46 protein-coding genes (2 of these 46 only partly in view) are annotated in these 57671 nt (G+C 51.9%); 26 read left to right on the top strand and 20 right to left on the bottom strand.

Annotation, left to right across the window (positions count from 1 at the left end; translation table 11 throughout):
* The 12 genes from murF to mutT form a co-directional block, all read left to right on the top strand.
* On the top strand, nucleotides 1–56 hold the final stretch of the coding sequence (murF, locus tag ACXAGQ_RS05515) for a UDP-N-acetylmuramoyl-tripeptide--D-alanyl-D-alanine ligase (protein WP_475252394.1). It extends 1333 nt beyond the left edge of the window; 56 of the gene's 1389 nt are visible here — the last part of the coding sequence; its start codon lies off the left edge, out of view; it ends in the stop codon at nucleotides 54–56.
* Nucleotides 56–1138 (top strand): phospho-N-acetylmuramoyl-pentapeptide-transferase, encoded by a 1083-nt coding sequence (mraY, locus tag ACXAGQ_RS05510; RefSeq protein WP_317523706.1) that lies wholly within the window; start codon nucleotides 56–58, stop codon nucleotides 1136–1138. Before murF ends, mraY begins: the two co-directional genes overlap by 1 nt.
* Before the next feature lies 1 nt (nucleotide 1139).
* Nucleotides 1140–2528 (top strand): UDP-N-acetylmuramoyl-L-alanine--D-glutamate ligase, encoded by a 1389-nt coding sequence (gene murD, locus ACXAGQ_RS05505; RefSeq protein ID WP_475252393.1) that lies wholly within the window; start codon nucleotides 1140–1142, stop codon nucleotides 2526–2528.
* Nucleotides 2528–3736 (top strand): cell division protein FtsW, encoded by a 1209-nt coding sequence (gene ftsW / locus ACXAGQ_RS05500; RefSeq protein ID WP_475252392.1) that lies wholly within the window; start codon nucleotides 2528–2530, stop codon nucleotides 3734–3736. The genes murD and ftsW overlap by 1 nt, the downstream gene beginning before the upstream one ends.
* The gene (gene murG, locus ACXAGQ_RS05495) at nucleotides 3723–4796 is read left to right on the top strand and encodes an undecaprenyldiphospho-muramoylpentapeptide beta-N-acetylglucosaminyltransferase (protein WP_475252391.1); all 1074 of its coding nucleotides are present in this window, start codon (nucleotides 3723–3725) and stop codon (nucleotides 4794–4796) included. Before ftsW ends, murG begins: the two co-directional genes overlap by 14 nt.
* 14 nt (nucleotides 4797–4810) lie before the next feature.
* Nucleotides 4811–6268: a UDP-N-acetylmuramate--L-alanine ligase gene (gene murC, locus ACXAGQ_RS05490; RefSeq protein ID WP_475252390.1), complete on the top strand. Its 1458-nt coding sequence runs from the start codon at nucleotides 4811–4813 to the stop codon at nucleotides 6266–6268.
* A 219-nt stretch (nucleotides 6269–6487) separates the two neighbouring features.
* Nucleotides 6488–7255, top strand: coding sequence for a cell division protein FtsQ/DivIB (locus ACXAGQ_RS05485; protein WP_475252388.1), 768 nt, complete (start codon nucleotides 6488–6490; stop codon nucleotides 7253–7255).
* Between the two features lie 52 nt (nucleotides 7256–7307).
* Nucleotides 7308–8564 (top strand): cell division protein FtsA, encoded by a 1257-nt coding sequence (gene ftsA / locus ACXAGQ_RS05480; RefSeq protein WP_475252386.1) that lies wholly within the window; start codon nucleotides 7308–7310, stop codon nucleotides 8562–8564.
* Between the two features lie 33 nt (nucleotides 8565–8597).
* Nucleotides 8598–9791 carry a cell division protein FtsZ gene (ftsZ, locus tag ACXAGQ_RS05475; RefSeq protein WP_475252384.1) on the top strand — a complete coding sequence of 398 codons (1194 nt, stop codon included), beginning with the start codon at nucleotides 8598–8600 and terminating at the stop codon, nucleotides 9789–9791.
* Nucleotides 9792–9906: 115 nt separating this feature from the next.
* Entirely contained in the window at nucleotides 9907–10824 is a 918-nt protein-coding gene (lpxC, locus tag ACXAGQ_RS05470; RefSeq protein ID WP_475252382.1) for a UDP-3-O-acyl-N-acetylglucosamine deacetylase, read from the top strand.
* 504 nt (nucleotides 10825–11328) lie between these two features.
* A complete protein-coding gene (secA, locus tag ACXAGQ_RS05465) occupies nucleotides 11329–14055 on the top strand; it encodes a preprotein translocase subunit SecA (protein WP_475252380.1) in 2727 nt (908 codons plus the stop codon).
* Between the two features lie 159 nt (nucleotides 14056–14214).
* Entirely contained in the window at nucleotides 14215–14613 is a 399-nt protein-coding gene (gene mutT, locus ACXAGQ_RS05460; RefSeq protein WP_475252378.1) for an 8-oxo-dGTP diphosphatase MutT, read from the top strand.
* Between the two features lie 285 nt (nucleotides 14614–14898).
* Here mutT and ACXAGQ_RS05455 read toward each other — a convergent pair whose 3' ends face one another.
* The 10 genes from ACXAGQ_RS05455 to nadC all read right to left on the bottom strand — a co-directional run bounded on the left by ACXAGQ_RS05455 (nucleotide 14899) and on the right by nadC (nucleotide 24865).
* Nucleotides 14899–15933, bottom strand: a complete 1035-nt coding sequence (locus tag ACXAGQ_RS05455) for an IS110 family RNA-guided transposase (RefSeq protein ID WP_475251581.1) — start codon at nucleotides 15931–15933, stop codon at nucleotides 14899–14901.
* Nucleotides 15934–16024: 91 nt separating this feature from the next.
* Nucleotides 16025–16243 (bottom strand): DNA gyrase inhibitor YacG, encoded by a 219-nt coding sequence (gene yacG, locus ACXAGQ_RS05450; protein ID WP_281026339.1) that lies wholly within the window; start codon nucleotides 16241–16243, stop codon nucleotides 16025–16027.
* Between the two features lie 8 nt (nucleotides 16244–16251).
* Nucleotides 16252–16989: a cell division protein ZapD gene (gene zapD, locus ACXAGQ_RS05445; RefSeq protein ID WP_475252376.1), complete on the bottom strand. Its 738-nt coding sequence runs from the start codon at nucleotides 16987–16989 to the stop codon at nucleotides 16252–16254.
* 19 nt (nucleotides 16990–17008) lie between these two features.
* On the bottom strand, nucleotides 17009–17629 hold the full coding sequence (gene coaE / locus ACXAGQ_RS05440) for a dephospho-CoA kinase (RefSeq protein ID WP_475252374.1): 621 nt from the start codon (nucleotides 17627–17629) through the stop codon (nucleotides 17009–17011).
* A 3-nt stretch (nucleotides 17630–17632) separates the two neighbouring features.
* A complete protein-coding gene (locus ACXAGQ_RS05435) occupies nucleotides 17633–18502 on the bottom strand; it encodes a prepilin peptidase (RefSeq protein WP_475252372.1) in 870 nt (289 codons plus the stop codon).
* 337 nt (nucleotides 18503–18839) lie between these two features.
* The gene (locus ACXAGQ_RS05430) at nucleotides 18840–19874 is read right to left on the bottom strand and encodes an IS110 family RNA-guided transposase (protein WP_475251581.1); all 1035 of its coding nucleotides are present in this window, start codon (nucleotides 19872–19874) and stop codon (nucleotides 18840–18842) included.
* A gap of 209 nt (nucleotides 19875–20083) precedes the next feature.
* Nucleotides 20084–21304: a type II secretion system F family protein gene (locus ACXAGQ_RS05425; RefSeq protein ID WP_475252370.1), complete on the bottom strand. Its 1221-nt coding sequence runs from the start codon at nucleotides 21302–21304 to the stop codon at nucleotides 20084–20086.
* 119 nt (nucleotides 21305–21423) lie between these two features.
* Nucleotides 21424–23124, bottom strand: a complete 1701-nt coding sequence (gene pilB, locus ACXAGQ_RS05420) for a type IV-A pilus assembly ATPase PilB (RefSeq protein WP_475252368.1) — start codon at nucleotides 23122–23124, stop codon at nucleotides 21424–21426.
* Nucleotides 23124–23582, bottom strand: coding sequence for a pilin (locus tag ACXAGQ_RS05415; protein WP_475252366.1), 459 nt, complete (start codon nucleotides 23580–23582; stop codon nucleotides 23124–23126). The genes pilB and ACXAGQ_RS05415 overlap by 1 nt, the downstream gene beginning before the upstream one ends.
* A 395-nt stretch (nucleotides 23583–23977) precedes the next feature.
* Nucleotides 23978–24865 carry a carboxylating nicotinate-nucleotide diphosphorylase gene (nadC, locus tag ACXAGQ_RS05410; protein ID WP_475254673.1) on the bottom strand — a complete coding sequence of 296 codons (888 nt, stop codon included), beginning with the start codon at nucleotides 24863–24865 and terminating at the stop codon, nucleotides 23978–23980.
* A gap of 364 nt (nucleotides 24866–25229) precedes the next feature.
* On the opposite strand from nadC, the gene ampD reads away from it, so the two are divergent.
* From ampD to lpdA, 5 genes are all read left to right on the top strand, one after another.
* Complete coding sequence (gene ampD, locus ACXAGQ_RS05405; RefSeq protein ID WP_475252364.1) at nucleotides 25230–25784, top strand: 1,6-anhydro-N-acetylmuramyl-L-alanine amidase AmpD; 555 nt, start codon at nucleotides 25230–25232, stop codon at nucleotides 25782–25784.
* Between the two features lie 315 nt (nucleotides 25785–26099).
* On the top strand, nucleotides 26100–26873 hold the full coding sequence (gene pdhR, locus ACXAGQ_RS05400; RefSeq protein WP_107300054.1) for a pyruvate dehydrogenase complex transcriptional repressor PdhR: 774 nt from the start codon (nucleotides 26100–26102) through the stop codon (nucleotides 26871–26873).
* A gap of 82 nt (nucleotides 26874–26955) precedes the next feature.
* Nucleotides 26956–29619 (top strand): pyruvate dehydrogenase (acetyl-transferring), homodimeric type, encoded by a 2664-nt coding sequence (aceE, locus tag ACXAGQ_RS05395; protein ID WP_475252362.1) that lies wholly within the window; start codon nucleotides 26956–26958, stop codon nucleotides 29617–29619.
* Nucleotides 29620–29633: 14 nt separating this feature from the next.
* On the top strand, nucleotides 29634–31535 hold the full coding sequence (gene aceF, locus ACXAGQ_RS05390) for a pyruvate dehydrogenase complex dihydrolipoyllysine-residue acetyltransferase (RefSeq protein WP_475252360.1): 1902 nt from the start codon (nucleotides 29634–29636) through the stop codon (nucleotides 31533–31535).
* A 184-nt stretch (nucleotides 31536–31719) separates the two neighbouring features.
* The gene (gene lpdA / locus ACXAGQ_RS05385) at nucleotides 31720–33150 is read left to right on the top strand and encodes a dihydrolipoyl dehydrogenase (RefSeq protein ID WP_475252358.1); all 1431 of its coding nucleotides are present in this window, start codon (nucleotides 31720–31722) and stop codon (nucleotides 33148–33150) included.
* A 219-nt stretch (nucleotides 33151–33369) separates the two neighbouring features.
* Here the strand turns inward: lpdA and ACXAGQ_RS05380 are convergent, their stop codons facing one another.
* The 3 genes from ACXAGQ_RS05380 to ACXAGQ_RS05370 form a co-directional block, all read right to left on the bottom strand.
* Entirely contained in the window at nucleotides 33370–33849 is a 480-nt protein-coding gene (locus ACXAGQ_RS05380) for a hypothetical protein (RefSeq protein ID WP_475252357.1), read from the bottom strand.
* A gap of 52 nt (nucleotides 33850–33901) precedes the next feature.
* Nucleotides 33902–35968, bottom strand: a complete 2067-nt coding sequence (locus ACXAGQ_RS05375; protein WP_475252355.1) for an LruC domain-containing protein — start codon at nucleotides 35966–35968, stop codon at nucleotides 33902–33904.
* A gap of 296 nt (nucleotides 35969–36264) precedes the next feature.
* The gene (locus tag ACXAGQ_RS05370; RefSeq protein ID WP_475252353.1) at nucleotides 36265–38181 is read right to left on the bottom strand and encodes a methyl-accepting chemotaxis protein; all 1917 of its coding nucleotides are present in this window, start codon (nucleotides 38179–38181) and stop codon (nucleotides 36265–36267) included.
* A gap of 132 nt (nucleotides 38182–38313) precedes the next feature.
* On the opposite strand from ACXAGQ_RS05370, the gene ACXAGQ_RS05365 reads away from it, so the two are divergent.
* The gene (locus tag ACXAGQ_RS05365; protein WP_475252351.1) at nucleotides 38314–40560 is read left to right on the top strand and encodes a patatin-like phospholipase family protein; all 2247 of its coding nucleotides are present in this window, start codon (nucleotides 38314–38316) and stop codon (nucleotides 40558–40560) included.
* 274 nt (nucleotides 40561–40834) lie between these two features.
* The gene (gene acnB, locus ACXAGQ_RS05360) at nucleotides 40835–43432 is read left to right on the top strand and encodes a bifunctional aconitate hydratase 2/2-methylisocitrate dehydratase (RefSeq protein WP_475252349.1); all 2598 of its coding nucleotides are present in this window, start codon (nucleotides 40835–40837) and stop codon (nucleotides 43430–43432) included.
* Nucleotides 43433–43553: 121 nt separating this feature from the next.
* Here acnB and ACXAGQ_RS05355 read toward each other — a convergent pair whose 3' ends face one another.
* From ACXAGQ_RS05355 to ACXAGQ_RS05335, 5 genes are all read right to left on the bottom strand, one after another.
* Entirely contained in the window at nucleotides 43554–44990 is a 1437-nt protein-coding gene (locus ACXAGQ_RS05355; RefSeq protein WP_475251115.1) for an IS1182 family transposase, read from the bottom strand.
* 129 nt (nucleotides 44991–45119) lie between these two features.
* Nucleotides 45120–45581, bottom strand: a complete 462-nt coding sequence (locus ACXAGQ_RS05350) for a DoxX family protein (RefSeq protein ID WP_475252347.1) — start codon at nucleotides 45579–45581, stop codon at nucleotides 45120–45122.
* A gap of 286 nt (nucleotides 45582–45867) precedes the next feature.
* Complete coding sequence (locus tag ACXAGQ_RS05345) at nucleotides 45868–47004, bottom strand: glycerate kinase (RefSeq protein WP_475252345.1); 1137 nt, start codon at nucleotides 47002–47004, stop codon at nucleotides 45868–45870.
* Nucleotides 47005–47016: 12 nt separating this feature from the next.
* Nucleotides 47017–48282: a GntP family permease gene (locus tag ACXAGQ_RS05340; RefSeq protein WP_475252343.1), complete on the bottom strand. Its 1266-nt coding sequence runs from the start codon at nucleotides 48280–48282 to the stop codon at nucleotides 47017–47019.
* A 158-nt stretch (nucleotides 48283–48440) separates the two neighbouring features.
* On the bottom strand, nucleotides 48441–49577 hold the full coding sequence (locus ACXAGQ_RS05335; protein ID WP_475252341.1) for a sugar diacid recognition domain-containing protein: 1137 nt from the start codon (nucleotides 49575–49577) through the stop codon (nucleotides 48441–48443).
* Nucleotides 49578–49691: 114 nt separating this feature from the next.
* Here ACXAGQ_RS05335 and ACXAGQ_RS05330 point away from each other — a divergent pair, with 114 nt between their 5' ends.
* The 6 genes from ACXAGQ_RS05330 to ACXAGQ_RS05305 all read left to right on the top strand — a co-directional run bounded on the left by ACXAGQ_RS05330 (nucleotide 49692) and on the right by ACXAGQ_RS05305 (nucleotide 55873).
* A complete protein-coding gene (locus ACXAGQ_RS05330) occupies nucleotides 49692–50060 on the top strand; it encodes a YacL family protein (protein ID WP_475252339.1) in 369 nt (122 codons plus the stop codon).
* A 193-nt stretch (nucleotides 50061–50253) separates the two neighbouring features.
* The gene (locus ACXAGQ_RS05325) at nucleotides 50254–50592 is read left to right on the top strand and encodes a P-II family nitrogen regulator (protein ID WP_107301151.1); all 339 of its coding nucleotides are present in this window, start codon (nucleotides 50254–50256) and stop codon (nucleotides 50590–50592) included.
* Between the two features lie 25 nt (nucleotides 50593–50617).
* A complete protein-coding gene (locus ACXAGQ_RS05320) occupies nucleotides 50618–51847 on the top strand; it encodes an ammonium transporter (RefSeq protein ID WP_475252337.1) in 1230 nt (409 codons plus the stop codon).
* 168 nt (nucleotides 51848–52015) lie between these two features.
* On the top strand, nucleotides 52016–53029 hold the full coding sequence (locus ACXAGQ_RS05315) for a Fe(3+) ABC transporter substrate-binding protein (protein WP_475252335.1): 1014 nt from the start codon (nucleotides 52016–52018) through the stop codon (nucleotides 53027–53029).
* 181 nt (nucleotides 53030–53210) lie between these two features.
* On the top strand, nucleotides 53211–54839 hold the full coding sequence (locus tag ACXAGQ_RS05310) for an ABC transporter permease (RefSeq protein ID WP_475252333.1): 1629 nt from the start codon (nucleotides 53211–53213) through the stop codon (nucleotides 54837–54839).
* Nucleotides 54839–55873 (top strand): ABC transporter ATP-binding protein, encoded by a 1035-nt coding sequence (locus ACXAGQ_RS05305; RefSeq protein WP_475252331.1) that lies wholly within the window; start codon nucleotides 54839–54841, stop codon nucleotides 55871–55873. The genes ACXAGQ_RS05310 and ACXAGQ_RS05305 overlap by 1 nt, the downstream gene beginning before the upstream one ends.
* Nucleotides 55874–55959: 86 nt before the next feature.
* On the opposite strand, the gene ACXAGQ_RS05300 is transcribed toward ACXAGQ_RS05305, so the two are convergent.
* Nucleotides 55960–56550, bottom strand: coding sequence for a TetR/AcrR family transcriptional regulator (locus tag ACXAGQ_RS05300; RefSeq protein ID WP_475252329.1), 591 nt, complete (start codon nucleotides 56548–56550; stop codon nucleotides 55960–55962).
* Between the two features lie 220 nt (nucleotides 56551–56770).
* Here ACXAGQ_RS05300 and hpt point away from each other — a divergent pair, with 220 nt between their 5' ends.
* Nucleotides 56771–57304 (top strand): hypoxanthine phosphoribosyltransferase, encoded by a 534-nt coding sequence (gene hpt / locus ACXAGQ_RS05295; RefSeq protein WP_475252327.1) that lies wholly within the window; start codon nucleotides 56771–56773, stop codon nucleotides 57302–57304.
* A gap of 70 nt (nucleotides 57305–57374) precedes the next feature.
* Here the strand turns inward: hpt and can are convergent, their stop codons facing one another.
* Nucleotides 57375–57671 carry the 3' portion of a carbonate dehydratase gene (gene can / locus ACXAGQ_RS05290; RefSeq protein ID WP_475252325.1) on the bottom strand. It continues 357 nt past the right edge of the window, so only the last 297 of its 654 coding nucleotides appear in the window; its start codon lies off the right edge, out of view; it ends in the stop codon at nucleotides 57375–57377.

Here is a 57671-nt window from a genome sequence, read left to right as displayed (position 1 = left end):
GGGCGCGTAGCTCCCGCATGGAAGATGTGATTGTTGCACTGCAGGAACATAAATAATGATTTACTGGTTAGCTGATTTACTGGAATCGACATTTCCATTTTTTCGACTTTTTGAATATCTGACTTTCCGCGCCATCATCAGCATATTGACGGCGCTGATGCTGTCGCTGTGGATGGGCCCGCGTTTGATCGCCCGCTTGCAGATGCTGCAGATCGGTCAGGTGGTTCGCCACGATGGCCCTGAGTCTCACTTTAGCAAGCGCGGTACCCCGACAATGGGCGGGATCATGATCCTTGCTTCCATTGCCATCACCGTGCTGCTCTGGGCAGACCTGACCAACCCGTATGTCTGGGCGGTGCTGACGGTCATGCTGGGCTACGGCGCTGTGGGTTTTGTTGATGATTATCGCAAGGTGGTACGCAAGAACACCGATGGCCTGATCGCCCGTTGGAAATACTTCTGGCAGTCAGTGATTGCATTGGGTGTGGCCTTTGCGCTTTATGTTCACGGCCAGGATACCGTTGCCACCCAGCTGGTGGTACCGTTCTTCAAAGATGTGATGCCGCAGCTTGGCTTGTTCTACATTGTCTTTACCTATTTTGTGATTGTCGGTACCAGTAATGCCGTTAACCTGACCGATGGCCTTGATGGCTTGGCAATTATGCCAACCGTGATGGTCGCAGGTGGCATGGCGTTCATCGCATGGGCGACGGGTAACGTTAACTTTGCCAACTACCTGCATATTCCTTACCTAAAAGATGCCAGTGAGCTGGTGGTTGTCTGTACCGCGATTGTCGGTGCAGGCCTAGGCTTTTTGTGGTTCAACACCTACCCGGCACAGGTCTTTATGGGCGATGTAGGCTCATTGGCACTGGGTGGTGCACTGGGCACTATCGCCGTATTGGTACGCCAGGAGCTATTGCTGGTAGTCATGGGCGGTGTGTTCGTGATGGAAACGGTATCGGTGATCCTGCAGGTTGGCTCGTACAAGCTGCGTGGCCAGCGTATCTTCCGCATGGCGCCAATCCACCACCACTATGAATTGAAAGGGTGGCCGGAGCCACGCGTTATCGTGCGCTTCTGGATCATTACCCTGATGCTGGTGCTGATTGCGCTAGCTACCCTGAAGGTACGATAAGATGAAAGGCTTGGAAGGCGTAAAACAGGTAGTAGTGATCGGGCTGGGTATGACCGGCCTGTCGGTGGTGAACCACCTGTTGAGGCTCCCTCAGCCGTTGGACATCAAGGTCATTGATACCCGTGAGCACCCTCCGGGCCGCGAGCAGCTCCCTAGCTCGGTAAAGCTTTGCAGTGGCCAGTGGCAGATGGATTGGCTGATGGCCGCCGACTTGATTGTTTCAAGCCCGGGTATTGCCTTGGCCACCCCGCAGTTGCAGCAGGCTGCTGAGGCAGGGATCGAGATTGTCGGTGATATTGAGCTGTTTGCCCGTGCGGTGGAAAAGCCTGTGGTTGCTATCACGGGCTCCAATGGCAAGAGTACGGTCACTAGTCTGGTCGGCGAAATGGCCAAAGAGGCCGGCATCAACGTCGGTGTTGGTGGCAACATCGGCTTTGCTGCGCTGGATATGCTGGCAGAGGATCACGACCTGTATGTCCTCGAGCTGTCCAGCTTCCAGCTGGAAACCACTTCGAGCTTGTCGCTTAAAGCGGCGGCTTACCTTAACCTGTCCGAAGACCATATGGACAGGTACCCTGGCGGCCTGGCGCAGTACAGTGCCGCCAAAATGCGTATTTTCAACCATGCCGAGCTGGCGGTTTTCAACCGCGAAGATATGGCAACCAAGCCAGATGCCGATGGCAATGAACTTGAGCTAGTCAGTTTTGGTCTTAATACCGGCATTGGGGCTGGCATTGAGGCCGGTAACAGTGAGAGCACCGAGCGCTATGGCTTGGTGGAGCACCAAGGCGAAGAATGGCTAGCCATCGCTGGCGAGCCAGTGATGCCAAGCAAGGATATAGCCTTGGTTGGCCGCCACAATGTCGCCAATAGCTTGGCTGCGCTAGCGCTGGCAGATGCGGCAGGTATTGGCCGTGAGGCGTCATGCCGAGCGCTTCGTCGCTACAACGGCTTGGCTCATCGCTGCCAGTTGGTGGCTGAGCAACATGGCGTGAAATGGGTCAATGACTCCAAGGCGACCAACCTCGCCAGCACCTTGGCTGCACTGAAAGGTTTGCAGCTCAATGGCAAGCTTCACTTGCTGGTGGGCGGTGATGGTAAAGGGGCCGACTTCTCAGAATTGGCGCCTGTTCTGGCGCAATTAAACGCTCAGTTATACTGCTTTGGCCGCGACGGCTCTCACTTTGCCCCACTGGTCGAAAAACCTGTGATGGTCGAGACCATGGAGCAAGCCATGTCACAGGCCGCGCAAGCAGCCTGTGCGGGAGATATGATCTTGTTGTCTCCGGCCTGTGCGAGCTTCGATCAATTTGCTAACTTTATGGTGCGCGGTGATACGTTTGTCGAACTGGCACAGACGCTGCAGCACCGGGTAGGCAAGGAAAGCTGATGGCAGGAGCGGTAAAGGAAGGGATGGGACAGTTTTTTGATTGGATGACAAAACCGGCGGCGCAAAGCCCGTATGACAGGCAATTGGTCTGGATTGCATTAGCCTTGATGGTAACAGGGCTGGTGATGGTGACCTCTGCCTCGGTGCCGATCGCGACCCGCCTAACAGACATGCCGTTCTATTTCGCCCTGCGCCATGGCTTTTTCCTGTTCTGCTCGCTGGTGCTGGGCAGTTTTGTCTTGATGATCCCGTTGGAAAAGTGGCGCCAGTACAGCGTGCCGATGCTGATCCTCTCCATTGTGCTGTTGATTGTGGTACTCGGTGTTGGCCGCTCGGTCAACGGTGCCTCGCGCTGGATCCCGCTCGGGATCTTTAACTTGCAGCCTGCCGAAGTCGCCAAGTTATCCCTGTTCCTGTTTATGTCTGGCTATTTGGTACGCCAGTACGAGCAGGTCAGGCAGAGCTTTGTCGGCTTTGCCAAGCCTCTGGTGGTGCTGGCCTTGCTCGGTGTGTTGTTGCTCGAGCAGCCTGATCTCGGCTCGTTCGTGGTGATGTTTGTGACCACGGTTGGCATGTTGTTTATTGCCGGTGCCAAACTGTGGCAGTTTATTGTGATGATTGGCTCGGCCTGCTTTGGTATCGGCCTGCTGATCGTCTTCGAGCCTTACCGCCTGCGGCGGGTGACCTCTTTCCTCGACCCCTGGGATGATCCGTTCGGCAGCGGCTACCAGCTCACCCAGTCGCTGATGGCCTTTGGCCGTGGTGATTGGCTGGGGCAAGGCTTGGGCAATTCCATCCAGAAGCTGGAGTATTTGCCCGAGGCCCATACCGACTTTGTATTTGCGGTACTGGCTGAGGAAGTTGGCCTTATCGGGGTGACTGTGGTGCTGCTGCTTATCTTTGCTTTGGTATTCAAAGCCTTGATGATTGGCCGCCGTTGCTTGCAGACAGAGCAGCTATACGGTGGCTTCCTCGCTTTTGGCTTTGCCTTCTGGTTTGCTTTCCAGACCTTGGTTAATGTCGGCGCGGCCGCCGGCATGGTACCGACCAAGGGCTTGACCTTGCCACTGATCAGTTACGGTGGCTCCAGTTTATTTATTATGGCTACTGCGGTCGCCATTTTGATCCGGATAGACTACGAGCAGCGCATCGCTGCCAAAGCGATGCCGGATCCGGAAGTAGAAGAAAATGACAATGAACAAGAATAAGCGCCTGCTGGTAATGGCGGGCGGCACCGGAGGCCATGTCTTCCCGGGCTTGGCCGTTGCCAAGCGGTTGCAGCAAGAAGGCTGGGACATCCGCTGGCTCGGCACCGCCGACCGTATGGAAGCCGAATTGGTGCCAAAACACGGTATCGAGATCGACTTTATCAAGGTCAAGGGCTTGCGCGGCCAGGGCATGACCCGTTTGTTGGCAGCACCGTTTAAAATTGTTGGTGCCATCTTGCAGGCAAGGAAATACATTAAGGCGTGGCAGCCAGATGCCGTACTGGGCATGGGCGGTTATGTCAGTGGGCCAGGTGGTGTCGCTGCCTGGTTGTCGGGTGTTCCGGTGATTTTGCATGAGCAAAACGCTGTAGCGGGTTTAACCAACCAATGGCTATCGCGTATTGCATCGCGTGTGCTGCAGGCATTCCCGGGCGCTTTTCCGAACCGCGAAGTGGTGGGTAACCCTGTGCGCCAGGACGTTGTCGAACTGGCTGCGCCCGAGCAACGTTTTGCTGAGCGTGACGGCCCAATCCGGGTATTGGTGATGGGTGGCAGCCAGGGGGCTCGTATCCTCAACCAAACCTTGCCTCAAGTTGCGGGCTTGCTGGGCGATAAAGTGACGGTATGGCATCAGGCCGGTAAAGGCGCACAGGTGCAAACCGAACAGGACTACACCCAATATGCCACAGGGCAGGGTGATAACTACCAAGTTACAGAATTTATCGACGATGTCGCCGCAGCCTATGCCTGGGCCGACATCGTTGTCTGCCGCTCAGGTGCACTGACGGTGTCCGAGCTGTCAGCTGCCGGCCTTGGTGCAGTATTTGTGCCTTTCATGCACAAGGATCGCCAGCAGGCGCTGAATGCTGATCACCTGGTGCAGTGCGGCGCGGCCAAAATGATTGAACAGCCCGATCTGACAGTACAAGGGCTGGCCGACACCCTACAACAATTAGACCGTGCACAGCTGGCCAAGATGGCGCAGGCGGCACGGGACGCAGCGATTGTGGATGCCGACAGCCGGGTGGCTGAGGTGATCAAATCGCTGGCAAAGCAATAAGACGAGACAAAGTGATGAGTAAACTGGATAACCAGCAATTAGCAAAAATCAGAACCATGGTGCCAGAGATGCGCCGCGTAGAGCGTATCCACTTTGTTGGGATCGGTGGTGCCGGCATGAGCGGTATCGCAGAAGTGTTGGTTAATGAAGGCTACCACGTTAGTGGATCTGACTTAGCGCCGAATGCCGTTACCAACCGCTTGGCGGACAAGGGGGCTGAGATCTTCTTTGGCCACCAGGCCAGTAACATTGAAGGCTCCAGCGTAGTGGTTGCCTCGACGGCAATTGACCAGAGTAATCCTGAACTGGCGGCAGCCCGTGAGCTGCGTATTCCGGTGGTGCGCCGAGCAGAAATGCTGGCTGAACTGATGCGCTACCGACACGGTATTGCCATTGCAGGTACCCACGGTAAAACGACGACAACAGCGTTGGTTACCCAGATATACTCTGAAGCCGGCTTGGATCCAACATTCGTCAACGGCGGCCTGGTGAAAAGCGCGGGGACCAATGCCCGCCTTGGCTCGAGCCGTTACTTGATTGCAGAAGCCGACGAAAGCGATGCCTCGTTCCTGCACCTGCAGCCGATGGTGTGCGTGGTGACCAATATCGAAGCGGATCATATGGATACCTATGGCGGTGACTTCGAGGTGCTAAAGCAGACATTTGTCGATTTCTTGCACAACCTGCCGTTCTACGGTCTGGCGGTTATGTGTATTGATGATCCTGTGGTGCGTGAGCTTCTTCCAAGAATTGGCCGGCAGGTGATCACATATGGTTTTTCCGAGGATGCAGATGTGCGTTTGGTTGATTATGATCAGCGCGGCCAGCAGGGACATTTCTCGATACTACGCAAAGGAAAGCCAGCCCTTGAGGTGAAACTGAATATCCCGGGCAAACACAATGCCCTCAACGCGACAGCTGCTGTTGCGGTAGCAACGGAAGAAGGCGTGGCTGACGAGGCGATCACCCGTGCATTGGCAGAATTTGAAGGCACAGGCCGTCGCTTCGACCACCTTGGTGAGTTCGAGACCGGTAACGGCAAGGTAATGCTAGTTGATGATTACGGCCACCACCCGAGCGAAGTCGATGTGACTATTCAGGCTGCCCGCGCAGGTTGGGAAGATAAGCGCCTGGTGATGGTGTTCCAGCCGCATCGCTATAGTCGCACCCGTGATCTGTATGATGATTTTGCCAATGTCCTCGAGCAGGTGGATGTGTTGGTGATGCTGGATGTGTATGCTGCTGGGGAGGTACCGATTGCTGGTGCCGATGGCCGCGCCCTGTGCCGTACTATTCGCGGCCGCGGCAAACTGGATCCGATTTTTGTGCCATCTATCGATGCACTGCCGTCAGCATTGGCCAATATTCTGCAAAATGATGATTTGGTTTTGACACAAGGCGCCGGCGATGTTGGCAAAATTGCCCGACAGCTTGCAGATATGCAACTGAGCATTGAGCAGATGAGCCAGTAATCGTTTTGGCTGTATAAAAAATATATATTTGGCTTGTTTTTTGCTTTGATTTAAGCTTATAGCCAGAGATCTGCGAGGAATCGGCGTTCAGATATTGGAGAGCCGCTGCTTGCTCGCTATAATCTGTCAACTTTACGTGAGGAAGTGGGAAGGCTGAAGGAAAAACCTTGCCGCTTTTTCTGGGTAAATATCGGCTATGACATCAGGATTAAACTATTTATGGCTGATAGTGTCCTAAAAAGAATATCGTTTTCTCCTGCGGCGTCACGACATAACCGCAGGGGATTGGCTTTTTTTCTCTTTGTGATCGGGTTTACTGTCTGGCTGTTCAGCGCGGCAATAAACTGGATGACAGATGCAAACCGGCTGCCGTTGTCACAGCTGGTGATTCAAGGTGAGTTACATTACCTCACACCCGGTGATGTCCGGGAGGGGATTATGCACCTTGAACAGCTTGGCAGCTTCATGACTCAGGATGTTGATGACATCCAGCTTGTGCTTGAAGCTATGCCATGGGTGGCGAGAGCCGCGGTGCGTAAACAGTGGCCAGATACCTTGAAGGTATTTTTGGTCGAGCAAGACCCTGCCGCGTCTTGGAATGGCCGCTCGTTGGTCAACCAAGAAGGTGAGGTCTTCGACGCCCCGCCCGAGCAGGCAGGCCAGTTGCTGGTTGGCCTGGCTGGACCGGAAGGCACCAGCCACGAAGTGCTTAGCGCATTGCGCGAAATGCAACCGAGGTTACAGCATGCGGGCTTCGAAATTGCTACGCTGGCATTAAACGAACGTCGGGCTTGGCGAGTTTGGCTAACCAACGGCGTCAGGCTTGAGTTGGGGCGTAAGGAGCGGATGGAGCGAATTGAACGTTTCATTGCCTTATCCCCGCAATTAGAGCAGCAAGGAAAGGCTATTGAGTACATAGACTTGCGCTATGATACCGGAGCTGCTGTGGGTTGGGTGACTGACCCAGAACAAAGCGAGACCAAATAGACCGGCTCGGCCGCAGCCTGTTTGGCTTAAGAGAATTATAAGAGTAGGCGCTATGACGAAGGCGGCAGATAAAAAACTGATAGTAGGCTTGGATATTGGCACATCCAAAGTCAGTGCTTTAGTCGGTGAAGTGCTACCGGATGGCGAAGTGAACGTTATCGGGGAAGGTAGCAGTCCGTCCGGAGGGATGGACAAAGGCGGCGTAAATGATCTCGAGTCTGTAGTCAAATCGGTACAGGGCGCGATCTACAAAGCCGAGCTGATGGCTGATTGCCAGATTTCATCGGTATTCCTGTCACTGTCGGGCAAGCATATCCGCTGCCAGACGGAAGACGGCATGGTTCCGATTTCTGACAAAGAAGTGACGCAGGATGATGTTGATAATGTCATCCACACCGCCAAATCGGTAAAAATTAGTGACGAACATAAAGTTTTGCATGTAATTCCTCAGGAGTTTGCTATTGATTATCAGGAGGGAATTAAAAACCCTGTTGGTTTATCTGGGGTACGCATGGAAGCCAGTGTTCATTTGATCACCTGCCATAACGACATGGCGCGTAATATCGTCAAGGCGGTAGAGCGCTGTGACCTTAAAGTCGATCAACTTATTTTCTCCGGCTTGGCTGCGAGCCACGCAGTGTTGACGCCCGATGAGCGTGAACTGGGTGTGTGCGTTGTTGATATTGGCGGCGGTACCATGGATATTGCCGTCTGGACCGGTGGTGCATTGCGCCATGCGGCCGTGATTCCTTATGCGGGCAATGTGGTAACCAGTGACATTGCCTATGCGTTCGGCACACCGTTGGGTGATGCCGAGGAAATTAAAGTGAAATATGGTTGTGCGCTAAGCGAACTTGTTAGCAAGGATGCCAAGGTTGATGTGCCGAGTGTCGGCGGTCGGCCTTCGCGTAGCCTGCAGAGCCAGACATTGGCGGAAGTGATAGAGCCCCGTTACAGCGAGCTGTTGGGACTGGTTAATCAGAAGCTGATAGAAGTACAAGAACAACTGCGTAATGCGGGAGTGAAGCACCAGCTGGCCGCTGGTATCGTCTTGACTGGCGGTGCGGCACAGATGGAAGGGCTTGTGGAGTGCGCCGAGCGCGTATTTAGCAACCAGGTGCGTGTTGGCCTGCCGCTCAATGTGGTAGGGCTGACCGAACATGTGCAATTCCCACATTATGCAACTGCAGTAGGTCTACTGCATTACGGAAAGGATAGTCAGACATTTGATGACAGCGAAATTGAGCAGAAGCGTTCTGTTTCTGGCTTTTTCTCTAAGCTGAGTGGCTGGTTAAGAAAAGAATTTTAACCCTGATGCGAACAGGATGGACGGAGAGAACACATGTTTGAACCGATGATGGAAATGTCTGACGAAGCAGTAATTAAAGTCATAGGCGTTGGCGGCGGCGGTGGTAATGCTGTCGATCACATGGTACGTGAATCAATCGAGGGCGTTGAGTTTATCAGTGTGAACACTGATGCTCAGGCACTACGTAAAACCAATGTAAGTACAGTGATCCAGATCGGTGGCGCAATCACCAAAGGTCTGGGCGCGGGTGCCAACCCTCAGGTTGGTCGTGACTCGGCATTGGAAGATCGCGAAGCGATCAAAGCTGAGCTTGATGGCTCGGACATGATTTTCATTGCTGCCGGTATGGGTGGCGGTACCGGTACCGGTGCAGCCCCAATCATTGCCGAGGTAGCGAAAGAGTTGGGGATCCTGACCGTTGCGGTGGTTACCAAGCCATTTAGCTTCGAAGGCAAAAAGCGTATGGCGTTTGCCGAACAGGGTATCGAGGAGCTGTCGAAGCATGTCGACTCGCTGATCACTATCCCTAACGAAAAACTGCTGAAAGTACTTGGCCGTGGTATCACGCTGCTTGACGCGTTTGCCAAGGCTAACGACGTACTGAAAAACGCCGTGCAGGGTATCGCCGAGCTGATCACCCGCCCGGGCATGATCAACGTCGACTTTGCTGACGTTCGTACAGTGATGTCTGAAATGGGCCATGCCATGATGGGCAGCGGTGTTGCCACTGGTGACGACCGTGCAGAAGAAGCGGCGGAAATGGCTATTTCGAGCCCGCTACTTGAAGATATCGACCTAGCCGGTGCGCGTGGTGTGCTTGTAAACATCACCGCTGGCCTGGACATGCGCCTGGATGAGTTCGAAACTGTAGGTAACACGGTGAAAGCCTTTGCCTCTGACAACGCGACTGTTGTTATCGGTACGTCGCTTGACCCTGAAATGTCTGATGAGCTGCGTGTAACGGTTGTTGCAACGGGTATTGGCAAAGAATGCAAGCCTGATATCACCTTGGTAACAGGTACGGCTAAGCCAGTGCAGGCAGTGGCGGCTGAGAAGCCAGCACCTGCAGCAGCACCTGCTGAAGAAGCCAAAGCTGCGCCGCTAAGTCAGCCAGCCCCGGCGGCTGAACCAGCGAACCAGCAGGCGGCAACGGCAGCAAATCCGAAGCCTCAGGCGGATCACGACTACTTGGATATCCCAGCATTTTTGCGCAAGCAAGCTGACTAAGCGCGCAATTAATTTTGGGAAACTGGTTAAAAAGTGATATGATGTGCGTCCCTGTCCTTATTTTGACGAAGGATAGGAGCCGATATCATGGCAATTTTATAGTTGAGAAAAGCAGATGATAAGACAACGTACACTGAAAAGCATTGTGCAAACGACTGGGGTGGGACTTCACTCTGGCCGTAAAGTGACGCTTATTCTTCGTCCTGCTGCTGCAAACACTGGTGTGATTTATCGCCGTACCGATTTGAATCCGCCTGTTGATTTTCCAGCAGATGCAGACTCGGTTCGCGACACCATGTTGTGTACTGCCTTGGTTAATGAGCAAGGCGTACGTATCTCAACGGTTGAGCACCTTAACGCTGCGTTGGCAGGAATGGGCATCGATAATGTGATTATCGAAGTTGATGCACCTGAAATCCCTATTATGGATGGCAGTGCGAGCCCGTTCATCTACCTGCTGCAGTCTGCCGGCATCGATACCCTGAATACGCCTAAGCGTTTCCTGCGTATCAAGAAAACTGTTCGCGTCGAAGATGGTGACAAGTGGGCAGAACTCCGTCCTTACAACGGGTTCCGTCTGGATTTCGCTATCGAGTTTAACCACCCGGCGATTGAATCAGAGCAGCAGCGTTTGGTACTGGATTTTTCCAGCCAGTCATTTGTCAAAGATATCAGCCGTGCCCGTACCTTCGGCTTCATGCGTGATATCGAATACCTCCAGTCACAAAACCTGTGTCTGGGTGGTAGCTTTGACAATGCTATCGTGCTTGACGATTACCGTATCCTTAATGATGAAGGTCTACGTTTCGACAACGAGCTTGTTACCCACAAGGTACTGGACGCCATTGGTGACCTTTACATGTGTGGCCACAATATCATTGGTGAAATGGTGGCTTACAAGTCAGGCCATGCGCTAAACAACAAGCTACTGCGTGCAGTGCTTGCCGATCAGGAAGCGTACGAGTGGTCGACCTTCACCGACGAGCAGCAGGTGCCAGTCACCTTCGCTCAGCCAGGTATGGTATTGGCCTAATTGGTCATTGCGCATCCAACGATTTCAGAAACGCCGGACTTTGTCCGGCGTTTTTTTATGCTTTGAATTCCGCGCTGGGCTGCTTTGGTGGGGCAAAGGCCGGGCATAACTCAGCTTTTAGGGCAAAAAGTGGTGGCTAAGTTCTAATTTTTCGAATATGAAAAACCTTGCCGGGGCATTTGCCATAGGCGGCACTGTCAATATGGCTTATTATATCAATCTTGGGAGGGCACATTTACCCCCTCCACGGATAGCCGATGATGTTCAATTTCTGGTATTGTTTTCATTTATCCCTTGAAATGGTCGACTCGTACCACAATATCATCAATAACCATTGTTTTTCGTATCGGCTTCCGTTGCCACACCAGTGGCGAATTTAGACGGGACAGGGATGATTAATCGCAAGTCTGGCCTCGCGCCAATCAGATATAATCCCGGTTGAAAAATTCAGATTAAGAATTCAGCCTTGATAGGCTGAAATAACTAAGAGAAAACGGCAACGCCATGTTATCAAAACTACTGACCAAAGTTATCGGTAGCCGTAACGACCGCACACTGCGTCGTATGCGCAAAATTGTTGACCAAATCAACAAGCTTGAACCTCAATTCGAAAGTTTGCAGGACGAAGAACTAAAGGCCAAAACGGTTGAGTTCCGTGAGCGTCTGGAGCAGGGTGAAAACCTAGATCAGCTACTGCCAGAAGCCTTTGCAACGGTACGTGAAGCGTCCAAGCGTGTATTCGGTATGCGCCACTTCGACGTTCAGCTTATCGGTGGTATGGTACTGAACGCTTGCCAAATCGCAGAGATGCGTACCGGTGAGGGTAAAACCCTAACGGCAACCCTGCCAGCTTACCTTAACGCCCTAACCGGCAAAGGCGTTCACATCGTAACGGTGAATGACTACCTGGCTGCGCGTGATGCCGAAACCAACCGTGCACTATTTGAATTCCTGGGCATGAGCGTTGGCGTTAACGTGCCGAACATGCCGCCTCAGGCGAAGAAAGAAGCCTACGCTGCCGACATCCTTTACGGTACAAACAACGAATTTGGTTTTGACTACCTGCGTGACAACATGGCATTCCGCCCGGAAGACCGCGTACAGCGCGAGCGCTTCTTTGCGGTAGTCGATGAAGTTGACTCCATCCTTATCGATGAAGCCCGTACCCCGCTAATTATCTCGGGCCCTGCGGAAGATAGCTCTGAGCTTTACACCAAGATCAACACCCTGATCCCACAACTGGTCAAGCAGGATCAGGAAGACAGCGAAGAATACCGTGGCGAAGGCCACTACACGGTTGATGAAAAGTCGAAGCAAGCCCACCTAACCGAGAACGGTCAGGAGTTTGTTGAAGAGCTGCTTAAGCAAAATGGCATGATGGAAGAGGACGATACCCTTTATTCACCAGCCAACATCAGCTTGCTGCACCACGTTAACGCTGCGCTGCGTGCCCATGTTCTGTTCGAGCGTGACGTTGACTACATTGTTAAAGACGACGAAGTGATCATCGTCGATGAGCACACCGGCCGTACCATGCCGGGCCGCCGCTGGTCTGAAGGTCTGCACCAGGCTGTAGAAGCCAAAGAAGGGGTGAAGATCCAGAATGAGAACCAGACGCTGGCGTCAATCACGTTCCAGAACTACTTCCGCCTGTACTCAAAACTGTCAGGCATGACAGGTACAGCCGATACTGAAGCATTCGAATTCCAGTCTATCTACGGCCTTGAAACCGTAGTACTACCAACCAATAAGCCAATGATCCGTGATGACATGGGTGACTTGGTTTACATGACCGAGCTGGAAAAATTTGCCGCTATCAGCGAAGACATCAAGAACCGTGTCGAGAACGGCCAGCCTGTTCTAGTGGGTACGGTATCGATTGAGAAATCTGAGCTGCTGTCTAAATCGCTGAAGAAACAGGGTATCAAGCACGAAGTCTTGAACGCCAAGTTCCACGAGCGTGAAGCTGATATCGTTGCCCAGGCGGGTGCACCAAAAGCGGTGACTATCGCAACTAACATGGCCGGCCGTGGTACGGATATCGTACTGGGTGGTTCGTGGCAGAGCGAAGTTGCCAAGCTGGACAACCCAACAGATGCTCAAATTGCCAAAATCAAAGCGGATTGGCAGGTTAAACACGATGCGGTTCTAGCATCAGGTGGTCTGCACATCATCGGTACCGAGCGTCACGAATCTCGCCGTATCGATAACCAGCTACGTGGTCGTTCTGGCCGTCAGGGTGATGCTGGTTCTTCTCGTTTCTACCTATCAATGGAAGATGGCTTGATGCGTATCTTCGCGTCGGATCGTGTGTCTAACATGATGAAGAAGCTGGGTATGGAAGAAGGCGAAGCGATTGAGCACCCATGGGTGACCAAGGCTATCGAGAACGCCCAGCGCAAAGTTGAAGGCCGTAACTTCGATATCCGTAAGCAGCTGCTTGAATTCGATGACGTGGCAAACGACCAGCGTAAGGTGGTTTACGAGCTACGCGATGAGCTGATGAATGCTGAAGATATCAGCGAAATGATCGAGCAGAACCGCGAAGACGTGATCCAAGCCGTTATCGATGGCTACATCCCGCCGCAGTCGCTGGAAGAGATGTGGGACATCCAGGGCCTAGAAGAGCGCCTGAAGGCTGACTACGACATGGAGCTACCTATCCAGGAGTGGCTGGACAGCGAAGAGAAGCTGTACGAAGAAGCGTTGCGTGAGCGTATCGTCGAGAAAGCGGTTGAGATCTACCGCCACAAAGAAGAAGTGGTTGGTGCGCCAGTACTGCGTAACTTCGAGAAGACGGTGATGCTGCAGAACCTGGATACGCTATGGAAAGAACACCTAGCGGCGATGGATCACCTGCGCCAGGGTATCCACCTACGTGGTTATGCCCAGAAGAACCCGAAACAGGAATACAAGCGCGAGTCGTTTGAGCTGTTCGAAGGTATGCTGGAGAGCCTGAAGTCTGATGTGATTGCGATCCTTAGCAAGGTACGTGTTCAGCAGCAGGAAGAAGTTGAGCGTGTTGAAGAAGAGCGCCGCCGTCAGGCAGAAGAGCTCGCTCGCCGCCAGCAGTTCCAGCACCAGAACGCGGAAAACCAAATTGCCGACGAAAGCCAGGAAAGCGACGAAGCGGCACCTTACCAGCGTGAAGAGCGCAAGGTAGGCCGTAACGAGCCTTGCCCATGTGGCTCTGGCAAGAAGTACAAGCAATGCCACGGTAAAATCAACTAGCCGGGCTGCTTAACCGATATAAAAGGCCGCATTCGCGGCCTTTTTTCTATACCGGGGTACCGAGATAACGCCATAGAGTGCTTAATAAAGTATCTTGCACCGGGTATAAGCTTAAAGAAGAGATCTGCTCAGCAGGCAACGAAAGAGAAAGGAACAGGTTTGGAAAAGAAACAAGTGTGGATTTCGGCAGGGATCATCCTCAATGCCGAGCAGGACAAAGTTTTTATTACCCAGCGCGCCGCCAAAGCGCACAAGGGCGGCTTTTGGGAGTTTGCCGGAGGCAAGGTGGAAGCCGGTGAAACAGCCGAACAGGCGGTGATCAGGGAGCTTCACGAGGAGGTCGGTATCCAGGCAACAAAGCTAGAGCACTTCATGGCACTGGAGCACGACTACCCAGAGAAGTCGCTGAAGTTTGATTTCTTCTTGGTACGCGCCTTTGAGGGCAAGGCTTACGGCAAAGAAGGGCAGCCAAGCGAGTGGGTATGCCTGAAAGAGCTAACTAACTACGCTTTCCCGGAGGCGAATGAGGTGGTGCTGGAGAAGTTGATGGCGTTGTAAAATAGATCCTAGATCCTAGATCCTAGAGGAAGGGAGCCTTTGCTCCTTCTAGGCTCTAGGTTCTTATATGGACTCCCTTGGGAAATCAACAAAGAAAAAAACCAAAACAAGGTATAGATGCGCACTTATATACGGGCTTCTTTGGGGAGCTACCCCGCCCTAAAATGTAGTCGCACCAGTAAGCTAACTCTAGGAAGCGGTATTTAGGTACCTCAGAACCCATCTAGCTTTTACTGGTCGGTCTTACCTGTTTTACATCGCTCTTTGCAGATTATGAGCAGTGTACTAAGTCAACTCAACTGGCTGGTACACTGAGTCATTCTTTAATATCGCATACGCTGTACGCACTGTCTTATTGGCAAGGGCTACCGCGGCTATCTTCTGTCCCCTTCTCATGACTAATGCTTGGAGCCATTGTTCTTTATGCGTTCTCGCTGGACGTTTCATTACCTGAGTAATGACTGAAAGCGCTCCTTGAAAAAGTGTTGAACGAAGTCGCTTGTCTGCACTGTACTTTGAGATATTGATTATCCGTTCTTGGCCACCAGAACTATGCTGCCTTGGGGTGAGACCTATATTGGCTGAAGCCTGCCTGCCATTGGCAAAGCTCTCTCCTCGTCCTAGTTTGACGGCTAAACCTATTGCACATATCGGCCCAACGCCTTCAAGCTTCATCAACTTTTGGCAAACATTGTTCGACTTTACCGTGGCTTCAAGCTGCTTTTCTAAGGCTTCGGTATGTTCAATCTGGGCAAGGAGGTGTTCCCATAATCGGTGTAACATTTCCCTAAAACTACCAGGTAACCGGTTATCCCCATCTTCGAGAATATAGGGTATTTTCTCTCTCAAGCTTTTGAGGCCTTTTGGAGCGACGATACCAAACTCGGCTAATAGCCCTCTAATTTGATTACTTTGTGCAATTTGATGGGACGTTGCTAATTGGCGGGCTCGCTCTAAGGATTGCAGTGCCTGTTCATCGGCCGATTGGACACGGACACTAGGGATATGGGCTTGAGCAGCAGCAACAGCTATTGCCAATGCATCATTCCTATCCGTTTTCTGCTTGATTTGGAAAGCCTTAACAGCTCGGGCATTGATGACTTTTACTTCATGCCCGAGCTCAGCAGCATACCTTGCCCAATAATGGGAACTACTGCAGGCTTCCATTGCGACTAAAGCCACTTTCTCGTTAGCAAGCAGCTCCTTGAGCTTTGCCCGGGTCATTTCCCGATTGAAGAATACTTTGCCTTGCGGGCTTCGCTTGCAAACTTGGAAAACATTCTTTGCTAAGTCGATGGCCAATGTATTAAGGTCGTTCATGTATGGACTCCTTTTGGCTAATCTTTCGTCGGATTAAGACCGTAACTCCTCAGGGAGAGGGAGTCCATACATCTAGGATCACAAAACCTCGTTAGTACCCCATATCTTCCGACCAGCCATCGGAATCCGACATATCCGGCGCGCCTGGGATCGCCTTCTCTTCTTCGGCCCACTCACCCAAATCGATCAGCTGGCAGCGTTTGCAGCAGAACGGACGGAATGGGCTCTGCTCGCCCCAAACAACCTCGGTTTGGCAGGTAGGGCATTTCACCACTGTAATCGGCGTGGTTGGCGTGTTGGATTGCGTCACTTGTTACCTCAGCAAATCGCTAGTTTAAATTCTATCTTCTCGGCAATACCGGCGCCTTCTTCAAATTGCATGAAACGGATGGCAAACCGGCTGCGGTGCCCCGATATCATAGGGTAGACACCATGGCTAGGGCAAATTTCAAGCCGGATCAAACTGGCTTCGTCCGCTTCATGCTGGAAGAAACCACCGCGTGCTACCTGGTCTTGGAACTGGCCGGTTTCCCGTACTAGCTTGAGCCACAGGTTGAGGGCAACGCTCAGCTCTTTGATTTGCGACAGCCAATTGGCCAGATCACTTTGCTTGTGGGCCAGTGGCAGGTGCAGCCAGTGGTGCAAGGCGGGCAGGTCAAAACAACAGCTGCCGCCGGGGATAGACAAGCGTTGCTTGATCCCGCCAAGGAAGCGGTCTTCGCGCAAGGCTTGGCCGAGGCGGTTGGACGTAAGCAACTGGTGCTGGGCAAGCTCTAGCTGATCGAGCAATGCCAGCAGGGCGCTTTGATCAACACCTTCGATATTAAGCCACTGCTTGAGGCGGCCGCGCTGCTTTTCCAGATCCTTGGCGAGCTCTGATTTGAGCTGGATCTGGTCGAGGATTTCCAGCAAATCAAACAGGGCACGGAAGAATAGCTGATGCTGCCACGGATCAGCGAGCTCGCTGGCATGCTGCATTTGGCGGATCAGGTACTCGAGGCGAAGGTAAATCCGTACCTTCTCGTTTAGCGGGTGTTCAAAGCGATTTACTTGCATATCAACCTACCCAAATTAGTTAGCACTGCGGCGTATTGTTCTGCTGGCGGCTCAGCGCCAGGTATTGTTGGTGCAGTTTGGCAACTTGCTGTTCAAGGTTGCTACCATTGCCATTATTGCAGATCACATCATCGGCCGCTGCAAGGCGTTGCTCGCGGCTGGCCTGGGAAGCCAGAATGCTGCGGACCTGCTCGGCTGGAACATTATCCCGCTGCTGGGTCCGGGCGATCTGGATCTCTTCATCGACATCGACCACCAACAGGCGATCTGTCATTGCCTGTAGGTTGTTCTCCACCATTAGCGGCACAACCAGCAAGCAATAAGGCGACTGGGCGGCAGCAATATCTTGCTGCATCTTTTCCCTGATCATCGGATGCAATAGTTGGTTAAGCCATTCTTTTAATTGATTGTCACTGAAGATGGCTTCACGCAGCTTACTGCGGTTAAGCGTGCCATCTGTCAGCAAGATGTCAGAACCCAGCTTATCAACAATGGCTTGCAAACCAGCACTGCCGGGCTCGACCACTTCGCGGGCCACGATATCGGCATCGATGATCTCGACCTGCTGGTCTGCAAACAAGTTGGCTACAGTGGTTTTGCCGCTACCGATCCCGCCGGTTAAGCCTACAACGAAAGACATCGATCAAAGCCCCAAATAGTTGGTTAGGTACCAGTTGAGCAACGGCTCACCCCATAGCATGGCCACCCAGCCAGCAATAGCCAGGTAAGGGCCAAAAGAAAATGGCTGTTGGCCATCAGCTTGCTGGCGGCGCATCATGATAATGCCGCAGATAGCCCCCACCAGTGAAGAAAACAACACCACAAAAGGCAATAGCTGCCAGCCAAGCCAGGCGCCAAGTGCTGCCAATAGCTTGAAGTCACCGTAACCCATGCCTTCCTTGCCGGTCAGCAGTTTGAAGGTCCAATACAGGCTCCATAGCGACAGGTAACCGGCCATGGCACCGATAACAGCATCTTGCAGGCTGACAGGGGAAATACCCAGTAGCGACAGCATCAAGCCCGCCCACATCAAAGGCAGGGTGATTTGATCCGGCAGCAGCATCTTGTCGATATCGATAAAGGTCAGGGCGATCAGGGAAAAGCTGAACAGGATCACCGCCAGTGACCATACCGAAGCAGGCAGGGTAAGGGCGATAGTGGTGCTGATTGCTGCGGTCAGTACTTCGATCGCCGGGTAGCGGGCACTGATGCTGGCCTTGCAGTTGCGGCATTTGCCTCCGAGCAGCAGCCAGCTGATCACCGGGATATTATCCCACATGCTGATTTGATGCTGGCAGTGCGGGCAGCGCGAGCGCGGGATACTGAGGTTGAAGGTGCCGGTATCTGGCTGGGGGGCAAGCTCCGGGAAATACTCGGTGCAGTCGGCTCTCCACTGGCGTTCCATCATAATAGGCAGGCGGTGGATCACCACATTGAGGAAGCTACCTACCAGCAAACCAAAAATGGCCGCAAAGGCAGGGAATAACCAGGGGTATACAACCAGCAACATCATGAAAAAACTCTCATATTACTCAATGGGAATATTGTAGGGGAAATGGGGTAGGGATCATAGGAAAAGCAGAGTCTAGATCCTAGCGCCTAGATCCTAGATTTTAAGAGCTGGGTTCTTATATGGACTCCCTTGGGAAATCAACAAAGAAAAAAACCAAAACAAGGTATAGATGCGCACTTATATACGGGCTTCTTTGGGGAGCTACCCCGCCCTAAAATGTAGTCGCACCAGTAAGCTAACTCTAGGAAGCGGTATTTAGGTACCTCAGAACCCATCTAGCTTTTACTGGTCGGTCTTACCTGTTTTACATCGCTCTTTGCAGATTATGAGCAGTGTACTAAGTCAACTCAACTGGCTGGTACACTGAGTCATTCTTTAATATCGCATACGCTGTACGCACTGTCTTATTGGCAAGGGCTACCGCGGCTATCTTCTGTCCCCTTCTCATGACTAATGCTTGGAGCCATTGTTCTTTATGCGTTCTCGCTGGACGTTTCATTACCTGAGTAATGACTGAAAGCGCTCCTTGAAAAAGTGTTGAACGAAGTCGCTTGTCTGCACTGTACTTTGAGATATTGATTATCCGTTCTTGGCCACCAGAACTATGCTGCCTTGGGGTGAGACCTATATTGGCTGAAGCCTGCCTGCCATTGGCAAAGCTCTCTCCTCGTCCTAGTTTGACGGCTAAACCTATTGCACATATCGGCCCAACGCCTTCAAGCTTCATCAACTTTTGGCAAACATTGTTCGACTTTACCGTGGCTTCAAGCTGCTTTTCTAAGGCTTCGGTATGTTCAATCTGGGCAAGGAGGTGTTCCCATAATCGGTGTAACATTTCCCTAAAACTACCAGGTAACCGGTTATCCCCATCTTCGAGAATATAGGGTATTTTCTCTCTCAAGCTTTTGAGGCCTTTTGGAGCGACGATACCAAACTCGGCTAATAGCCCTCTAATTTGATTACTTTGTGCAATTTGATGGGACGTTGCTAATTGGCGGGCTCGCTCTAAGGATTGCAGTGCCTGTTCATCGGCCGATTGGACACGGACACTAGGGATATGGGCTTGAGCAGCAGCAACAGCTATTGCCAATGCATCATTCCTATCCGTTTTCTGCTTGATTTGGAAAGCCTTAACAGCTCGGGCATTGATGACTTTTACTTCATGCCCGAGCTCAGCAGCATACCTTGCCCAATAATGGGAACTACTGCAGGCTTCCATTGCGACTAAAGCCACTTTCTCGTTAGCAAGCAGCTCCTTGAGCTTTGCCCGGGTCATTTCCCGATTGAAGAATACTTTGCCTTGCGGGCTTCGCTTGCAAACTTGGAAAACATTCTTTGCTAAGTCGATGGCCAATGTATTAAGGTCGTTCATGTATGGACTCCTTTTGGCTAATCTTTCGTCGGATTAAGACCGTAACTCCTCAGGGAGAGGGAGTCCATACATCTGGGAAGTGCTGATCCCTGGAAGAGTGAGCAGAACGAAGAGAATAGTGTGATATAGCTACCTAGTTAACGCTTCATTAACTCCCCAATCTAGACCCTGGCTCTAGGAACTAGGATCCAGGATCTCGCACCTTACTCCTACCCCACTACACTCATCAGTTTGAACACCGGCATATACATGGCAACCAGCAGCCCGCCGATAACGGTACCGAGGAAGATGATGATTAGCGGCTCGAGGATTTTGCCCAGGTTATCGACGGTGTTGTCGACGTCGCTCTCATACGTGAAGGCTATTTTATTGAGCATGTCGTCAATGGAGCCGGACTCTTCACCGATCATCACCATCTGCAGCATCAACTCAGGGAAGACCTCGCTGTGACGCAGGGCGAGGTGGAGCGGCATACCGGCCGCGGTATTGCTGTGTGCACCTACAATGGCTTGTTCTATATGGCGGTTGCCAGCGGTCTTGCCTGCCGCCTCGATACCAGTCAGCAAGGGGATCCCCGATGAAAAAGTGGTGGCAAGGGTACGGGCAAAACGGGCAATAGCCGCTTTTAGCATGATAGGGCCGATGATAGGGACGGCGAGCAGGGCACGGTGAACCCGGAGCTTGTTCCGGTCTGATTTGCGATAAGCGGAGACAGCCAGCAGGATAGTTATGGTTAAGCCTAGTGCGAGCAGCAGGCCATCCCTTTGCAAGAACTCGGAAACATCAATGATTTTCTGGGTAAACCATGGCAGCTCGGCACCAAATCCTTTGAAAATATTGGCAAATTGCGGGATGACAAAAATCAGCATCATCAAAGTGACCCCGACGGCAGTCAGGGACACCATGGTCGGGTAAATCATTGCCTTGATGACTTTCTTGCGCATAGCTTCGCTTTTTTCGCGGTAGGTGGCAAGGCGCTCGAATGCCTGGGCGAGGTGGCCGGTCTGCTCGCCGGTGGCGACCAGGTCGCAATAGAAGTTATCGAACAGCGGTGAGCTGGTATTCAATGCTCTGGCCAGGCTGGAACCGGCTTCAACTTGGTTGCTGACCATGGTCAGCGTGGCCCTGGCCTCAGCCTTGTTGTGGCTGTGGGCAATCAGCTTGAGCGCCTGGACGACCGGAACCCCCGAGTTGACGATGGTGGCCAGTTGGCGGGTAATGGCGGTGACGTCCTTGGCAGTGAGCTGGTTGCGGCGCTTGCTTAGTGACGATGGTTTGAAGCGCTTGATTTTTTTGACTTGGATTTTTTGCTCGCTGAGCCGGGCACGGATCTCAGGTTCTTGGTAGCCAACCATAATGCCGGCCAGGCGCTTGCCTGTCGGGTTCACTCCGCGCCAGCGGTAATAGCGTAATTTGCTTTCCTTGGCCATGCTTCACTCTCTAGCAATTCTATTTTTCTATTCGTTGTTAATTATTAATGTCTTGCGGTTAAAGGCTTTGTGGTTAATCGCTCTGCGGTTAAAGGTACTGGGTTAAAGGCCTTGCGCGGTTAGGCAAAGTGCAGCACGCGCTGTAGCTCGGCGAGGCTGGTGGTTCCCTGCCGCAGTTTTTCGGTGCCGGCTTGCTTGAGGGTGATCATACCCTGCCGGCAGGCAATATCTTCCAGCTCCAATGTGCTGGCACCTTGCATCAGGGCCTGTGACAACTGGCGGGAAAACGGCATGACTTCATAAATACCGACACGCCCGAGATAACCTTTGTTGCAGTCATCGCAGCCATTCGGGCTAGCTTGGAATAGCTCGGCTTCCAAAGGGATACCGAGTTTCGAGCGCAGCATCGGGTCGAGTGCATCCGGCTGCTTGCAGGACGGGCATAACCGCCGGGCTAGGCGCTGGGCGATGATCAGGCTAAGCGATGAAGCCAGGTTGAAATCCTCGATCCCCATGTTGGACAGCCGGGTGATGGTCTCTGCCGCTGAATTAGTATGTAGGGTGGACAACACCAGGTGTCCGGTTTGGGCGGCTTTTACTGCAATGCTGCCGGTTTCGAGGTCGCGTATTTCACCGACCATGACGACATCTGGATCCTGGCGCAAGAAGGCCCGCAGGGCTTCGGCAAAACCCAAGCCGGTGGCTGGGTTGATCTGGACCTGGTTGATCCCCGGCAGGTTGATCTCTACCGGGTCTTCGGCGGTGGAAATATTACGCGCCTCGGTATTGAGGATCCTTAGCCCGGCATACAGGGAAACGGTCTTGCCGCTACCGGTCGGGCCGGTCATCAGGATCATTCCCTGCGGCTGGGCCAATGCATCGAGGTAAGCTTGTTTCTGGCTGGCGTTGTAGCCCAGGTGGTCAATGTCTAGCTGGCTGCTGCCGGCATCGAGGATCCGCAGCACCACCTTCTCCCCCCACATGGTCGGCAGGGTCGAGACCCGTAAGTCAACCGATACGCTATCGGACAGCTTGAGCTTGATCCGGCCATCCTGCGGGATCCGCCGCTCGGCAATATTGAGCCGCGACATCACCTTGAGCCTGGTCGACAGCCGGCGTGACAGGTTGGCTGGCGGAGTTGCATACTGATGTAGGATACCGTCGCAGCGAAAGCGGATCCGGTAGTGCTTCTCGTAAGGCTCAAAGTGGATATCCGAGGCGTGCTTGCGCAGGGCATCGAGCAGGGTTTGGTTGATATAGCGGGTAACCGGCGCGCTGTCGCTGCTAAGGTCTGTGGTGTCATCTACCAGTTCGCCATCGCTCAGCTCGACCAGCTCATTCAGCTCGCTGTCACTGATCCCGCGCTGCGGCGCGTGCTGCTCGGTACCTTTGAGCTCGCTGCCGTAAACCCGGCGGATAGCTGCCTCGAGCTGCTTGTGGTCGAGCAGCATCGGCTCGACATGCTTGCCGGTGGCAAAGCGGAATTCGTCAAGGGCATCGAGGTAGGTCGGATCTGACAGGCCGATAAACAGGGTGTTGTCGGTGGCGCTGAGTGGCAGCACCCGGTGGCGCAGGATCAAGTCACGCAGGTTGAGGGTTTTGCAGCATTTGGCGTAGTCATACTGGTGGGCATCGACCAGTGCAACAGCAAAAATCACTTCCAGCTGGCGCGCCAAGTCCTGGCTGGTCATGATCCCGAGGCCAATTAACGCCGCAGGTACAGACAGGTTTTCTGCCTGTACCTGGTCAATCACCTGTTGCAACTGCACCGGGCTGATTAAGTCAGCCTGGTGCAGGATTGAAGCGAGGTTGGTGTGCATTAGCTTGTTGGGCACCAATCAGAACTGCCTGTACCAGTACATGCTACAGCCCAAACTACTCCATTGGTATCGAGTGTAGGAGTTACTTTTATCACCGCGTCTGTTGGAAGTGAGCCTTTAGTTTTGTTAGCCGTTATGGATACAGATATTTCCGTATTTGTGTCTACTGTACCTAATGTTGCCTGTTTTACGTTTGATGTAATTTCAAAGCTGTCATTACCACTTGCAAATGTTTGCTTGTCAGGAACCCCACCTTGTTTATCAGAACAATCAGCCTTACCACCAAGTAAACAGATTCCTACGGCTGTTTTAAATGCGGCAGTTGCACTTAACATCTCACTTGCATGTGCTCGCTTAGTGTAATTTTGATATGCGGGTACTGCAAAAGCTGACAATATCCCAATAATCGCCACCACTATCATCAACTCAATCAGCGTAAAGCCTTTTTGTCCTTTCATTGTTTTGTCCTTGTATTTGTTGCCATCACTTGTCTATGTGTTGCCAGCATACCCTTGATATTCAAGGTGTTTTATTCCCGGTTAGGGCTTGCTGGAAATGGTTCAAGAAAATGAATGTTTTGTTGCATCTGTTGCAATGCAAGTTGCGAGTGATTTTGCGCTAGGCTGAGGGTGGGGAGGCAAAAACGTGCCTCAGAAAAAGGGTTTAAGTGTTTGAAGTTGTTGACTTAATTATCACTATTTCACAATTGTAGCCAATAGCCAATAGCCAATAGCCAATAGCCAATAGCCAATAGCCAAATACAAAAACAGGCACCCGAAGGAGCCTGCTTGAATTCTGGACTGTAGCGGCAGGGTTTATTTGAAAGCCTATTTTAAACCGTCTATTAAAACGCCTATTTAAACCGCATCGACAAATCCATTGCCTTGAGGTGTTTGGTCAGGGCGCCGACCGAGATGTAGTCCACACCCGTTTGGGCAAACTCACGGATTGTCTCCAGCGTCACGTTGCCGGAGTTCTCCAGCGCGGCGCGGCCAGCGTTGATTTTCACCGCTTCACGCATCATGTCGGTGGTGAAGTTGTCCAGCATGATGATATCGGCGCCGGCATCAATGGCTTGCTGCAGCTCATCGAGTGACTCGGTTTCGACTTCGACCGGCTTGCCCGGGTTGAGCTGCTTGGCGGTGCTGATCGCCTGCTCGATACCGCCACAGGCGATGATGTGGTTTTCCTTGATAAGGTAGGCGTCAAACACACCGATACGGTGGTTGTAGCCGCCGCCGCAGGTCACGGCATATTTCAGTGCGCTGCGCAGGCCCGGAATTGTCTTGCGGGTATCCAGCAGGCGGCACTCGGTACCTTCTAGCTGCTTGGCATATTCAGCGACTGTGGTGGCACAGCCTGACAGGGTCTGGATGAAGTTCATCGCGTTGCGCTCGCCGGTCAGCAAAATGCGTGACGGGCCGCGCAGGGTGCATAGGATCTGGTTGGGTTCAACCTTGTCGCCGTCTTCAACATGCCACTCAATACTGGCTTCGCCGCCAAGTTGGCGGAACACTTCTTCGGCCCACATCTGGCCGCAGAAAATACCGTGCTCGCGGGTGATGATAGTGGCGACCCCTTGGGCATCTGCCGGGATCAAGCCGGCCGTCACATCGCGGCTGGCATCTATCTCGCCACCGAGGTCTTCACGCAGGGTGTCGGCAACGGCACGGGTAATTTCGAGGGGAAGCTGCTGTTTAAGGTAATTCAAGCGCGATTCGCTGTCGTGCTTCTTTTCCATTTGAGTCATGACAAATCCGTAGCAAGGTTTGGCTGCTGAATAGGGGCGGGAGCCGCTCCCTGGTTTTTGTGGCGCTGATCATACCGCGATGAGCGGTGAGATCCTAGGTGCGAGTGGCTTGTTACCAGGAAAAGAGGGAAAAGGTGGTGCTAGGGAGCGAGTTCCTGGTTCAGCGAGTTCCTAGTTTCTGGATCCTAGATCCTAGTTCATAGAAAAAGCGGGGAGCAAGATAAGAGGGAAAGCAGGAGGAGCTAAAAATAAGGGCAAAGAGCTTGACGTATAATTGTTATCATTGAATGCTTTTGTGACCCAGGTTCTAGGACCAATCTAGGAACTAGGAACTCGCCTCTAGGATCTCATTAAAATGTTAACAATTAACCAAGACCACTGGCTGGAAGGGGTCAAGCATGTGCCATCGCCGTTCCATGATGCCAGGCCGGATGGTAACGATATTTCGCTGCTGGTTGTGCATAATATCAGCTTGCCGCCGGGTCAGTTCGGTGGACCGTATATCGAACAGCTCTTTACCGGCACCCTAAAACCTGACGAACATCCCTATTTCGAGTTAATTTCTGGCTTTCGGGTATCAGCCCACTGTCTAATTATGCGAAATGGCGATATTATCCAGTTCGTTCCGTTTGATTGTCGAGCTTGGCATGCGGGTGTGTCGACATTTGCAGGCCGTGATAAATGCAACGACTACTCGATCGGGATTGAACTGGAAGGAACGGACACCATTCCATATACCAAAGCCCAGTATGACACGCTGTCTACACTGAGTCGGGTTTTGCTCGACCACTACCCACGTATGGATACCAGCCGGATCACCGGCCATGAGTTTATCGCACCCGGCCGCAAGACCGACCCGGGGCTGGCCTTCGATTGGCTAGCGTATAAGTGCTCATTATTGAACAACTAATCGCCAATCAGCACCACAGCTGATGAGAAAATTGGCGGGGAAATGTAACAAGCAATTGGTCTGACCATTGTTTGTTTTCTCGCCAGACCTTGCCCTAACCCCTGTTGACTACTAGTGTTTGCCATGTTTTAACAAGTTTTCATAATTTGAAATTTTTGTTAAATCACCCCTCATTCTATGATTTCAATCAAGTTGTCGGTAGACATCCTCAATTATTTCTGTAAACTTTCCTTCCATAGTTAAATTGGTAATACCAATTATCCGCATTCCGGACCACCTTGAAACGCAATAAGTACAACCAAGAATCAATAACTAATGACTTATAAACGAATTCGCCAACCCAAGCTCTCCGATGCTATCGAGCAGGAACTGGAGCATCTGATCCTTGAGGGAATCTTGTCCCCGGGGCAGCAGCTGCCGCCTGAGCGTGAGCTGGCAAAGCAATTCGATGTTTCTCGCCCGTCTGTCCGTGAAGCTATCCAGCGCCTAGAAGCAAAAAAACTGCTCACGCGCCGCCAGGGTGGCGGTACCTTTGTGACCGAAAAGCTATGGCAGAGCTTTTCCGAGCCACTGTTGGAACTTCTTTCCGCCCACCCAGAGACCCAGCTTGACTTGCTGGAGTCGCGCCACGCCCTTGAGGGCCTAGCCGCCTACTATGCCGCCCTGCGCGGCAACGAAGAAGATTTCACCCGTATCCGTGACTGCCATTCACGTATACAGGACGCCCAGCAGCAAGGTGATTTGCCGGCCGAAGCCGCCGCTGTGATGCAATACCTGATAGCGGTGACCGAGTCCGCACACAACGTGGTATTGCTCCATATCATCCGTAGCCTTGCCCCCCTGCTGGAGCAAAACGTATTACAAAACTTTGAGCTCCTGAACCGTCGCCCAGAAGTGGTGGAAAAGGTGCGCAATCATCGAGCCAACATTGTCCAGGCGATTGTTTCGGGTGAGCCCGTACAGGCCCGCGAAGCATCGCATGCACATTTGGCTTATATCGAGGAAACCTTGTTGGATTTATCGCGAGAAGACAGTAGACGAGAACGCTCTCTTCGCCGCATTCAACAACGCAAGGACGGGCTGGATTAGTACCCCTCATATAAGCCGAGGGCACTAGTAAACAGTCGCGACATTGTTAGTTTTGTAGATTATCAACGAAAGGATAGATCGCATGTCTGAAGTCATGAAAAATGACGTGGACGCACTGGAAACTCAAGAGTGGCTAGCAGCCCTTGAGTCAGTCGTTCGTGAAGAAGGTGTAGAACGCGCCCAGTTCCTACTTGAGCAAGTACTGGACAAGGCTCGTCTTGATGGCGTAGATATGCCAACTGGCATGACCACCAACTACATCAATACGATCCCAGCAGCGCAAGAGCCTGCTTACCCAGGTGACACAACACTTGAGCGTCGTATTCGTTCCATTATCCGTTGGAACGCAATCATGATCGTACTACGTGCTTCTAAGAAAGATTTGGACCTAGGTGGCCACATGGCTTCTTACCAGTCTGCATCTGCATTCTACGAAGTATGTTTCAACCACTTCTTCCGTGCACCAAACGAAGTGGATGGCGGCGATTTAGTTTACTACCAGGGCCACATCTCTCCAGGTATCTATTCTCGCGCATTTGTTGAAGGCCGCTTGACTGAAGAGCAGCTAGACAACTTCCGTCAAGAAGTTGATGGTAAAGGTATCCCTTCATACCCGCACCCTAAACTAATGCCTGAGTTCTGGCAGTTCCCGACCGTATCTATGGGTCTGGGGCCAATCTCTGCTATCTACCAAGCACGTTTCCTTAAGTACCTAGAAGGCCGTGGCCTTAAAGATACCTCAGCACAGCGCGTATACGCGTTCCTAGGTGACGGTGAGATGGATGAGCCAGAATCACGCGGTGCGATCTCGTTCGCTGCTCGTGAAAAACTGGACAACCTATGTTTCCTAATCAACTGTAACCTACAGCGTCTTGACGGCCCGGTAATGGGTAACGGCAAGATCATCCAAGAGCTAGAAGGCCTATTCAAAGGTGCTGGCTGGAACGTTGTTAAGGTTATCTGGGGCAACAACTGGGATGCACTACTAGCGAAAGATACCTCTGGTAAGCTACTACAGCTTATGAACGAGACTATCGATGGTGACTACCAGACGTTCAAGTCTAAAGACGGCGCCTACGTACGTGAGCACTTCTTTGGCAAGTACCCAGAAACAGCTGCACTAGTTTCTGACATGACTGATGAGCAAATCTTCGAGCTGAAGCGTGGTGGCCACGATTCTTCGAAACTATTTGCTGCATTCAACAATGCACAAGAAACTGGCGGCAAGCCAACTGTGATCCTAGCTAAGACTGTTAAAGGTTACGGCATGGGTGAAGCAGCTGAAGGTAAGAACATCGCTCACGGCGTGAAGAAAATGGACATGACACATGTTCAGCACCTACGTGACCGCCTAGGCCTTCAAGACATCCTTTCAGACGAGAAGATCAAAGAGCTTCCTTACCTGAAACTGGAAGAAGGTTCGCCTGAGTACGAATACATGCACGCTCGTCGTAACGCGCTGCACGGTTACACGCCTAAGCGTCTGCCTAAGTTCACTCAAGAATTCAAAGTGCCTGAGCTAGATGCGTTCTCTTCTCTACTTGTTGAGCAGAAGCGTGAAATCTCTACCACAATGGCTTACGTACGTACGCTAAACATCCTTCTGAAAGATAAGAGCATCGGTAAGAACATCGTGCCAATTATCTGTGACGAAGCGCGTACTTTCGGTATGGAAGGCCTATTCCGCCAGGTAGGTATCTACAACCCGCACGGCCAGGAATACACGCCTGAAGACCGCGGTGTAGTGTCTTACTACAAAGAAGCGACTTCTGGCCAGGTTCTGCAAGAAGGTATCAACGAACTAGGTTCAATGGCATCTTGGGTTTCTGCTGCGACTTCATACAGCACCAACGATCTGCCAATGATCCCGTTCTACATCTACTACTCAATGTTCGGTTTCCAGCGTATTGGTGACATGGCATGGCTAGCAGGTGACCAACAAGCTCGTGGCTTCCTACTAGGCGCGACGGCTGGCCGTACAACCCTAAACGGTGAAGGCCTGCAGCACGAAGATGGTCACTCGCACATCCAGGCGAATACTATCCCGAACTGTATCTCTTACGACCCAACGTTTGCTTACGAGCTTGCGGTAATCATGCAAGACGGTATCCGTCGCATGTACGGCGAGAACCAAGAGAACGTGTTCTATTACCTAACGGTAATGAACGAAAACTACGCGATGCCAGCAATGCCTGAAGGCGCTGAAGAAGGCATCCGTAAGGGTATCTACAAGCTAGAATCTTACGCGGGCGATAAGAAAGTTCAGCTGATGAGCTCTGGTACTATCATGAACGAAGTACGCAAAGCTGCACAGATCCTGAGCGATGACTACGGTGTTGCTTCTGACGTTTACTCTGTGACTTCGTTCAACGAACTAACACGTGACGGCCAGGATGCAGAGCGCTTCAACATGCTTCACCCAGAAGCAGAAGCGAAAGTACCTTACATCACTGAAGTGATGGGTACTGAGCCTGCAATCGCTGCGACTGACTACATGAAGAACTACGCAGAGCAAGTTCGTGCGTACATGCCTTCTGAGTCTTTCAAAGTACTTGGTACTGACGGTTTCGGCCGCTCTGACAGCCGTGCGAACCTACGCCGCCACTTCGAAGTTAATGCTGGCTACGTTGTTGTTGCAGCACTGACTGAACTGGCTAAGCGTGGTGATGTTGAGAAATCAGTAGTTGCACAAGCAATTGCTAAGTTCGACATCGACGCAGACAAGATCAACCCGCTATACGCGTAAGAGGCAAATTAAACATGGCAATCGAAATTAATGTACCTGACATCGGTGCGGATGAGGTTGAAGTAACTGAGATTCTTGTTAGCGTTGGCGACAAGGTTGAAGAAGAGCAGTCACTGATCACTGTAGAAGGCGACAAGGCTTCTATGGAAGTCCCTGCTTCTCAGGCGGGTATCGTTAAAGAAATCAAAGTTGCTGAAGGCGACAATGTTTCTACCGGTTCTCTAATCATGATTTTCGAAGCCGAGGGTGCTGCAGCTGCAGCACCTGCTCCTGCGGCTGAAGCAGCTCCTGCTGCTCCAGCAGCAGCGGCTCCTGCTACTTCAGAGCTTAAAGAAGTTCACGTACCGGATATCGGTGGCGACGAAGTAGAAGTAACTGAAATCATGGTTGCAGTTGGCGACAGCATCGAAGAAGAGCAGTCTCTTCTTACTGTTGAAGGCGACAAAGCATCAATGGAAGTACCTGCACCATTTGCAGGTACTCTAAAAGAGATCAAAGTAGCGGCAGGCGATAAAGTATCGACTGGCTCTCTTATCATGATCTTCGAAGCGGCAGGCTCTGCTCCTGCGGCAGCGCCAGCAGCCGTAGAAGCGCCAGCGGCGGCTCCTGCAGCGGCAGCAGCAAAAGAAGTTAACGTTCCAGACATCGGCGGTGATGAAGTAGAAGTTACTGAAATCATGGTTGCTGTTGGCGATACAGTGGAAGAAGAGCAATCTCTGATCACTGTTGAAGGTGACAAGGCTTCTATGGAAGTTCCTGCACCATTCGCAGGTACGGTTAAAGAAATCAAGATTGCAGCTGGCGACAAAGTGTCAACTGGCTCGCTAATCATGGTCTTCGAAGTGGCGGGCGCAGCACCTGCAGCGGCTCCGGCTCCTGCGGCAGCAGCTCCAGCGCCAGCAGCGGTCGAGTCGTCGAACCGTCCTGCTCCAGCAGCACCTGCGGCGGCAGCTCCGGCTTCAACGGGTGATTTCCAGGAAAACAACGAGTACGCTCACGCGTCTCCAGTTGTTCGCCGTCTTGCTCGCGAGTTCGGTGTTAACCTTTCTAAGGTTAAAGGTACTGGCCGTAAGAACCGTATCCTGAAAGAAGACGTACAGAACTTCGTGAAAGATGCACTTAAGCGTCTTGAGTCTGGTGCTGCGGCATCTGGCAAAGGCGACGGCTCTGCGCTTGGCCTACTACCATGGCCGAAAGTTGACTTCAGCAAGTTCGGTGACACCGAAGTTCAGAAGCTGTCTCGCATCAAGAAGATTTCAGGTGCCAACCTACACCGTAACTGGGTAATGATCCCTCACGTTACACAGTGGGACAGCGCCGATATCACAGCGCTTGAAGCTTTCCGTAAAGAGCAGAACGCGATTGAAGCGAAGAAAGACTCTGGCATGAAGATCACGCCACTTGTGTTCATCATGAAAGCGGTAGCGAAAGCACTTGAAGCCTTCCCAGCATTTAACTCTTCTCTGTCTGAAGACGGTGAAAGCCTGATCCTGAAGAAGTACGTTAACGTGGGTATCGCAGTTGATACGCCAAACGGCCTTGTTGTTCCTGTATTCAAAGACGTGAACAAGAAAGGTATCTACGAGCTATCTGATGAGCTGAAAGCGATTTCTAAGAAAGCACGTGCTGGTAAACTAACAGCTTCTGACATGCAAGGCGGTTGTTTCACTATCTCAAGCCTAGGCGGTATCGGCGGTACTGCGTTCACGCCAATCGTGAATGCACCAGAAGTTGGTATCCTGGGTGTATCTAAGTCTGAAATGAAGCCTGTGTGGAACGGCAAAGAGTTCGAACCACGCCTACAGCTTCCGCTATCTCTATCATACGACCACCGTGTGATCGATGGCGCGGAAGGTGCTCGCTTCATTACATACCTGAACGCGTGTCTGTCTGACATTCGCCGTCTGGTACTTTAAGGTTTCCTAACCCAACCTCCATGCCTGCAAAAGCGGGCATGGAAGTGTTGAGTAGCTCACAGGCTATAGCAATTTACTTTTCAGTTTGTTAACACCTCTGTAAAATCGTTAGCCAGCTGAAACAAAAAAAGTAGAACACGAATACTTAGCCTGTTAGGGATAAAAGACTTACAACGAGGTCATGATGAGTAAAGAAATTAAAGCCCAGGTAGTGGTGCTGGGTTCAGGCCCTGCAGGTTACTCTGCGGCATTCCGTAGCGCCGACCTAGGCCTAGATACGGTACTAATCGAAAAATACAGCACGCTTGGTGGTGTATGTCTAAACGTGGGCTGTATCCCATCTAAAGCCCTGCTTCACGTTGCTAAAGTAATCGAAGAAGCTAAAGCGATGGCCGACCACGGTATCGTATTTGGTGAACCACAGACTGATATCTCTAAGATCCGTCTATGGAAAGAAAAAGTAATTACCCAGCTAACTGGCGGTCTTGGCGGTATGGCTAAGATGCGTAAAGTTAATGTAGTGAACGGCTACGGTAAGTTTACTGGTCCTAACACTATCGTTGTTGAGGGCGAAGACGGTCCAACAACTATTACTTTCGACAACGCTATCGTTGCGGCAGGTTCTCGTCCAATCGAGCTACCGTTCATCCCGCACGAAGACCCACGTATCTGGGACTCAACTGACGCACTTGAGCTGAAAGAAGTTCCTGAAAAGCTACTTGTAATGGGTGGCGGTATCATCGGCCTTGAAATGGGTACGGTATACCACGCGCTGGGTTCAGAGATCGACGTGGTTGAGATGTTCGACCAGGTTATCCCTGCTGCTGACAAAGACATCGTTAAAGTCTTTACCAAGCGTATCAAGAAGAAATTCAACCTGATGCTAGAAACCAAAGTAACCGCTGTAGAAGCGCGTGAAGACGGTATCTACGTATCAATGGAAGGCAAGAAAGCTCCTGCTGAGCCAGTACGTTACGACGCAGTTCTTGTGGCAATCGGCCGTGTACCAAACGGTAAGCTGATCGACGCAGAGAAAGCGGGTATCGAAGTTGACGAGCGCGGCTTCATCAACGTCGACAAGCAGATGCGCACTAACGTTGCTCACATCCATGCTATCGGTGATATCGTTGGCCAGCCAATGCTTGCTCACAAAGGTGTGCATGAAGGCCACGTTGCCGCTGAAGTTATCTCTGGTAAGAAGCACTACTTCGACCCTAAAGTTATTCCTTCAATCGCTTACACCGAGCCAGAAGTGGCATGGGTTGGTAAGACCGAGAAAGAAGCGAAAGCTGAAGGCATCAACTACGAAGTGGCTACTTTCCCATGGGCTGCTTCTGGCCGTGCAATCGCTTCTGACTGTGCAGACGGTATGACGAAGATGATCTTCGACAAAGACACTCACCGTGTTATCGGTGGTGCTATCGTAGGTACTAACGGTGGTGAGCTGCTGGGTGAAATCGGTCTGGCGATCGAGATGGGCTGTGATGCAGAGGATATCGCTCTGACTATCCACGCTCACCCAACGCTACACGAATCTGTTGGTCTGGCTGCAGAGGTATTCGAAGGCTCAATCACTGACCTTCCAAACCCGAAAGCGGTTAAGCGCAAGAAGTAATTCTTGCTGCTTTGAAAGATATGAAAAAAGCGCCCGAGGGCGCTTTTTTGCGTTTGGAACGGGAAGGGAAGATCCTAGAACCTAGATCCTGGAAGGAGCACTAATCGGGCCTAGGGAAGGCAAGGTCTGAGTTAAGTATCTGATACTTTTGTTTTTATTGAGGCTTCCCCCCCGAGCCCAGCCTCCCCAGAATCGAGGAACTAGGATCCAGCCTCCTATTCATGGATACGCATACCCATTGCTATCCACCGCAAACACATCGGTGATTGGACTGATACCGGTATCGGCGAACATTACTACCATCAGCAGGGACTGTTGCTGCTTGCCGATGGTCAGGGTCTGGCTGAGCTGACCGTTGTCGGTGACCTTCATTAGCAACTGGGAGTCCGGGTTAGGGACAGGGCTGCTGTCGCTGCCAGTCCAGTCTTGGTAGAAGGCAATGTAGGCGCGCTGGTTGGTAATATCGCTGACATCAACGCTGACATCCAATTGCTGGCTGGTGGTGAAGTCGTAACCGGGGGCAACCTTGATGCTCGCCATGGTCACCGTTTCTTCCTCGCTGCTTCCAACGTCACCGGCATCAGCATCAGCTGGGGAGCTGCCAGGTGAGGCACTGTCGCCGCCTCCGCCGCCCCCACATGCACTGAGCCCCATAGCCAGAATCCAACCGCAAAGTAATCGCTTGTACTGTTTCATCATCAAATCCTCTTGTTATATTCCTGAATCCAAAGCTTGAACATTGCAGCCGGAGTTACTCCAGGCCGTACAGGTGCTGGCTGATACGCTTCGACTTGGCAAACCAGTCGACATGGGCGCCGGTTGTGGCGTAATCAAAGAAGCGAGGGTAAGCCAGTAGCATATCGACCTGCTCCAGTGGATGGGACCAGCTTTCGGTGATGATAAAGCCCCACGGCAATCCATTTTCAGTGCGGTATAGGCTGCCAAGGCCACTGTCGCTTCGGTCATCGTAATTGCCCATCAGCTCTAGGCTGGCGTTACCGAGTTGGGTTGGCTCGTAGTCGTCAAGGTGGATTTCCAATCCGCGGCCAATAGAGGTATCAGCGCCATGGTGCAAGCCATCCACCGCGAAGATAAAGGGGTCGAACGGGGCGGCTGGCAAAGTCCAGGATTTCACGCCAGCAACCAGCGGGATGGTCACCGAGAAGCTGAATTTCTCGACTTCCTGGCAGTTCTCACGGGTGCGGTGGAATCGGCAGCCCGTTTGAACATCAGCATTGAGGTCGTCTGAGATGATCAGTACCGCATTGCCTTGCCCGGCTTCCAGAGGAGACTCGCTGACCAAGCTACCGTTGCGGGTAAACATGATATTGCCTTCATCAATCGAGTTACGGGCAAGCAGCGGCAGATGGATACCAAAGCCATTGTGGTAGTCGGCGCCAAGTGCCTGCAGGGTGCCGTTGATCTTGATCTGGCGGGTATCGCTGTTCTGGTCGGTTTTGATTTCGACTTGGTAGCGCATCACTACATCATTGAGGTCGTAGTCACCTTCTCGTGGCCAGCTGTCTTCAAAGGCTGCAGTGAACGGCCCATAGCGGAATGTATTGAGCTGATCATTCTCCAATGTGACCTGGTAGTCTTCCACCTCGCCGTCAGGGGCCCCGCCGAAGGCTGGTAAGCTCTGGGCGCTGCTAAAGCGGAACCGGGCCCAGGTTTCACCGGCAGTAATGAAGTCAGGCACATTGACTACAATTGAGTTCATACCGGCTGACAGGGCTTGGCCGGTACTGATTTGCTCGCTGCTGTCGTTGAAGTCACCGTCTTTGTTCCAGTCAATCCAAGCATTGAGGAACCCCCCGGCCTGGTTGGCAGTGACCGTTATCATTGCTTGTTCCCCATTTTGCAGCGGAGTGATGATAACGCCGTCCTCGTCATCGGTGCCGGTCTCATCGTCGCTGTTACCCACGACAGATTCACTGTCAGGGGCCACGCCGCCAAGGTATAGATTACTGTTGTTTAGGTCATGACGGGCACCATTGTTTTCAACAGACGTCTGGTAACTGTCGGGCGCATCACCCAAATCGATAGACTCAATTTCAACCGGTGCAGAGGCACACCGTACACCGTCATTGAGTCCCGATTTAGGTCCCGCAGCAAATTGGGTGGCTGTTGGGTTGACGTTGCTTGGATCCGAGACGTCGATGGTGAAGATAATCCCGTCTTGGTTGCGGCTGAAATAGAACTTACCGCTGGCCTCGAAGTAGGCTGCACCGAATGTTCCTGTGACGCCGGCATTGCCTAGTATGGTCTTGCTACCATCGGTTGGGTTGATACGATAGAAATAGCCACGCTTGTTATCGACCGCGTAGATGTTGCCGTCCTCTGGGTGGAAGGCAAAGTCGGTTAGCTTCATGCTGCCGTCACTGCCTTCTATTTTGCTTCCTTTAAGGTAATTCGGGTCGTTTTCGTCGAGCGGAACAGTGTATAGCCCCGATCGGTAGAGGTAGTAGGTGTTATTGGCAACGTCACCAACATAGAAAGGCGAATCTGGCAAGCCGGTGACAGGCAGGGTGGTTGCCGTGAAATCGTTACCGACTCTGACCACTTTCTTGTTGGTGGTATTGAAGGCATAGATGAAGTTGTCTGTTTCGTTATATCCGGCTGCATTGAGGTTCCCTGTCTGGCCAATATCCGTTTGCAGGGTCTGGTAAGCACCTGTTAGCAGGTTGACACCGTAGACATTGGTCTGCTCATCCTGCATTAGGAATGCGGTATACGGGCAGGTATCAAAGGCCGCGCTATTGGCGTTGTGGCTCAACATCAAAAAAGGCACTACAGAAAGTAAAATTTTTCTATCCATTACAAAAATCCCCCTATGGCTGGTGGATATGAATCAAATTTAGTGCCAATAACGCAAGCGCTTGTTTTTAAAGGTTATTATGTTTGCTGTTGGTTTGGCTTAGACAGAAAATTGCAACTTTTAATTTATTTTTTGGCGAAGTTATTTTTAGTTTGCGACGCATTGTGTCGAAAAAGTGGAGGGGGAGTGAGAGGAAAATTACATAAAAAAAGGAGAGCGACTTGCTCTCCTTCGGATAAAAAAATGCTAATTATAGCGATGACTTACAAGGCATTTACTTGCAAGGAATGAGTAAATTAAAGCTTGAAGGTACCGACCATATCGTCAAGGCGCTTGGACAGGTCGCGCAGCTCCTGGCTAGATTGTGCCAGCTGCGAAGCGGTATCGGCGGTGCGCTGGGTCGTCTCGTTGATATCTTCGATGTTGCAGTTGATATCGCTGACCACAGTGGACTGCTCTTCGGTTGCCGTTGCCACCTGGGTGTTCATGTCTGAGATCAGGGTGATGCGATCAGAAATCGACAGCAGGGCACCTGACGCTTCATCGGCGGCCGAGACACCGTCGGAGGTCAGCTGGCGGCTCTGCACCATGGCATTGACCGCATTGCTGGCTTCTTCCTGCAGGCGGTTGATCATCGCCTGGATCTCATCGGTCGAATCTGCCGTGCGGCTGGCCAGGCTGCGTACTTCGTCGGCCACCACGGCAAAGCCACGGCCCTGCTCGCCGGCACGGGCAGCCTCGATTGCGGCGTTGAGCGCCAGCAGGTTGGTCTGCTCGGAAATCCCGCGGATCACATCCAGGATGCTGCCGATCGCCTGGGTGTTGCTGGCCAGGGACTCGATCACTTCACTGACCTGGGAGACGTCGTTGGACAACTGGTTGATGGTATCGCGTGCCTGAGTCACGACCTGCTGGCCGCTCTGGGTCTCGTTCTCGGCATTTTGCGCAGCGTCAGCGGCCTGTGCGGCATTGCTGGCGATTTCATTGACCGTGGCACCCATCTCGTTAATTGCCGTCACGACCTGAATCGTACGATCTCGCTGGCTGTGGCTGGTATCGAGCGTGACTTCGGCCTGGTGGGCAACAGATTCCGCTGCTTCGCGCAGGCTGTTGCCGGTCTCGGCGACTTCCTTGACCGAGTAGTGGATCTTGCCAATAAAGCTGTTGAAGCCCGCCGATAGCTGGGCAATTTCATCTTTGCCCTCGACGTCGATGCGGTGGCGCAGGTCGCCTTCGCCTTCACCGAGATCTTTGAACATCGCTGCCAGGCGCGAGATTGGCTGGGTGATATTTGTACCAAGCCAAATTGCTAATAGGACAAAGATCCCGGCGATCCCGGCTGTCCACATCATGATTTCCTGGCGGGCTTGGTTGAGCTCGGCAAAGGCCTCTTCCAGTGGCAGCTGGGCGACAACATACCAGTCCATGGATGGGATATAGCTGGTGGCTACCAGCACATCTTTGCCACCGAGTGTTTGCTGGGTGATATTGAAATCATCCTTTGCCATCAGGGCCGATGCAGCTTGCGCCCCATAGAGGTTGGCCAGCTTTTTGTTGCCCATTACACTGCGGTCACGGTGGATCTGAACCAGGCCATCGCTATCGGTAAGGAAGACAAAGCCGGTTTGCTCCAATTGGAACTGGTTGATAAAGCGAACCATCTCGGCAAGGGACTTTGACAGCCCTGCCATCCCTTTGCCATGCAGCTGCTGGTAGTTGACGAACAGCTTCACATCGCCGTTCGTTTCGCGGAATACACTGAGCGAGCGGGCCTGTCCGGATTGGGTGAAATCATAGAACCAACTGTCCTGTTGCGGATTTAAGCGGCGCAGGAAGCCATTTTGGTTCCAGTAATCACCACTGGTACGATCAGCAATTGAGGCATCGAACAATTGGTACTGGTTTTTGATATCATTCAACCGTTGAATTAATTTGCTTTCATCGGCTTGTGTTCTGCCATCATGGTAGAGGTCGGTGACAAAGCGGTTGGTTGCCAATTGTTCGGCGGCCGCCAGCATCATCGATACTTCCTTGTCGATGTTATTGCGAATTTGCAGCAGGGTAGCAGGAAGCTCTGATTGCATCAGCCGGTTCTCGACCACCTGCCTTGCTTGTTTCTGGCTGATGATGCCAACGAGGAGGGTAGAGGCGAGAACCGCGAGTACCATAGCCAGGATCAGCTTTTGTTTGATTGTGAATTGGTTGAACTTCATAGTCTTTATAATTTTGTCTGAAGATGTGAACGTAGCGTGCGTTCACGGAATAAGTAGCCCATGACCCAAGAACAGCCATTTGCGGCAACTCACAGTGTGTTTTGTTATCTGCACAAAGCTTGCAGAACTTTAGTGCTAAGTATCACATTTTTGTGCTTGTTCAGTGTACTTTTTTCTTCTTCAGCTTTTGCTCAGGAGCGACCGAAGATCGGTGTTGTACTGGGCGGTGGCGGTGCCAAGGGAGCGGCCCATATTGGGGTGCTCAAGGCGCTGGAGGATTTGCAGATCCCAGTTGACTATATTGCCGGTACCAGTATGGGAGCCTATGTCGGCGGCTTGTATGCGACCGGGATGAGCGCAGACGAAATCGAGGCTTTGCTGACCAGCGTTGACTGGGAGCAGGGCTACCAGGACCGGGTTAAGCGCAGCGAACGCAGGGTCAGGGAAAAACAGCAGGAAGACAGGTTCCAGGTCAACAGTGAGCTCGGTTTTGGGTTTTGGGAGCTGAAAGCGCCGAGGGGGATTGTGCAGGGCCAGACTATGGGGGAGATCTTGCGCACAACCTCGGGCAACCTGCCGGTATTTGATAGCTTTGACAATATGGTGATCCCATACCGGGCGGTAGCGACAGATATCGAAAATTTGCAACCGGTGGTACTCGATAAGGGCGATCTGGCCGAGGTGATGCAGGCAAGTATGTCTATCCCGGGCCTGCTGCCGCCCAAAGAGCTCAATGGTAAATTGTTAGTTGATGGCGGGATCACCGATAACTTGCCGATCGAGGTTGTCCGCAATATGGGGGCGGATATCATCATTGCGGTTGATATCAGCAACGAATTTAAACAGCGCGACGAGCTAAATAACTACTTTGCCGTAATGGATCAGCTGACGGACTTTATGGTGCGTGATAACGCTGATCGCCAGATTGCTTTATTGTCGAATGACGACTTTCTGATCCGGCCCAATATTCGCGGGATCAAGACCGCGGACTTTGCCCGTATGCCGTTGGCATTTGAAAGTGGCTATGTCGAAGTGATGGCGATGGCCGATGAATTGGCCCACCTTGGCGGCAGTGGTTTGTTCCAAGACTATATTGACCACAAGCAGCAACGCCGACGTCTGCTTGTACCGCTCGATGAGTTGGTCGTGGACGAGATCCGCCTCAAGAATAACAGCAGCTATGCCGATGATGTGCTGCTCGAGCGGTTGCAGTTAGAAGCCGGCAAGGTGATCAGCTCCGAAGAGCTGGATGAAGGGGTGCGTAGCCTCTATGCCCTTGATCGTTTCGAGCGGGTAGATTACCGCATCGAGCAGATAGATGATGAAAATGTCATTTTGCTCGATGTCAGGGAGAAAAGCTGGGGGCCGAATTTCATCGACTTCCGCTTTGCCCTCGAAGATGATTTCGAGAACAGTACCGATTACTCCTTTGGTGTTGCGTTCAATGTTACTGGACTGAGCCGGGCTGGCGCAGAATGGCGAACTGAGCTGGAGTACGGAACTGATAAGCGCATAGCTACTGGGTTATATCTCCCCTTTGTCAAAGATCAGGACTGGTTCACATTAGTCACTGCCGAATATGAAAGTGCGGATAAGAATATTCCTTTGTTTGAAGACGAGCCTGCGCTGGAAGACATCGATTTTTTCGTTCCTGCTACCTATAACAACACCACCTTTGACTCGTCATTTGGCTGGCAGCCACAGCTATGGCATGAGTTTCGGATGGGATTGCGCTATATCAGTGGCGAGCGGGAGTTTCAGGGTGCGTTGAACATTGGTGTTGAGAAACGCAAAAGTCAGGTGGGATATTTCCGCTATAGCCTAGATACCTTGGATGACTTTATGTTGCCTTACCAAGGTAACCTATTTGAAGTGGAAATCGCAGCATCGGATGATGTGTCTAGCATCGAGGGGATACCCGGAAAGGTGAATGACTTTTCGGTTCACTTTGATATGAACTGGAAAGGGGCGGTGACCTATGGCGACCATACTTTCCTAGGCAAGGCCGAATACGGCCGGGTGCGATCCGATTTTGACTTGCAGCTCGATCCCAAAGAGCTGGGCGGTTTCCTCAACCTATCCGGGATCCCGAAAAACAGTTTGTCAGGCAATAACAAGATCTTTACTGCGGCGATTTACCGCTACAATCTGATGGAGCAGGACTTCGGCTTGTTCAAGTCCTCGGTGTTCTTCGGCGGCTCGCTGGAATATGGCGGGGTGTATAACGACTCTGATTTGAGTTTCAAGGATGTCCCGCTCTATACCGCAGGCAGCTTGTATTCGGGGATCACCACGCCGCTCGGGCCGCTGATCTTGGCGTATGGCCGGACCGAGCAGTCAAACCATGCATTTTATGTCTTCTTCGGTGGGGCGCTGTAACCTAACAGGCTGAAATAAAGCTGAAACGCCAGCTGAGGCTTCAACAGTTGCTTACATTTATTCAAAATTTGTGAATGTTGTAAAAAACGACTGGATTTTAATATTACGTTAAATCTGGTATGCTCGATGAACGGTTTTGGTCTCCGTTGGCTGAAATAGTAACATTTCTTATGTGACAGAAGGAATAACAAGCCCTTCCAGCATGCTAACGGCAGATCAATCACTTCCAAGGATGTTTGGCCATAGCGGCCAAACCTAAAATGAGGAATATGTCGTGCTTGAAGCCTACCGTAAACACGTCGAAGAACGTGCTGCAGAAGGAATTGTTCCAAAGCCGCTCGATGCTGAGCAGGTTGCCGCCCTGGTTGAATTACTGAAGACCCCGCCAGCCGGTGAAGAAGCCTTTCTGCTAGATCTCCTGGAAAATCGTATTCCCCCTGGTGTGGATGAAGCTGCCTATGTGAAGGCAGGCTTTCTTGCTGCACTGACGACAGGCGAAGCGCAGTCCCCAATCGTCAGCAAGGAAAAAGCTGCCGAGCTATTGGGTACCATGCAAGGTGGTTACAACATCGAACCGCTGATTTCATTGCTGGACGATGACGCCCTGGCTCCAATTGCGGTTAAAGCGCTGTCTCATACTCTACTGATGTTCGATGCCTTTTATGACGTCGAAGAAAAAGCCAAGGCTGGCAATGCTTTTGCCAAGCAGGTGATCCAGTCTTGGGCTGATGCCGAGTGGTTCCTGTCCAAGCCTGAGCTGGCTGAAAAGATCACCCTGACCGTGTTCAAGGTAACAGGCGAAACCAATACCGATGATCTGTCTCCGGCACCGGATGCATGGTCACGCCCTGATATCCCGCTGCACGCCCTGGCGATGCTCAAGAATGAGCGTGAAGGCATCGAGCCTGAGCAGCCAGGTTCAATTGGCCCTATCAAGCAGATTGAAGCACTGAAAGAAAAAGGCCACCAGCTTGTATACGTGGGTGATGTGGTCGGTACCGGCTCTTCCCGTAAGTCGGCGACCAACTCGGTACTGTGGTTCATGGGCGATGATATCCCTAATGTGCCTAACAAGCGTGCTGGTGGTTACGTGCTTGGCGGTAAGATTGCGCCAATCTTCTTCAATACCATGGAAGATGCCGGTGCACTGCCTATCGAAGTCGATGTGACTGCACTGAACATGGGCGATGTAATTGATGTCTACCCGTACAAAGGCGAAGTTCGCCTTCACGGCAGCGACGATGTCGTCTCGACCTTCGAGCTGAAAACCGATGTACTGATTGACGAAGTGCGTGCCGGTGGCCGTATCCCTCTGATCATCGGCCGCGGCCTGACTGATCGTGCTCGCCAGTCTCTGGGCCTAGCCTCTTCTGATGTATTCCGCCGCCCGGTTGCGGTTGAAGATTCAGGCAAAGGTTACACCCTAGCGCAGAAGATGGTCGGTAAAGCATGTGGCGTTGAAGGCGTTCGCCCAGGCACATACTGTGAGCCGAAGATGACAACGGTTGGCTCGCAGGATACCACTGGCCCTATGACTCGTGATGAGCTGAAAGATTTGGCTTGTTTGGGCTTCTCGGCTGAACTGACGATGCAGTCGTTCTGTCACACCTCGGCATACCCTAAGCCGGTGGATGTGAACACCCACCATACCCTACCTGATTTCATCATGAACCGTGGCGGTGTGTCGCTGCGTCCGGGTGATGGTGTTATCCACTCGTGGCTGAACCGCATGCTACTGCCTGATACAGTTGGTACCGGCGGTGACTCGCACACCCGTTTCCCATTGGGTATTTCATTCCCGGCAGGTTCTGGTTTGGTCGCGTTTGCAGCGGCAACCGGTGTGATGCCATTGGATATGCCTGAATCAATTCTGGTTCGCTTCAAGGGCGAGATGCAAGAAGGTATTACTCTGCGTGATCTGGTTCATGCCATTCCTTACTACGCAATCCAGCAAGGTCTGTTGACGGTTGAGAAAGCCGGTAAGATCAATGAGTTCTCTGGTCGCGTATTGGAAATTGAAGGTGTTGAGCATCTTACTGTAGAGCAGGCTTTCGAGCTATCTGATGCTTCTGCCGAGCGCAGTGCTGCTGGCTGTACGGTGAAACTGTCGCAAGAGTCGATTGCCGAGTACCTGAACTCGAACATCGTGATGCTCAAGTGGATGATTGCCGAAGGTTATGGCGACCGCCGTACTATCGAGCGTCGTATCACCGCAATGGAAGAGTGGCTGGCAAATCCTGAGCTGATGGAAGCCGATAACGATGCGGAATACGCGCATGTTATCGAAATCGACTTGGCTGAAATCAATGAGCCTATCCTGTGTGCTCCGAACGACCCGGATGATGCGCGCCTGCTGTCTGAGGTACAGGGCACCTCTATTGATGAAGTGTTCATCGGTTCGTGTATGACCAACATCGGTCACTTCCGTGCGGCAGGTAAACTGCTTGAGAAGTTTGGTGGCCAGTTAGATACCCGTTTGTGGGTTGCTCCACCGACTAAGATGGATAAAGACCAGCTTACCGAGGAAGGTTACTACGGTATCTTCGGCCGTGCTGGGGTACGTATCGAAACGCCGGGATGTTCACTGTGTATGGGTAACCAGGCCCGTGTTGCCGATAAGGCAACGGTGATGTCGACCTCTACCCGTAACTTCCCGAACCGTCTGGGTACCGGTGCCAATGTGTACCTGTCCTCGGCTGAGTTGGCTGCGGTCGGTGCGATTCTTGGCCGTATCCCAACCAAGGAAGAGTATCTGGAGTACGCCAAGCAGATCGATGCAACGGCAGCGGATACTTACCGCTACCTGAACTTCCACCGTATGGATCAGTACACCAAGAAAGCCGATGATGTGATCATCCAGCAACCGGCTTAAGGTTAAGTTGCTACTAATAAAAACGCCTCCAGTTGGAGGCGTCAGATTGCTGACGAACCCCACTTTTTAAGTGGGGTTCTTTTTAGAGAGCGGCCGTAGGCCGCGATCGCGATTTTTTTACCTACCAGCTCGGTTGGAGGCTCCTTTGCTCTTCTCGCCTGATATTGACTCGTATTAACCTAATTAGAGCGTTTATAAGGCCTATTTTCTGTAAGCAGCCCAGCACCAAGGCCATCTTCTTGATATTTTGAGCAGCAGCGGCCAACCAACATTGCATCTGCACCTTGTTCAACCCCCGGAACCGTGCATATCGGTGACCATGATGCTGTTTCGCATCTGCGAAGCTTCTTTCTACCGTTTCTCCCCTTCGCCGATAGGTCCTTTTACCATAAGGTGTCAGCCGTATTTTGTTTGCTCGTTCCACAGCCTCCGCGTAGATATGCCGGGTTATCACCTTCTTCATTGTTTTGCTTTGGGTGCAGTCATTTCTCATCGAGCAGAGCTCACACTCCTTGGGGGCCGAGTGGTATTCTCTGTAGCCTTCTCTTGACGTGGTTTTATAGATAAGTTCCTGGCCATTTGGGCACAGGTAAGTGTCTGTTTCTTTGTTATAGATAAAGTGCTTCTTCTTGATAGCATTCTGGGTGCGAGGCGGCCTACGGTAACCAAAGAGGCCAAGGATTTCTCTTCGTTCAAGGCTCTCAGCAACAGGAGCCGTGAAGTATCCAGCATCAAGGCCTACGGCTATAGGATTCAGGTTGAACTGGTTGAGCGTGTAGTCTAGCCGATTGATATAAGGCTGGGAGTCATTGACGTTACCTGCGGTCGCATAGGTATCGACGATAATCCCATGCATGCCATCGACGGTGCGGTGGTCAAGGTAAAAGAACCCTTGCGGCTTGTTATCCCGCGTCATAAAGCCGCTTTCAGAATCAGTCGTGCTCACTTTGGTATTTTTGAGCTTAGGCTCTGATTTTCGCTCAGCTAAAGGTTTTTTCCCTTCGGCTTCCCGCTCCTTGGCCACATCTTCGTTGAGCATCTCAAGGTAGGCACTGGTGCGGACAGCTTGCTGTTCATTGGTAAATTTCTTCTTGTTAGCATTGGCTTTGAGGTGGGTGCTGTCGGTGAATAATTCATTCCCGGCGACGAGCCCTTTATCCATGGCCTGGAGTACGATATTGGTAAAGATGCGTTCAAAAATATCCGTCCCGTTGAAGCGGCGGATGCGGTTTTGGCTGAGCGTCGAGGCATGGATAACTTTCTCTGTCAGTGACATGCGAAGGAACCACCGATAGGCCACATTGACCTCGATTTCTTTGACTAGCTGACGCTCGCTCTTGATGCCAAAGATGTAGCCCAGCAGGATGATTTTAAACAAGCGGACGGGGTCAACAGGAGGCCGGCCATTGTCTTGGCAATATAGGTGAGCGACTTCGTCTCTAATAAATTCGAAATCTATAACTTGGTCGATTTTACGTACGAGATGATGCTTCGGAACCAGCTGTTCCATTGTGACCATTTCGAGTTCGTACTGTTGGGGTGAGGGTTCTTTTAACATGTCGAGATATCCATATTTCGATATCTCTATTAGATCAAAGGCCTAGCTTAAAAGCCAGACCTTTGTCATCAGTCTGACGCCTCCAGTTGGAGGCGTTTTTGTTTATGGAGCATTTGAAATCTTAGTGGCTTAAGCGCTTTTTTCTTTCGCCAAAGCCTTGGCTTTGCGGCGCTTGCCAAGCCAGAAATGCTCGAGGCCGATACGGCCGCCGCCCTGTACCATCAGGGTGAGGTAAACCAGCGAGTAGATGAAAGCCAGTTCTGCGCCCGCCCAACCTTTCAGCATTCCCACCGCGTAAGTTGCCGTTCCCATAGTAAACAGCAGTACCAGTGCGCTGACTCGGGTCAGTACACCCAGCATCAGGGCGATAGAGCCTAGTACTTCGGCCAGCATAGCCAATACCAGACTTGGGGTAGAGCCGATACCAAATGGGTCGATAAAAGTCGGTGCTAGCTCACTGAAGTTCATGATCTTGCCGATACCGTGGGTCAGCATCGCACCGCCGATGGCCAAACGGAGCAACAGCAATAGCAGATCTTCGATGCGGTGAGATCCGTTGCGGCCGGATAAGAGAGCAAGTAGTTTGTCCATGACAGGATCCTTTAGAGAGAAAGAGTAGCTTGCTCTATTAGACTACGGGGGAGATGACTTTAATCTGAATGACGCCGATCAAAATGTGGTTCTGTGAGGAAGCTAACACAGTTTTTGCGTGGTCGTTTTGTGGGGGATGTAGCATTAAGAAGATGATGAGTTGCAGGGCGATAATTTCAAAAACGCATAAATACGTCCATGTAGCTCAGACCCACCTTCCATGGTGGGTAAGTTTTGAAATTATATCCCTACAACTTTCTGAGTAGCGAGAGATGAATTCTGCTGCTTAGCGTTTGCCGACAGTCAGCATGGCTGCCACGTTACGTGCCGTCATCTCGACGTTGAAGGCGGCTTCATCCATTGCCGTTTGAAGCTCCATGGCGCGAGGGGTGACGCTGAACACCGCGTCAATACCGTGGTCGTAAACCGCGTCACAGTCAGCAGCCAGACAGCCAGCAATACCAACGACTGGGATATGGAAGCGCTTGGCTGTACGGGCAACACCGATTGGGGTTTTGCCATGAATAGTTTGGCTGTCGATACGGCCTTCGCCAGTGATGACCAGATCCGCATCCGCGCAGACGTCCAGTAGGTTCACGGCATCCATGACGATGTCGATACCCGGGCGCAGGCTGGCATCCAGTAGACCAAGCAGGGCAGCACCCAAGCCACCGGCAGCACCCGCACCCGCCATGTCTTTCACATCACGGCCCAGTTGGGCTTTGATGATGCCTGCATAGTGTGCCAGGTTGGTATCAAGCTGCTCGACCATTTCTGGTGTCGCGCCTTTTTGTGGGCCGAAGATATGCGATGCGCCTTTCGGGCCGCATAGCGGATTGTCGACGTCGCAGGCGACTTCCAGCTTCACAGTCGCAAGGCGTGGGTCTAGGTTGGTTTTATCGATGGTTGCGATACGGGCTAGTTCGGCACCGCCGAAACCAATTTCTTCGCCGTTTTCGTCAAGCAGGCGGATACCCAGAGCCTGGGCCATACCGATACCACCGTCATTGGTGGCGCTGCCGCCGATACCGACGATGATGTGCTCGACACCGTTGTCCAGAGCGGCTTTGATGAGCTCACCGGTACCGAACGTAGTGGTTTTTAGCGGGTTACGCTGCTCAGGTGTTACCAGGTGCAGGCCAGAAGCCGCTGCCATTTCGATAATCGCAGTACGGCCATCACCCATGACACCGTAGAAGCCGTCTACTTGCTCGCCCAGAGGGCCGGTAACAGACTGTTCGACAATCGAGCCGCTGGTGGCATCGACCAAAGACTGCACGGTACCTTCACCGCCGTCAGCCATTGGCAACTTGTGGTATTCGGCTTCAGGAAGAACTTGGCGGAAACCCGCTTCGATAGCCGTTGCTACTTCCATAGCAGTCAAACTTTCTTTGTATGAATCTGGGGCAATAACAATTTTCATGACTATAAATCCTTAAACGAAGAAACCAAATACACCGAAAATAAGGGTTGAGACGACGGCAATCATTAGGCCGACTGCTGACTCATAAGGGATCAGCTTGAGACGCTCTTTAATATCCATATGTACAGCGCCACCCGTGGCGTGGAAGAAGCTGCCGTGAGGCATGTGGTCCAGTACAGTAGCACCAGCGTGGATCATCGCCGCACCGGCTAGCGCAGGGACGCCAAGCTCAAGGATGGTGTGGCTAAATACGCTAGAAGCAACGGCTGTACCGGCTGTGGTTGAAGCGGTAGCCAGTGCCATCATCGAACCTGAGATAGGAGCCAGCAGGTACGATGGCAGGCCAGAAGCGGTTAGCAAATCAATCAGGCCATCTTTCAGGCCAGAGTTGGCAATAATGCCCGCAAGAGTACCGGTACCCAGCAACATAACGGCGACAGGTGCCATACGAGTCAGGCCAGATACGGCAAAGTGGTTGGTATCGCGGAAGCGGCCCATGACAACGGCACCGACTAGGCCACCCAAAGGAAGGGCGATCAGTGGGTCAACATTGATATCGGCAATAGGACGTAGCGCCAGCAGGGCAATAGCAATCAGTGGGGCAACAATGGCTGCGCCGAAGGTAGGTAGGCGGCTGTGGTCGATTTCTACCACTTCGTGCTCGGCAACCTTGCTGCCACGGTTTACAAGCTTTTTCGCGATGAAGTAGGCGAAAGCCATACCGCATAGGCCAGGGATGACACCGGCAGCCATGACAGAGGTTAGCGGCACATTGAAGGCGTCAGCTGCGGCGATGGCGTTCGGGTTAGGTGACATGATGTTACCGGCTTTACCGCCGCCAACCATGGCCAGCAGGATAGCCATTTTTGACAGGTCGGCACGGCGGGCAATCGCCAGTGCAATCGGGGCAACGGTAATGACCGCTACGTCAACGAAGACACCGACAGCGGTCAGGATCATGGTCGCAACAGCCAGTGCCAGCAGGGCACGGGTTTCACCGACTTTTTTGACTATGGTTTCAGCGATAGAGGTCGCGGCACCGGATTCAATCAATACACCGGCAAGCACACCGGCTGCAAGAATACGCAATACCGCAGTGACAATGCCCTGGGCACCGCCGATCATCAGGTTTACGGTATCGGTCAGCGATACGCCACCGACGATACCACCGATTAGAGCACCGATGATCATACCGTAGGCAGGTGGGACTTTTTTCAGGATCAGGCTAATGGCCACTACCAGCGCGGCTAACGCGCCCAGTGTTGATACTTCTACCATGTTCTATTCCACGTCAAAATTAAAAAAGAAAAGCAAAAATTCCTAACTGCGGTGGAATGTACTCGGGCGAGAGGCTTTTGGCTTTAGGCGAGGTGACGAAAAATCATCACCTCAGCATTGTATTTTTGTGCGTGTGCACAATTTGGTGGTTTTTTTAACTAGCAGGAGAGGGCGAGGTATAACCGGGTCTTATCGGATAAGTTATTGAAACTTAGCTGTGTTTCCTGCTCGATACGATCGAGTCTGTAACGCAGGGTATTGCGGTGAATATGGAGCATTTCGCACGTTTGAGCTAAATCACAATTCTGAGCAAAAAATACCTCGAGGGTCCTTAGTAAGGTGCCTTTGGGGTCATTGGCCTTGAGTGACTCCAGTGGCTGCATCAGTTGTTCATAGCGCCAGGGATCATTTTTCAAGCCACTGAGCAACACAGGTAGCAGGTGATCTTGGTAGAACAAGACAGCTTCATCGCGGCTACCGGCATTGAGGGTGGCTTGTGCTGTCTGGAATGAACGAGACAGCCCTTGCAGGCCGGGAAAGTAATCACCGAGGGCGATTTGGATCGAGAAATGGCTCTCTTTGGCGACCCGGCGCATCAGCTTGTTGATCCGTTTTTGCTCTATGGTCCGTGACCAGCCTGAATCTTCTAGGGTAATAGGTTTCAGTACCACAATTTCATTGAGCGAGACCGAGTGGATCCCGACCAAGTTATCGCGTTCGGGGTATTCGAGCAGGTGCACCATCTTCTGCAGGTGCTCGAGCGAGAGCGACTCGCCGGCGGCAGGGATCACCTTGACTAAGGTAGCAATACGCGGCTGGGCCAGATCCAGATCGAGCTTCTGGGCAATGGAGATCAGCTGATCATCATTGAGCTCGGTATCTTTGATCAGTTGCAGGACCAGCTCTTCACGGTGGCGCTTGTTCCATTGCACCTGCGACATCAGCGCTTCCTGCTCGACGATCAGCTCGGCGGTCATCTTGACCAGTTCGCCGTAGTTACGCACCTGATCTGGCGTGCCGGAGATCCCCACCACACCTATAATTTGGTCGCGGAAGACAATGGGTAGGTTAATACCGGGTTTGACGCCCTTGAGTTGCAGTGCGGTGCCGGGATCAATTTCGACCACCCGGTTTTCGGTGATCGCCAAGACAGCCCCTTCATGGCGCTGGTTGAGGCGGCTGGGATCACCGGAACCAATGATCCGGCCATATTCGTCCATTACATTGACCGAGTGCTGGATGATTTTCATCGCCCGTTCGACGATTTGGCGGGCAATGGTCGCATTGAGTTGCATTTCTGTGTCAGATCCTGAAAATGTGCGCTCTTGCGCGAAGGACGGGATCACTGTCCCGCTCAATCAAGTTTACCATCATTGCATTTAAGATCACTGACATCACAGAGGATAGCTATGGATTACGAATTTAAGAAAAATACCTTGGACGGTAGCTATCATGCAGTTTTTTCGATGGGGCACGAAGCCCTCGGCCGCTGGCTGGTGGAAGAGATCGGCAAGGACTTCGACAAGATGGATACTGTGATGTCCCAGCTTGGTGCATTGAAAAACAGTACCCAGGAGTGGCGGGTTATCGGTGACGAACTGACCCTTATTTTGCAGGACAATGAAGCCATTATTCAAGCTAACTATATGTTTTCAGAGGATGATACCGAACTGGAAGATAATATGGACTTCTATGATGAAGAAGCCGTGGCTGTGTGTGGCTTCGAGGACTTTGCACAGGTTTTGACGGCTTGGCGCGCTTTCGTTACCCGTTTTTGATCTGGTACGCCCAGTTAAGGGCCTGAATGCTTCATTTCGGTGAAGAGGCTGCACTATTTAGGTGCGGCCTTTTTTGTATCCATATCACGTTTTTATTTAAGTTGCTGAAAAGAAAGAGTTAAAAAAGTTGGCACGTTGCTTGTTTGTTATTGAACTGTGATTGAGAAGGAATTCTGTTTTCGAGGAGCAGGCAATGAAATTGATCAACGCAATAATCAAACCATTCAAATTGGACGATGTACGTGAAGCGCTAGCAGATGTTGGTGTTGAGGGGATGACGGTTTCAGAGGTAAAAGGCTTCGGTCGCCAGAAAGGCCATACCGAGCTTTACCGTGGCGCGGAATACCAAGTGGATTTTCTGCCGAAAGTGAAGCTGGAAATCGCTACTCAGGCTGAAAACCTAGAGGCCATTATCGAGGCCATTTCAAAAGCGGCTCAGACCGGCAAGATTGGCGACGGCAAGATTTTTGTTTACGACCTAGACCATGCAGTACGAATTCGTACCGGTGAAACGGATTTAGAAGCGTTATAAGAATTAAACGTAGGGGACGAAGATTATGGAACTAGCAACAACTGTAAGTGAGCTGCGTTACGCACTCGACACTTTTTACTTTTTGATTTCTGGTGCACTGGTCATGTGGATGGCCGCTGGTTTTGCCATGCTGGAAGCAGGCTTGGTGCGCTCTAAGAACACCACTGAGATTCTGACCAAGAACTTCTGCTTGTATGCCATCGCTTGTACAATGTACTTGATTGTCGGCTACAACATTATGTATGTCGATAACGGCGAAGGCGGATGGCTACCATCGATTGGTGCCTTGATTGGTACCCAGGCGGAAGGCGCGGATCACTCATTGGAATCTGACTTCTTCTTCCAGGTGGTATTCGTAGCAACAGCAATGTCTGTTGTATCGGGTGCGGTTGCCGAGCGTATGAAGCTGTGGTCATTCCTCATTTTCTCTGTCATTTTGACTGGCTTCATCTACCCGCTGGAAGGTTACTGGACGTGGGGCGGCGGCTTCCTGTCTGAAGCGGGATTCAGCGACTTCGCAGGCTCGGGTATCGTTCACATGGCAGGTGCTGCAGCTGCGCTGGCTGGCGTGATGCTACTGGGTGCGCGTAAGGGCAAATACGGTAAGAACGGTGCGGTTCACCCAATTCCAGGCTCTAACATGCCGTTGGCAACGCTGGGTACCTTTATCCTTTGGCTGGGCTGGTTCGGTTTCAACGGCGGCTCACAGCTGATGGTTTCTGACTTCGAAAACGCAACAGCGGTTGGCCAAATCTTCCTGAACACCAATGCGGCTGCCGCAGCCGGTGCGATTGCTGCACTGGCTGTATGTAAGACGACTTGGGGCAAGGCTGACTTGACCATGATCCTCAACGGTGCGCTGGCTGGTCTGGTTGCTATTACGGCAGACCCACTGTCTCCATCACCAATTGCTTCTGTGATTATCGGTGTGGTAGCTGGTGCGCTAGTAGTGTTCAGCATCATCGGCTTCGACAAAATCAAGATTGATGATCCTGTAGGTGCTATCTCGGTACACGGCGTGTGTGGTTTCTTCGGCCTGATGGTTGTGCCATTCAGCAACGGCGATGCCACCTTCGGTGCGCAGCTACTAGGTGCCGCGGTTATCTTCGGCTGGGTATTCGGAGCAAGCTTGGCGGTATGGGCTGTGTTGAAGTACACCGTCGGTATCCGAGTGACCGAAGAAGAAGAGTTGGCAGGTATGGATCTTCACGATTGTGGTATCGATGCTTACCCAGAATTTGTTAGCGTGAAATAAGTAACATATATTTAGTTCACAACTTTTGAAAAAACGCTGTCAGTTGGCAGCGTTTTTTTGTTTGTGAATGTTACAAGCCATTGCTTTAAAGATAAGCTACATTATAATCATGCGTTATTGAGAAGTATTATCATTACATTTTGCGTTTACTTTAAGGGAAGGATCACAATGAAAAAGCTGTTGGCATCGGCAATTCTATTAGGCTTGGCGGCTCCTCAGGCGGCAATCGCGGCTGAAGAAGTTAATGTTTACTCTTACCGCCAACCGTTCTTGGTTGAGCCTATGTTCAAAGAGTTCACCGCTGAAACCGGTATTAAGGTAAACGTGAAGTTTGCTAAAGAAGGTTTGGCAGAAAAGCTGCAACAAGAAGGCCAGTACAGCCCAGCAGATGTGGTTCTGACTACCGATATCAGCCGTTTGGTTGAGCTTTCTGATAAAGAGCTTGTACAAGCCGTTGACAGCAAAGTGATTGACGCCAACGTACCGGCACAGTTCCGCGATAACGAAGACGAGTGGTTCGCGCTGACGCTACGTACACGTAACGTTTACTCTTCACGTGACCGTGTAGGCCGTCTACCAGCTGATTTCGATTACGCTGATCTGGCTAAGCCTGAGTGGAAAGGCAAAATCTGTACTCGTTCTGGCAAGCACCCATACAACATTTCTCTAGTCTCTTCGATGATTGCTCACTACGGTGAAGCAGAAACCAAAGAGTGGCTAGAAGGTTACAAGGCTAACCTGGCTCGCAAGCCGCAGGGTAACGACCGTGCGCAGGTTAAAGCCGTGAAAGAAGGCCTGTGTGACCTGGCTGTCGGTAACAGTTACTACCTAGGCAAAATGGTTAACGATGACAAGCAGAAGTCTTGGGCTGAAGCGGTATACATCAACTTCCCTGGCCAGGAAAACAACGGTACCCACGTCAACGTAAGTGGTATGGCAATGGCGAAATACGCGCCTAACCAGGAAAATGCCCTGAAGCTGATGGAATTCCTGACTGGCGACAAAGCGCAGCAGATGTACGCGGAAGTGAACTACGAATACCCAGTGAAAGAAGGCGTTAAGCGTTCTGAGCTAGTGGCTTCTTGGGGCGACTTCAAAGCAGACGACGTTTCTCTGGACAAAGTTGCTCAGTACCACAGCACAGCTATCAAACTTCTAGACGAAGTGAAGTTTGATCTGTAATTGGTTACAAAAAATGGGGCGTAATGCCCCATTTCTTGCTCAAGGCTAAGTACTTTTTCCAATAAGTTGTGGTAGTTTCTCCCCCTCCTGTAGCAAGGTTTTTCCCCTAAGCCGGGAATCAGCTGCAGAAGACGTGCACCAGTGCCACATCTTGATTGCAAAAGGTACTAAGTAGTTAGCAATGAAAGAAAAATATCTCTTCTGGCGAACCAGCGGCTGGGGCTTTTCCCTACTGCTGGTTTTGCCTATTCTGGCCATTTTTTACACCGCCCTCGGTGAAACCGATGACGTCTTCTCCCACTTGATGGGAACTGTGATGTCGACCTATGCCGCCAATACGTTTTGGCTGGTGGCAGGTACCCTGATTTTGGCCCTGTTGTTCGGCTTGCCCGCCGCATGGATCATGGCAATGTGCCGCATTCCCGGTGAGCGGGTGTTGCAGTGGGCGCTGGTGCTGCCTCTGGCCATGCCCGGCTATATCATCGGCTATATCTATACCGACTGGTTCGACTATGCCGGCCCGGTGCAAATCTTGCTGCGTGACATTTTTGGCTGGCAGACCATCCATGACTACTGGTTCCCGAATATCCGCTCGTTGGGCGGGGCCTGCCTAGTACTGGCATTGGTGCTATATCCCTATATTTACCTGCTGGCCCGTGCGGCGTTTATGGAGCAAAGCACCAGCCTGTTGCAATCGGCTCGTTTGCTTAAATGCAGCCCGCTAGATAGCTTCCGCCGTATTTCTCTGCCTCTGGCCCGCCCGTCTATTGCGGTGGGGATGTCGCTGGTGGCGATGGAAACCCTGGGAGATTTCGGTACCGTTAGCTATTTTGCGGTGAACACCCTGACCACGGCGGTTTACGATACCTGGCTCGGTTATTCCAACCTCAATGCTGCCGCCAAGATTTCGGCTATTATGTTGCTGGTGATTTTCGTGCTGATCAGCGCCGAGCGTTTCAGCCGCCGCAAGCAGAAGATGTTCCAGCAGGAGTTCGAGCATGGCGATGATGTTCGCTATACGCTCAGTGGCTGGAAGAAGTGGCTAGCCTTAGGTTGGTGTTGGGGGCTGATTGGTTTTGCCTTCCTGATGCCGCTGATGCAGCTTTGCTACTATGCCTGGCATTACTTCGGTGACAGCTGGACCAGCCAGTTCCAGCAGTACAGTATCAACAGCTTGAAAGTCTCGCTGATTGCCGCTGTGCTGGCGGTTGCCCTGGCGTTGATTGTGAATTTCTACCGCCGCCTGGACGGCCGCAGTATTACCGTGGTACCGACTCGCATTTCGTCACTGGGCTATGCGGTGCCGGGTACCGTGCTGGCAATCGGTGTGATGATCCCGTTGACCAGTGCCGACCACCTGCTTAACGATTTCACTATTGCCAATGGGCTGGGTAGGCCGGGGCTGATTTTCTCCGGCACCATGTTTGCCATTGTTTTTGCCTTCGTGGTGCGTTTTGCCGCGGTAGCGGTGGGGAGTATCGAAAGCAGCCTTGCCAAGATCCCGCCGTCACTTGATATGGCATCTAAAACCATGGGCTATGCGTCGATGGCGATGCTGCGCCGCGTCCATCTTCCTTTGATCCGTCGTGGTTGCCTGATTGCCGGTCTGCTGGTGTTTATTGAGTCGATGAAAGAGCTCAATGCCGCCTTGCTACTTCGCCCGTTCAACTTCGAGACATTGGCAACCTATGTCTATAATTTCGCTTCTGACGAGCAGCTTGAGCTGGCTGCCTTGCCGGCGATCCTACTGGTCATTGTTGGCCTGATCCCTCTGGTGATGGTTAACCGTTCTTTGGAGCAGAAACACTAATGACTCATGCATTATCTGTAAGTAACCTGACCTGCAAGTATAACGGCCAGGCAGTTTTGGAAAACCTGTCACTGCCAGTGAAAGACAATGAAATTGTCTGTCTGCTCGGTGCCAGCGGCTGTGGCAAGACAACCCTGCTCAAAGCTATTGCGGGCTTGCTGCCGCTGGAAAGCGGGATTATCCATATCAATGGCCGTACGATTGCGGATGAGCATACTTGGCTGCCGCCTGAGAAACGTAATATCGGGATGATCTTCCAGGATTATGCGTTGTTCCCGCATTTGACGGTTGCCGAAAATATTGCCTTTGGCCTGCGTGGCTGGGGCAAAGACCGTGTCACAGCCAAAATCCAACAGATGCTCGAGCTGGTGCGCTTGACCGGCCTTGATGACCGTTACCCGCACCAGCTTTCGGGAGGCCAGCAGCAGCGCGTGGCGATTGCCCGGGCATTGGCTTGCGAGCCGGATTTGATCTTGCTTGATGAGCCGTTTTCCAACATCGATACCCAAGTTCGCCATGGCTTGATCAAAGAGATCCGCCGAATCTTCAAGGCGCAAGGTGTGACGGCAATTTTCGTGACGCATAGCCGCGAGGAAGCCTTTGCCTTTGCCGATCGCATGGCGGTAATGAACAACGGGGTTATCGAGCAATTCGGCAGCGCGACAGAGCTCTATTACCGTCCGAGCAGCCGGTTCGTTGCCGAGTTCCTTGGCACCGGCTCATACTTGCCGGTGACCTTGGCGGATAGCCAAACCTTGTCTACGCCGTTCGGGGCGATTAACGTCAATAGCGTACCGGCGAGCAACGGTGATGCCGAGTGGCTGCTTCGCCCGCAGAACCTTAAGGTACAACCGGCCGATGATGGTGCAGGGGTGATCACCGAGCAGCTGTTTATGGGTGATATTTGCCGCTATACGGTGGAGTTCCAGGGCCATAGCCTGATTGTGAATTCACACCTTATCCTGCAGATCGGCGAGCGTGTCGCGGTGACCCTGGAGCCGCATGAGCCGGTGGTGTTTGCCGCAGCAAGCTAACTGCTCTAGACAGTATATAGAAGAGAAAAACAAGGCCGGTCATGATGACCGGCCTTGTTGTATTCGTTGCCTATTCGAAGCCGCAATTATTTCCTGAACAGGGCTTTGATATGGTTGTCTGCCAGTGCCTGCATGTCTTCACGCTCTGGGTTGATGTTGGTTCGCAGGTAAAGGATGTAGCACAAGCCCTGGAATTGCCATGTACGGTCGCAGGCGGAAAAATCGCCGGCTAAGTTGGCTTGTTCGAATCGCTCGGTAATTTTGCTGAAATTGTCCTTGTTGCTGCTGATGAAGTGAGACCAGGTTTCATCACGGACAGAGGTACTCCACTCGAACCAGACTTTGATCCAGTCATGCTGTTCAATGACCTCGTCAATCAGGTGGTAGCAGATATTGGTCAATTGCTTATCCAATGGCTGCTCTTCGCTAAAGCCGGCATTCATCATTTGCTTGAAATAGAGCTCAACCTGGGACAAGACTTCTTCGACCAAGGCTTCACGGGTCGGGAAATAATTAAAAACAGTAGCAACAGAAACGTTGGCCATATCGGCAATATCAGCGTGACCGGCTCGGCCAATGCCGCGCTTTGCAAAGACGTTCAGGGCAAAGTTGAGCAGCTGCTCTTTACGCTTTTCTGGGGATAGACGAGTCCTTGTTTTTTTTACGATCGTATCCATGTTGATGATTCCTAGCTCATTAGTCATTATTTTGGTTATCTTTTGTACGGGGGTAACTGTACCGTAGCAATCGCTCATATTCAATCGTGTTTTATTCATTCTGTATCATATAATTGACAGGAGCGATAAAATAACTATTACTTTTCAGTGGTGATAGAATAAGGCTCCGTTTTACCGCAAGCCGACAGGCGGCAGAACAGTCGTACTGATGGAGATAAAGATGAAACATACCGTTGAAGTAATGATTTCTGAGCAGGACGTTCAGGCACGTGTAACAGAGCTGGGAAAGCAAATCACTGAACATTATAAAGATTCTAAAGATCTAGTCATGGTGGGCCTGCTACGTGGCTCGTTCGTATTTATGGCTGATCTGGCTCGTGCAATTGAACTCACTCATGAAGTCGACTTCATGACAGCATCAAGCTACGGCAACACCATGGAAAGCAGCCGTGATGTTCGTATCCTTAAAGACTTGGATGACGACATCAAGGGTAAAGATGTACTGCTGGTTGAAGATATTATCGATACCGGTAACACCCTGACTAAGGTGCGTGAAATCCTGTCGCTGCGTGAACCAAACTCAATTGAAATTTGTACTCTGCTGGATAAGCCAGAGCGTCGTGAAGTTCACGTTGATGTGAAGTGGGTTGGTTTTGAAATTCCAGACGAGTTTGTGGTTGGTGTAGGGATCGATTACGCTCAGAAGTACCGCCATCTACCGTTCATTGGTAAAGTAGTTCCGCAGGAAGACTAATACAGGTCTTGCGGCATTAAAAAAGCGACTGACCTGCAGTCGCTTTTTTTGTATTGGGTGCAAGGGCTTATTAGCTTTTGTGCGGCAGGATCTCAGTCATTGCAGCGCTGTAAGAGGCCTCCAGCGATTCGCGGCTGGTGGCCGTAACGCCGAGGTTGCGTAGCTGGCCATTGCCAATACCATAAATCCAGCCATGGATTTTCACTTGTTGGCCTCGCTCCCAGGCTTGCTGCATGATAGTCGAGTTGCCAAGATTGTAGACCTGGTAGGCGACGTTGAGCTCGCAAAGCTTGTCGTCCCACTGCTCTCGCGGCAGCTGGGCAAGGTCATCACGGTGCTTCATGAACAGATCACGGATGTGCAGCAG

Source organism: Photobacterium sp. ABD4_091 (assembly GCF_056160145.1).
The sequence above is the reverse complement of the archived record's forward strand: the minus strand, read 5'-3'. Positions and strand labels throughout refer to the sequence as shown.

Coding starts and splice junctions, on each gene's coding strand:
- ACXAGQ_RS05315 (WP_475252335.1), top strand. CDS start 52,016: ATGAAAAAGCTGTTGGCATCGGCAATTCTATTAGGCTTGGCGGCTCCT.
- coaE (WP_475252374.1), bottom strand. CDS start 17,629: ATGTCTTTCGTTGTAGGCTTAACCGGCGGGATCGGTAGCGGCAAAACC.
- ACXAGQ_RS05330 (WP_475252339.1), top strand. CDS start 49,692: ATGGATTACGAATTTAAGAAAAATACCTTGGACGGTAGCTATCATGCA.
- lpdA (WP_475252358.1), top strand. CDS start 31,720: ATGAGTAAAGAAATTAAAGCCCAGGTAGTGGTGCTGGGTTCAGGCCCT.
- ACXAGQ_RS05320 (WP_475252337.1), top strand. CDS start 50,618: ATGGAACTAGCAACAACTGTAAGTGAGCTGCGTTACGCACTCGACACT.
- ACXAGQ_RS05375 (WP_475252355.1), bottom strand. CDS start 35,968: ATGGATAGAAAAATTTTACTTTCTGTAGTGCCTTTTTTGATGTTGAGC.
- pdhR (WP_107300054.1), top strand. CDS start 26,100: ATGACTTATAAACGAATTCGCCAACCCAAGCTCTCCGATGCTATCGAG.
- ACXAGQ_RS05380 (WP_475252357.1), bottom strand. CDS start 33,849: ATGATGAAACAGTACAAGCGATTACTTTGCGGTTGGATTCTGGCTATG.
- ACXAGQ_RS05425 (WP_475252370.1), bottom strand. CDS start 21,304: ATGGCCAAGGAAAGCAAATTACGCTATTACCGCTGGCGCGGAGTGAAC.
- ACXAGQ_RS05350 (WP_475252347.1), bottom strand. CDS start 45,581: ATGGACAAACTACTTGCTCTCTTATCCGGCCGCAACGGATCTCACCGC.
- ACXAGQ_RS05310 (WP_475252333.1), top strand. CDS start 53,211: ATGAAAGAAAAATATCTCTTCTGGCGAACCAGCGGCTGGGGCTTTTCC.
- ACXAGQ_RS05415 (WP_475252366.1), bottom strand. CDS start 23,582: ATGAAAGGACAAAAAGGCTTTACGCTGATTGAGTTGATGATAGTGGTG.
- secA (WP_475252380.1), top strand. CDS start 11,329: ATGTTATCAAAACTACTGACCAAAGTTATCGGTAGCCGTAACGACCGC.
- ACXAGQ_RS05340 (WP_475252343.1), bottom strand. CDS start 48,282: ATGGTAGAAGTATCAACACTGGGCGCGTTAGCCGCGCTGGTAGTGGCC.
- ampD (WP_475252364.1), top strand. CDS start 25,230: ATGTTAACAATTAACCAAGACCACTGGCTGGAAGGGGTCAAGCATGTG.
- murC (WP_475252390.1), top strand. CDS start 4,811: ATGAGTAAACTGGATAACCAGCAATTAGCAAAAATCAGAACCATGGTG.
- murG (WP_475252391.1), top strand. CDS start 3,723: ATGAACAAGAATAAGCGCCTGCTGGTAATGGCGGGCGGCACCGGAGGC.
- ACXAGQ_RS05325 (WP_107301151.1), top strand. CDS start 50,254: ATGAAATTGATCAACGCAATAATCAAACCATTCAAATTGGACGATGTA.
- nadC (WP_475254673.1), bottom strand. CDS start 24,865: ATGGAAAAGAAGCACGACAGCGAATCGCGCTTGAATTACCTTAAACAG.
- ACXAGQ_RS05355 (WP_475251115.1), bottom strand. CDS start 44,990: ATGTTAAAAGAACCCTCACCCCAACAGTACGAACTCGAAATGGTCACA.
- zapD (WP_475252376.1), bottom strand. CDS start 16,989: ATGCAAGTAAATCGCTTTGAACACCCGCTAAACGAGAAGGTACGGATT.
- ACXAGQ_RS05455 (WP_475251581.1), bottom strand. CDS start 15,933: ATGAACGACCTTAATACATTGGCCATCGACTTAGCAAAGAATGTTTTC.
- aceE (WP_475252362.1), top strand. CDS start 26,956: ATGTCTGAAGTCATGAAAAATGACGTGGACGCACTGGAAACTCAAGAG.
- aceF (WP_475252360.1), top strand. CDS start 29,634: ATGGCAATCGAAATTAATGTACCTGACATCGGTGCGGATGAGGTTGAA.
- hpt (WP_475252327.1), top strand. CDS start 56,771: ATGAAACATACCGTTGAAGTAATGATTTCTGAGCAGGACGTTCAGGCA.
- ACXAGQ_RS05435 (WP_475252372.1), bottom strand. CDS start 18,502: ATGATGTTGCTGGTTGTATACCCCTGGTTATTCCCTGCCTTTGCGGCC.
- ftsA (WP_475252386.1), top strand. CDS start 7,308: ATGACGAAGGCGGCAGATAAAAAACTGATAGTAGGCTTGGATATTGGC.
- ACXAGQ_RS05345 (WP_475252345.1), bottom strand. CDS start 47,004: ATGAAAATTGTTATTGCCCCAGATTCATACAAAGAAAGTTTGACTGCT.
- ACXAGQ_RS05430 (WP_475251581.1), bottom strand. CDS start 19,874: ATGAACGACCTTAATACATTGGCCATCGACTTAGCAAAGAATGTTTTC.
- ACXAGQ_RS05300 (WP_475252329.1), bottom strand. CDS start 56,550: ATGGATACGATCGTAAAAAAAACAAGGACTCGTCTATCCCCAGAAAAG.
- ACXAGQ_RS05335 (WP_475252341.1), bottom strand. CDS start 49,577: ATGCAACTCAATGCGACCATTGCCCGCCAAATCGTCGAACGGGCGATG.
- ACXAGQ_RS05485 (WP_475252388.1), top strand. CDS start 6,488: ATGGCTGATAGTGTCCTAAAAAGAATATCGTTTTCTCCTGCGGCGTCA.
- ftsW (WP_475252392.1), top strand. CDS start 2,528: ATGGCAGGAGCGGTAAAGGAAGGGATGGGACAGTTTTTTGATTGGATG.
- ACXAGQ_RS05305 (WP_475252331.1), top strand. CDS start 54,839: ATGACTCATGCATTATCTGTAAGTAACCTGACCTGCAAGTATAACGGC.
- ACXAGQ_RS05370 (WP_475252353.1), bottom strand. CDS start 38,181: ATGAAGTTCAACCAATTCACAATCAAACAAAAGCTGATCCTGGCTATG.
- ftsZ (WP_475252384.1), top strand. CDS start 8,598: ATGTTTGAACCGATGATGGAAATGTCTGACGAAGCAGTAATTAAAGTC.
- lpxC (WP_475252382.1), top strand. CDS start 9,907: ATGATAAGACAACGTACACTGAAAAGCATTGTGCAAACGACTGGGGTG.
- pilB (WP_475252368.1), bottom strand. CDS start 23,124: ATGCACACCAACCTCGCTTCAATCCTGCACCAGGCTGACTTAATCAGC.
- murD (WP_475252393.1), top strand. CDS start 1,140: ATGAAAGGCTTGGAAGGCGTAAAACAGGTAGTAGTGATCGGGCTGGGT.
- mraY (WP_317523706.1), top strand. CDS start 56: ATGATTTACTGGTTAGCTGATTTACTGGAATCGACATTTCCATTTTTT.